The sequence below is a fragment of the Arthrobacter sp. Soil736 genome (assembly GCF_001428005.1).
In the GTDB taxonomy this organism is placed as follows: Bacteria; Actinomycetota; Actinomycetes; order Actinomycetales; family Micrococcaceae; genus Arthrobacter.
Map to the genome: position 1 here is coordinate 454,007 of NZ_LMSB01000001.1, position 45,421 is coordinate 499,427.

The 45,421-nt window shown below is 65.9% G+C and carries 45 protein-coding genes and 3 pseudogenes (1 of these 48 only partly in view); 18 read left to right on the top strand and 30 right to left on the bottom strand.

Going from position 1 to position 45,421, the window contains the following annotated elements; all coding sequences use genetic code 11:
- The 6 genes from ASG92_RS02110 to ASG92_RS02130 all read left to right on the top strand — a co-directional run.
- On the top strand, positions 1–771 hold the 3' portion of the coding sequence (locus ASG92_RS02110) for a DUF5996 family protein (RefSeq protein WP_056623688.1). It extends 222 nt beyond the left edge of the window; 771 of the gene's 993 nt are visible here — the last part of the coding sequence; its start codon lies off the left edge, out of view; its stop codon occupies positions 769–771.
- A gap of 124 nt (positions 772–895) precedes the next feature.
- A complete protein-coding gene (locus tag ASG92_RS27025; RefSeq protein WP_082579242.1) occupies positions 896–1,243 on the top strand; it encodes a UBP-type zinc finger domain-containing protein in 348 nt (115 codons plus the stop codon).
- Positions 1,244–1,563: 320 nt separating this feature from the next.
- The gene (locus ASG92_RS02115) at positions 1,564–2,340 is read left to right on the top strand and encodes an SDR family oxidoreductase (protein WP_157372032.1); all 777 of its coding nucleotides are present in this window, start codon (positions 1,564–1,566) and stop codon (positions 2,338–2,340) included.
- 14 nt (positions 2,341–2,354) lie between these two features.
- Positions 2,355–3,413: an L-idonate 5-dehydrogenase gene (locus ASG92_RS02120; protein ID WP_240986961.1), complete on the top strand. Its 1,059-nt coding sequence runs from the start codon at positions 2,355–2,357 to the stop codon at positions 3,411–3,413.
- On the top strand, positions 3,413–3,631 hold the full coding sequence (locus tag ASG92_RS02125; protein ID WP_056623697.1) for a hypothetical protein: 219 nt from the start codon (positions 3,413–3,415) through the stop codon (positions 3,629–3,631). The genes ASG92_RS02120 and ASG92_RS02125 overlap by 1 nt, the downstream gene beginning before the upstream one ends.
- A 179-nt stretch (positions 3,632–3,810) precedes the next feature.
- Positions 3,811–4,167, top strand: a complete 357-nt coding sequence (locus ASG92_RS02130) for a hypothetical protein (RefSeq protein ID WP_056623700.1) — start codon at positions 3,811–3,813, stop codon at positions 4,165–4,167.
- On the opposite strand, the gene ASG92_RS02135 is transcribed toward ASG92_RS02130, so the two are convergent.
- The 10 genes from ASG92_RS02135 to ASG92_RS02180 form a co-directional block, all read right to left on the bottom strand.
- A complete protein-coding gene (locus ASG92_RS02135) occupies positions 4,164–4,757 on the bottom strand; it encodes a TetR/AcrR family transcriptional regulator (RefSeq protein WP_056623702.1) in 594 nt (197 codons plus the stop codon). The two genes, ASG92_RS02130 and ASG92_RS02135, sit on opposite strands and share 4 nt — an antisense overlap.
- A gap of 25 nt (positions 4,758–4,782) precedes the next feature.
- Positions 4,783–5,391 carry a TetR/AcrR family transcriptional regulator gene (locus ASG92_RS02140; protein ID WP_056623705.1) on the bottom strand — a complete coding sequence of 203 codons (609 nt, stop codon included), beginning with the start codon at positions 5,389–5,391 and terminating at the stop codon, positions 4,783–4,785.
- A gap of 5 nt (positions 5,392–5,396) precedes the next feature.
- Positions 5,397–6,569 (bottom strand): aminotransferase class I/II-fold pyridoxal phosphate-dependent enzyme, encoded by a 1,173-nt coding sequence (locus ASG92_RS02145; RefSeq protein WP_056623933.1) that lies wholly within the window; start codon positions 6,567–6,569, stop codon positions 5,397–5,399.
- Positions 6,570–6,634: 65 nt separating this feature from the next.
- On the bottom strand, positions 6,635–7,432 hold the full coding sequence (locus tag ASG92_RS02150; protein ID WP_056623708.1) for an SDR family NAD(P)-dependent oxidoreductase: 798 nt from the start codon (positions 7,430–7,432) through the stop codon (positions 6,635–6,637).
- A 101-nt stretch (positions 7,433–7,533) separates the two neighbouring features.
- Positions 7,534–8,565 (bottom strand): biotin-dependent carboxyltransferase family protein, encoded by a 1,032-nt coding sequence (locus tag ASG92_RS02155; protein WP_056623710.1) that lies wholly within the window; start codon positions 8,563–8,565, stop codon positions 7,534–7,536.
- On the bottom strand, positions 8,565–9,347 hold the full coding sequence (locus tag ASG92_RS02160; protein ID WP_056623713.1) for a carboxyltransferase domain-containing protein: 783 nt from the start codon (positions 9,345–9,347) through the stop codon (positions 8,565–8,567). Before ASG92_RS02160 ends, ASG92_RS02155 begins: the two co-directional genes overlap by 1 nt.
- Positions 9,348–9,395: 48 nt before the next feature.
- Positions 9,396–10,199 (bottom strand): 5-oxoprolinase subunit PxpA, encoded by an 804-nt coding sequence (locus tag ASG92_RS02165; RefSeq protein WP_056623717.1) that lies wholly within the window; start codon positions 10,197–10,199, stop codon positions 9,396–9,398.
- A gap of 93 nt (positions 10,200–10,292) precedes the next feature.
- Entirely contained in the window at positions 10,293–11,642 is a 1,350-nt protein-coding gene (locus ASG92_RS02170; RefSeq protein WP_056623720.1) for an MFS transporter, read from the bottom strand.
- A gap of 51 nt (positions 11,643–11,693) precedes the next feature.
- Entirely contained in the window at positions 11,694–12,326 is a 633-nt protein-coding gene (locus tag ASG92_RS02175; RefSeq protein ID WP_056623723.1) for an aldolase, read from the bottom strand.
- Between the two features lie 191 nt (positions 12,327–12,517).
- Positions 12,518–13,057: a gluconokinase gene (locus ASG92_RS02180; RefSeq protein ID WP_056623725.1), complete on the bottom strand. Its 540-nt coding sequence runs from the start codon at positions 13,055–13,057 to the stop codon at positions 12,518–12,520.
- Positions 13,058–13,267: 210 nt separating this feature from the next.
- Here ASG92_RS02180 and ASG92_RS02185 point away from each other — a divergent pair, with 210 nt between their 5' ends.
- Positions 13,268–14,260 carry a 2-hydroxyacid dehydrogenase gene (locus tag ASG92_RS02185; protein WP_056623728.1) on the top strand — a complete coding sequence of 331 codons (993 nt, stop codon included), beginning with the start codon at positions 13,268–13,270 and terminating at the stop codon, positions 14,258–14,260.
- Between the two features lie 332 nt (positions 14,261–14,592).
- Here ASG92_RS02185 and ASG92_RS02190 read toward each other — a convergent pair whose 3' ends face one another.
- The 9 genes from ASG92_RS02190 to ASG92_RS02230 all read right to left on the bottom strand — a co-directional run bounded on the left by ASG92_RS02190 (position 14,593) and on the right by ASG92_RS02230 (position 24,128).
- Positions 14,593–15,477, bottom strand: a complete 885-nt coding sequence (locus tag ASG92_RS02190; RefSeq protein WP_082579243.1) for a carbohydrate ABC transporter permease — start codon at positions 15,475–15,477, stop codon at positions 14,593–14,595.
- The gene (locus ASG92_RS02195) at positions 15,477–16,409 is read right to left on the bottom strand and encodes a sugar ABC transporter permease (protein ID WP_056623730.1); all 933 of its coding nucleotides are present in this window, start codon (positions 16,407–16,409) and stop codon (positions 15,477–15,479) included. Before ASG92_RS02195 ends, ASG92_RS02190 begins: the two co-directional genes overlap by 1 nt.
- A 77-nt stretch (positions 16,410–16,486) precedes the next feature.
- Positions 16,487–17,779, bottom strand: coding sequence for a sugar ABC transporter substrate-binding protein (locus tag ASG92_RS02200; RefSeq protein ID WP_056623733.1), 1,293 nt, complete (start codon positions 17,777–17,779; stop codon positions 16,487–16,489).
- A 47-nt stretch (positions 17,780–17,826) separates the two neighbouring features.
- Entirely contained in the window at positions 17,827–18,834 is a 1,008-nt protein-coding gene (locus ASG92_RS02205) for a phosphoglycerate dehydrogenase (protein ID WP_056623736.1), read from the bottom strand.
- A 58-nt stretch (positions 18,835–18,892) separates the two neighbouring features.
- Positions 18,893–19,591 (bottom strand): GntR family transcriptional regulator, encoded by a 699-nt coding sequence (locus tag ASG92_RS02210; protein WP_056623739.1) that lies wholly within the window; start codon positions 19,589–19,591, stop codon positions 18,893–18,895.
- Positions 19,592–19,748: 157 nt separating this feature from the next.
- On the bottom strand, positions 19,749–20,873 hold the full coding sequence (locus ASG92_RS02215; RefSeq protein WP_056623742.1) for a sialidase family protein: 1,125 nt from the start codon (positions 20,871–20,873) through the stop codon (positions 19,749–19,751).
- Positions 20,873–22,330, bottom strand: coding sequence for an MFS transporter (locus ASG92_RS02220; RefSeq protein ID WP_082579245.1), 1,458 nt, complete (start codon positions 22,328–22,330; stop codon positions 20,873–20,875). Before ASG92_RS02220 ends, ASG92_RS02215 begins: the two co-directional genes overlap by 1 nt.
- 33 nt (positions 22,331–22,363) lie before the next feature.
- A complete protein-coding gene (locus ASG92_RS02225) occupies positions 22,364–23,245 on the bottom strand; it encodes a dihydrodipicolinate synthase family protein (RefSeq protein ID WP_056623745.1) in 882 nt (293 codons plus the stop codon).
- A gap of 202 nt (positions 23,246–23,447) precedes the next feature.
- Positions 23,448–24,128: a GntR family transcriptional regulator gene (locus tag ASG92_RS02230; RefSeq protein WP_200951856.1), complete on the bottom strand. Its 681-nt coding sequence runs from the start codon at positions 24,126–24,128 to the stop codon at positions 23,448–23,450.
- A gap of 167 nt (positions 24,129–24,295) precedes the next feature.
- Here ASG92_RS02230 and rbsK point away from each other — a divergent pair, with 167 nt between their 5' ends.
- From rbsK to ASG92_RS02245, 3 genes are read left to right on the top strand one after another with little or no spacing between them, the layout of a single operon-like run.
- The gene (rbsK, locus tag ASG92_RS02235) at positions 24,296–25,210 is read left to right on the top strand and encodes a ribokinase (protein WP_056623751.1); all 915 of its coding nucleotides are present in this window, start codon (positions 24,296–24,298) and stop codon (positions 25,208–25,210) included.
- Positions 25,207–26,682: an FGGY family carbohydrate kinase gene (locus ASG92_RS02240; protein ID WP_056623754.1), complete on the top strand. Its 1,476-nt coding sequence runs from the start codon at positions 25,207–25,209 to the stop codon at positions 26,680–26,682. The genes rbsK and ASG92_RS02240 overlap by 4 nt, the downstream gene beginning before the upstream one ends.
- Before the next feature lie 48 nt (positions 26,683–26,730).
- Positions 26,731–28,365: a fucose isomerase gene (locus ASG92_RS02245; protein WP_056623757.1), complete on the top strand. Its 1,635-nt coding sequence runs from the start codon at positions 26,731–26,733 to the stop codon at positions 28,363–28,365.
- Positions 28,366–28,435: 70 nt separating this feature from the next.
- Here ASG92_RS02245 and ASG92_RS02250 read toward each other — a convergent pair whose 3' ends face one another.
- Positions 28,436–29,662: an NAD(P)/FAD-dependent oxidoreductase gene (locus ASG92_RS02250; protein ID WP_056623760.1), complete on the bottom strand. Its 1,227-nt coding sequence runs from the start codon at positions 29,660–29,662 to the stop codon at positions 28,436–28,438.
- 111 nt (positions 29,663–29,773) lie between these two features.
- Here ASG92_RS02250 and ASG92_RS02255 point away from each other — a divergent pair, with 111 nt between their 5' ends.
- The gene (locus ASG92_RS02255; RefSeq protein WP_056623763.1) at positions 29,774–30,241 is read left to right on the top strand and encodes a MarR family transcriptional regulator; all 468 of its coding nucleotides are present in this window, start codon (positions 29,774–29,776) and stop codon (positions 30,239–30,241) included.
- A gap of 29 nt (positions 30,242–30,270) precedes the next feature.
- On the opposite strand, the gene ASG92_RS02260 is transcribed toward ASG92_RS02255, so the two are convergent.
- Positions 30,271–31,257: a DMT family transporter gene (locus ASG92_RS02260; protein ID WP_240986962.1), complete on the bottom strand. Its 987-nt coding sequence runs from the start codon at positions 31,255–31,257 to the stop codon at positions 30,271–30,273.
- A gap of 109 nt (positions 31,258–31,366) precedes the next feature.
- On the opposite strand from ASG92_RS02260, the gene ASG92_RS02265 reads away from it, so the two are divergent.
- A complete protein-coding gene (locus ASG92_RS02265; RefSeq protein WP_056623766.1) occupies positions 31,367–31,831 on the top strand; it encodes an Lrp/AsnC family transcriptional regulator in 465 nt (154 codons plus the stop codon).
- Between the two features lie 49 nt (positions 31,832–31,880).
- Here ASG92_RS02265 and ASG92_RS02270 read toward each other — a convergent pair whose 3' ends face one another.
- On the bottom strand, positions 31,881–32,903 hold the full coding sequence (locus tag ASG92_RS02270) for a LacI family DNA-binding transcriptional regulator (protein WP_056623769.1): 1,023 nt from the start codon (positions 32,901–32,903) through the stop codon (positions 31,881–31,883).
- A 163-nt stretch (positions 32,904–33,066) separates the two neighbouring features.
- On the opposite strand from ASG92_RS02270, the gene ASG92_RS02275 reads away from it, so the two are divergent.
- The 4 genes from ASG92_RS02275 to ASG92_RS02290 all read left to right on the top strand — a co-directional run bounded on the left by ASG92_RS02275 (position 33,067) and on the right by ASG92_RS02290 (position 36,938).
- A complete protein-coding gene (locus tag ASG92_RS02275; protein WP_056623772.1) occupies positions 33,067–34,002 on the top strand; it encodes a dihydrodipicolinate synthase family protein in 936 nt (311 codons plus the stop codon).
- A gap of 113 nt (positions 34,003–34,115) precedes the next feature.
- A complete protein-coding gene (locus ASG92_RS02280; protein ID WP_200951857.1) occupies positions 34,116–35,513 on the top strand; it encodes an MFS transporter in 1,398 nt (465 codons plus the stop codon).
- A 301-nt stretch (positions 35,514–35,814) separates the two neighbouring features.
- On the top strand, positions 35,815–36,222 hold the full coding sequence (locus ASG92_RS02285) for an SRPBCC domain-containing protein (protein WP_056623775.1): 408 nt from the start codon (positions 35,815–35,817) through the stop codon (positions 36,220–36,222).
- A 134-nt stretch (positions 36,223–36,356) separates the two neighbouring features.
- Entirely contained in the window at positions 36,357–36,938 is a 582-nt protein-coding gene (locus ASG92_RS02290; protein WP_056623947.1) for a histidine phosphatase family protein, read from the top strand.
- Positions 36,939–37,005: 67 nt separating this feature from the next.
- Here ASG92_RS02290 and ASG92_RS02295 read toward each other — a convergent pair whose 3' ends face one another.
- From ASG92_RS02295 to ASG92_RS02315, 5 genes are all read right to left on the bottom strand, one after another.
- Positions 37,006–37,920: a DUF1905 domain-containing protein gene (locus ASG92_RS02295; RefSeq protein WP_056623778.1), complete on the bottom strand. Its 915-nt coding sequence runs from the start codon at positions 37,918–37,920 to the stop codon at positions 37,006–37,008.
- A gap of 78 nt (positions 37,921–37,998) precedes the next feature.
- Positions 37,999–39,144, bottom strand: coding sequence for an N-acetylglucosamine-6-phosphate deacetylase (gene nagA / locus ASG92_RS02300; protein WP_056623782.1), 1,146 nt, complete (start codon positions 39,142–39,144; stop codon positions 37,999–38,001).
- Complete coding sequence (locus tag ASG92_RS02305) at positions 39,141–40,217, bottom strand: SIS domain-containing protein (RefSeq protein WP_056623785.1); 1,077 nt, start codon at positions 40,215–40,217, stop codon at positions 39,141–39,143. Before ASG92_RS02305 ends, nagA begins: the two co-directional genes overlap by 4 nt.
- A 107-nt stretch (positions 40,218–40,324) precedes the next feature.
- Complete coding sequence (locus tag ASG92_RS02310; protein WP_056623788.1) at positions 40,325–41,296, bottom strand: BadF/BadG/BcrA/BcrD ATPase family protein; 972 nt, start codon at positions 41,294–41,296, stop codon at positions 40,325–40,327.
- Positions 41,296–42,699 (bottom strand): sugar porter family MFS transporter, encoded by a 1,404-nt coding sequence (locus ASG92_RS02315; RefSeq protein ID WP_056623791.1) that lies wholly within the window; start codon positions 42,697–42,699, stop codon positions 41,296–41,298. The genes ASG92_RS02310 and ASG92_RS02315 overlap by 1 nt, the downstream gene beginning before the upstream one ends.
- Positions 42,700–42,829: 130 nt before the next feature.
- On the opposite strand from ASG92_RS02315, the gene ASG92_RS02320 reads away from it, so the two are divergent.
- Together ASG92_RS02320 and ASG92_RS02325 are read left to right on the top strand one after the other, a co-directional pair.
- The gene (locus ASG92_RS02320; RefSeq protein ID WP_056623794.1) at positions 42,830–43,546 is read left to right on the top strand and encodes a GntR family transcriptional regulator; all 717 of its coding nucleotides are present in this window, start codon (positions 42,830–42,832) and stop codon (positions 43,544–43,546) included.
- Between the two features lie 152 nt (positions 43,547–43,698).
- Positions 43,699–44,136 (top strand): hypothetical protein, encoded by a 438-nt coding sequence (locus ASG92_RS02325; RefSeq protein WP_157372034.1) that lies wholly within the window; start codon positions 43,699–43,701, stop codon positions 44,134–44,136.
- A gap of 112 nt (positions 44,137–44,248) precedes the next feature.
- Here ASG92_RS02325 and ASG92_RS28900 read toward each other — a convergent pair.
- The 3 pseudogenes from ASG92_RS28900 to ASG92_RS29460 all read right to left on the bottom strand — a co-directional run.
- Positions 44,249–44,449 (bottom strand): annotated as a pseudogene (locus ASG92_RS28900) (sulfonate ABC transporter substrate-binding protein); the annotation flags it as partial.
- A gap of 1 nt (position 44,450) precedes the next feature.
- Positions 44,451–44,911: pseudogene (locus tag ASG92_RS29455) on the bottom strand (ABC transporter substrate-binding protein); the annotation flags it as partial.
- Between the two features lies 1 nt (position 44,912).
- A pseudogene (locus ASG92_RS29460) lies at positions 44,913–45,421 on the bottom strand (ABC transporter substrate-binding protein); the annotation flags it as partial.

Below are 45,421 nucleotides of genomic sequence, written 5' to 3' on the forward strand. Positions count from 1 at the left end.
ATCGAATTCGACTTCTGTGACCACCGGTTACACATACCCTCCAGCGACGGGACTGCCGCGAGCATCGTGCTCGAAGCCAAATCGGTGGCCGAATTCCATGCAGAGGTATTTGAGGCCTTGCACCGGCTCGGCATCAACGCCTCCATCCGTGGCATTCCGAACGAGGTGGATCCGGCCATACCCTTCGCCGCAGACGACCGGCACGCCTCCTACGACCCCGGTGCCGTCCGGCTGTTCTGGCGTCAGCTAGTCCAGGCGGACCGGGTCCTGAATGAATTCAGGTCCTATTTCAGCGGCAAGGCGAGTCCCGTTCACTTCTTCTGGGGATCGATGGATCTGGCTTACGCGAGGTTCTCCGGGCGGGCGACGTCGACCCAACCGGGGGGAGCCCCAAACTGCCCCGACTGGGTCATGGCGGAGGCTTACTCCCACGAGATGAGCAGTTGCGGGTTTTGGCCGGGGGGAGGTGATGAAGGGGCCTTCTACGCCTATTCCTTCCCCGAGCAAGCCGGTTACGCCGAGTACGTCAGCGAAGCCGACGGGGCCGTCTACAGCAAGGCCGACAAGCTATACCTGCTTCCTTATGAGAACGTCCGCTCCGCGCCGGACCCGGACGGGACGCTATCGCGGTTCCTTCACTCCACCTACGAGGCCGCTGCGGAGACAGGACACTGGGACCGTGCCGGTCTTGAAATCGATCCGGACCGCTGGCGGCAGCACCGTCACCACCGGCAGCCCCCTGAGCAGACGTTCGGCGAGACCTCGCGCTGACCCCGAGGCCTTCCGCGACACGACGTCGAGCTGCCCGGACGAACCACCTTTCCATCGGCCCTGCCTGGACCTCCACGTAAAATAGTGCGTGGGCGACGGGCACTCGAATCCGAGGAGAAGCCATATGAATGCGGTACAGGGCATCGATGTCACGGTCCCGCCCAGCGGGGGCGGCTGCGTTGAATGCGAAGCCGGCGCAGGCTGGTGGCTGCATCTTCGCCGGTGCGCCCAGTGCGGCCACATCGGCTGTTGCGATAACTCACCGTCCCAACACGCCTCCGCTCACGCCCGATCCACCGGCCACCCCGTCATCCGTACGTTCGAACCGGGCGAAGCCTGGTTCTACGACTATCCCAGTTCCACTTTTTTCGACGGACCGGACCTGGCACCGCCGGCCCATCACCCACTCGATCAGAGCGTCCCGGGCCCGGCCTCGCGAGTCCCCCAAGACTGGCGCCACCGCCTGCCCTGACAATGTCGCCTGGCGGAAGCGCACGAGCCACCCTCCGTCCAGGCTTACTGTGTCTCGAAGGCAGGACCAGGCTGAGCCTCTTAGAACCGGCCCAGGGCTAGCGCTTAGGCGAAGAAAACGGAGTCGTCGGAGCCTCTACATCAAATACGAGACCGTGGTCTCCCGGGGAACTGCGTCCCTCCATCGGAAATGCGAATATCAAATCAAATGAGAAAGATTTCTTGATTTTGCTGCTTGAGCATCCTACGCTTGAGGACATAGGTTACGGGCCCGGCAGTGACGCAGGGCCGCCGTATCGGACAGCGATGAGAGAAGCGCAGATGGACAGCACACCACCCTTTGATCTGACGGGCCGCTTGGCCCTTGTTACCGGCTCCTCACGGGGGATTGGAAACGCTTTGGCGAGCGGGTTGGCTCGTGCGGGAGCGTCCGTTGTTCTCCACGGCTTGGACGCAGACCGTTTGGAGCGGAGCCGGCTGGCGCTCGCCGAGAAGTTTGGCAAGGACCGGGTCGATGCCGTCGCGTTCAACATCACCGATGAGGGTTCCGTGGCACGGGGAATAGCCCATATCGAGGAGAATCTCGGCGCGCTGGACATCCTGGTCAACAACGCCGGCATCCAGCACCGGGTTCCCCTGCTGGATCTGGCGGTCGAAGACTGGAACCGGGTGATCTCCACCGACCTGACCAGCGCCTTCCTCGTGGGGCGTGAGGTGGCCCGGCGGATGCTGCCGCGAAAGCGGGGAAAGATCATCAACATCGGCTCCGTGCAGTCGGATCTGGCCCGCCCGACCATCGGCGCCTATACGGCCGCGAAGGGCGGCCTGCGGAACCTGACCCGGGCCATGACGGCTGAATGGGCAGGGGAAGGGCTCCAGATCAATGCTGTCGCGCCCGGCTATATCCACACCGAGATGACCCAGCCCCTGGTGGACGATGAGGCGTTCAACTCCTGGATCTGCAAGCGGACCCCTGCAGCCCGCTGGGGGACCGTGGATGACCTCACCGGTCCTGTGCAGTGGCTGGCCTCGGACGCCTCGGCGTATGTGAACGGGCAAACCATCTTCATCGACGGCGGCATGACGGCGGTGGTCTGACGATGCCCGGCAACGTGAACACGAACGGATCGGCCCTTGTCATCCACGGCGTCGGGGACCTGAGGCTGGATGCGGTGCTGCCTGCTGCCCCGCGAAGTGATGAGGCCGTCGTCGAAATCGCCTACGGGGGGATCTGCGGGTCCGACCTGCACTACTGGCTCCACGGTGCCGCAGGCGAGTCCATACTGCGTGAACCGCTCGTCCTCGGCCATGAAGTGGTCGGCACGGTCAGCCGGGCTGCCGAGGACGGATCCGGACCGGGGGCAGGCACCGCAGTCGCGGTCCATCCGGCCACCCCAGGGGGCGCGGGCGCGCGTTACCCTGCGGAATCCCCCAACCTCTCTCCGGGATGCACCTATTTGGGGAGTGCGGCCCGGTTTCCCCACACGCAGGGAGCGTTCAGCCAGTTCGCCGTGCTGCCGGCCCGGATGCTGCGGCCCCTGCCCGAGGGATTGCCGCTGAGGACTGCGGCCCTCGCCGAACCGGCCAGCGTCGCCTGGCACGCCGTCGCCCGCGCCGGTGACGTCCGGGGCAAACGAGTACTCGTGATTGGAAGCGGCCCCATCGGATGCCTCGCGGTCGCCGTACTCAAGTGCGCCGGCGCAGCGGAAATCATCGCCGTCGACGTCCACGAGGAACCCCTGAAAACCGCACGGCTGGTCGGCGCCACGGAAACGATTCTCGCCGCCGACGCCGACGCGATAGCCGCCGTCGAAGCCGACGTCTCGGTGGAGTCGTCAGGAAATTATCGAGGTCTTGATTCCGCGATCCGCGGCACCATGCGCGGCGGGACGGTGGTGATGGTGGGACTGCTGCCCAGCGGCGAACAGCCGGTGGCCATCTCCCTGGCAATCACCCGTGAGCTGGACCTTCGTGGCTCCTTCCGCTTCAACGATGAAATGGACGACGTCCTTTCGGCGCTGGCCGACGGAAGCCTGCATGTGGACCCCGTGGTCACACACGAATACCCGTTCAGCGACGCCATCGAAGCCTTTAACACCGCCAAGGACTCGCGCCGCTCAGGCAAGGTCCTTCTCTCGTTCACGCCGGACACGACCCCAGGAGCACGCTGATGCTGCGAACACTGGGGCAGGCAACCCAGGCGCGGGCCCGCCGTCCGGTCACTGCTGTGACCGGGACCCACTGCCCCGTCAGCGGGGTATGGGCGCCCGTCGGTGAGGAGAGGGCCCTATGCCGGGTCCTCGAAGGAAGCGTCATGCCGGCCTTCCGCAACGCCGCCGCGGAGTGGAAACTCCTTGAAGGCCTTCAGCGGCGTGACATAAATACGTGACATACATAGCTGAGGCGCGTCCGCGCCGGACACCGGCCACACGTGGCGGGCAGGTCCGCCGTCGTTCGGAAACACCCGCCGGGAATCCGGCTCTGGAACGCAGGCTGTCCGACGCCAGAGTGTCGCGCGCCCACCGGCAGAGCCGTGTGCGCACGCTCCAGAACCACAGGAACGAGGCAGTGGCAGCCGCTTTGACCGCACGCGTGCCCGTTGCGGCCATCGCGGCCATCACGGGCCTGAAGCTCACGGACGTGAAGAAGATCGGAAAGGGCCATTCCGACTCCTACGTTGCCGGTGTTTCCCGCGAGCAGCACCTTGCCGGGCTCGCCGAGATAGCCGGCCAGCTCCTGGAAGCCGTGGAGGAAAAGGCCACCGCAGAAAGGAAGTTCCGCGCCGACGTCGTTGAAGCCCTGCGCAGCGGTCAGCTGGACGTCTTCCGGATTGCCGCGCTGACGGCCGTGACCGCCGAGCGGCTGCGCGAGATCACCCGCGGGACCGGATTGCGCGGGGAAGCGTTCCGGTCGCGTCCTTCCTAGGTGCCGGCGCTGCTGGAGCGGTCCTCGCTCCACCCGATCATGGCGCCTTTGAGTGCCGAAACGAGCCGGGCAGTGGCCTGGTCCTTGCTCAGGCCGACGGTCCGGATCAGGTCGAGGATTTCACGGGGGTCGAACAGGATGTTCCAGAGAAACATGGCTTCATCCCCGAGGGGCGGGAGGCCCAGCTCATCGCACGTCTCGCGCAGGGGACGCTCCAGTGCGTCCGCCTGGACGGTCAGGTAGAAGGCGCCTTTACGCAGACGTGCCAGATAGCCCTCGCCTGAACGCGTATACAGCATCGCTCCGCCGTGGCGCGTTACCAGGTCCACCCATTTGCGGCTGACGGCCTCCAGCAGTTCCAGCCCCGAAGTTTCCTGCTTCAGGCTGAAATCCCGGAGCTTTTCCCCCACGCCGAAGCGGTATTCAGCAAGGATGTCCTCGACGGAGGCGAAATGGCGGTAGGCGGTGGCAGAGGAAATTTCGGCGTGCTTGGCGATGTCCGTCATGTTGATCGGACCCCGCCTGGAGGCGAACAGTTCGCCCGCGGCCTTGATGAGCTGTCTGCGGTTGCGCTGTGTGTCGCTACGCATTGATCGGCACCCTTTCGTTACCCACCTAGCTTAGGTCCTTGGCAGGGTCCCAACCCCGGAGCGCGGCCGTGAAGGTCCGCACCAGCCGGTCGGATGCCTGCTGCGGGGTGAGTCCGACCGTATGAATCAGGTCAAAGATTTCGCGCGGGTCAAAGAACAGGTTCCAGAGGAACAGTGCATGATCGCCCGTGTCTTCTGTTCCGAGTTCCCGGGTCAGCTCCTCCAGCGGCCGCTGCATAGCCTCGGCCTGGACGGTGAGGTAGTACGCACCGTCACGGATGCGGGCCAGGTACCCTTCGGCGGAACGCGTGTGGACCATCGACCCGCCATGCCGGACCACCAGCTGTACCCACTGACCGCAGACAAGATCGAGCAGAGCCCTTCCCCGGGCTTTCTGCGCCTGGCTGAACGCCAGCAATTCCCGGCCCACTTCGAAACGGTAGGCCGCGAGAACGTCGTCCACGGAGGCGAAATGGCGGTACGCGGTGGCCGTGGAAATGCCTGCGCTGGCCGCCACTTCGGCCATGGAGGCCGCCGTGCCGGCTCCGAAGAGCTGGCCGGCGGCATCAATCAGCAGCGTCCGGCTTCGTTGAGTGTCGGCGCGCAGCCCGGAGGCAGGGTCGCTGAGAGGCATCCGGTTTACCCCAATGCCGCCAGGCCGGCGGCGATCCGCTCCACACCTGCAGTGATCGCTTCGGCGCTGGCAGCGTAGGAGAGGCGGAGATGGAATTCGCCGTTCCGCCCGAACTCGCTGCCGGGGCGGACGGCCACCCCGAAGTTGCGCAGGTGGGCGACCATGCCGGCTGCGGGCATGTCCGCGTCGTACCTGGGGAAGAGGTAGAACGCGCCTTCGGGTGAGCTGACCGTCAGTCCCGGGATCCTGCTGAGCCCGCTGAACATGAGTTCGCGGCGCAGGGCGTAGGAAGCGTGCATGCGTTCGATGTCGGGTCCGCACGTCTTCAGCGCGGTGAGCGCTGCCAGCTGGACGGCCGTGTTCATGGAGCCGTTGAAGGTGTTGTGCACCCGGGCCGCGGAAGCAATCACGTCGGGGGGACCCCACAGGTAGCCGACGCGCCAGCCGGTCATGGCGTAGCTCTTGGAGAACGTCTGGCAGTAGATGGTCCGGCCCTTGAGGCCCTCGATTTCCAGAGCGGAGACGAAGGGCTCCGCGGTGTAGACGAGGTCGCTGTAGGCCTCATCGGAGAGCACCAGCGTGTCCGTTCCCGCCACCATGTCCGCCACGGCCTCGAGCTCCCGGCGGGAGTGGACGATGCCGGTCGGGTTGGACGGGTTGCAGAAGACAAACAACTTGGCCCCGTCCAGGGCCTCGGCCAGTGCTTCCAGGTCCCAGTGCAGGTCCCCGGCCAGCGGCACCGGCACGACGGCGCCTCCGGCCATGCTCACCAGATCCGCGTACAGGGAGTACGTCGGGTCCGGGATGACCACCTTATCGCCCGGGTTGACGATGCCCAGGATTGCTGCTGAGAGCCCGGCGGTGCCGCCCTGGGTGATCAGCACGTCGCCGGGGCTGGCCACTTCACCGAGGAGCCGGCCGATACGGGCGGCCAGCTCCTCGCGAAGCACCGGCTCGCCCAGCAACGGCGAGTAATGGGTGTAGCCCTCGTCCAGGGCCTTTGCCGCCGCGGCGCGGACCTGGGCCGGCGTGTCGAAGTCCGGCTCGCCCATGGCCAGGGACACGAGGTCACCCTTTGACTGGGGCTGCTGGACTCGCAGGGAGGTGCGCTGAACACGCAGCACGGCTTCGGAGGGCTGGAATCCGCTGGCGAGGGCGGTGGCTGGTTCAAGGGTCATGGTGGGCCTGCTCTGGTTCGTTGGGTGGTGGGCGGCGGTGCCGGGAACGGGAGCGCGTCCGCGCTTCACGGACGCGATGGGTCGTCGGCGGGCGCACCGGCCCACCGGCTGATTTCGATGTCCCCGGAAGTGTCGCGCTGGACGGTGGGGGCGATGATGAGCTCCTGGACCACGGTGCGCTGTGGGAGGGTGGCCACCAAATGGATGGCCCGGGCCACGTCCTCCGGCTGGACCATGGCATCGCGCTCTTCCGGCCGCGGCGGCCGTGCCCTGTTGTCCAGGATGGGGGTTGCGGTCTCCCCGGGGAGAATGGTGATGGCGCGCAGGCCGTCGTTGCGGAAGGTGTTGTGCAGGTACGTCATGAAGTTCCGCACCGCAGCCTTGGCGGCACCGTAGGCGGCGCCTCCGAGGAGGTTGGGGTTGACGGCCGCGAGGGAGGACACGGTGATGATGGTCCCGGTGTTGCGGTCGAGCATGTCAGGCAGAACGGCCTGGGTCAGGAGGTAGACGGCGTTGAGGTTCACGTCCAGCACCTCGTTCCATTCCTGCTGGCTGATCCAGCGGACATTGAGGACCTTGCTGGCGCTGCCGGCGTTGTTCACCAGGATGTCCACCGGGCCCAGCGACGCGCGGACCCCGGCGACCAGCGCATCTACGTCGTCCTTGGACGAGATGTCTGCAGTACGGGCGACGGCGTGACCGCCTTGGGCGGTGATGTCCGCCACGGCCTGGTCCAGGATCTCCTGCCTGCGGCCGACGAGCACCACGCTGGCGCCTTCGGCGGCCAAGAGCGCAGCAGTGGAACGCCCCATGCCGGTCCCTGCGCCGGTAATAACGGCGACCTTTCCTTCAAGTAGTCCCATGGTTCCGTTCCTAGAGTCGTTTGAGCAATGAGATTCAAATCGCATATGCGAAAAGTTTCTCATCTAGCCCGGTGGAGGTCAAGCATCCGGCGAGGAATACCTCAGGCGGCCGTCTGCTCCGGGGCGTGGCTGGCGGCGGCGTGCGGCAGATCTACGGCGAGGAACAGGTTGCGGACGCGATCCTCCAGCACCTGCAGTTGCCGCTGCTCTTCGCGGTGGCGTTCGACGGCGTCGTCCTGGCTGACCCAGCGGAAGGTCATCTTCTGGCCCGGCCGTGCCTGGCCCAGTAAAGGCAGGGATGCCTTCGTGGCGAACGCGACGATCGGGTAGCCGGCGGTCAGGGTCCGGTACCGCCCCAGAATGATCAGTTCATCCCCGTGCGGGATCTCGAAAGCGCCGATCGGGACGCCGTGGGACACGATTTCGCCGAGACCCTCAGGATGAATGACGGGGCCGTCCAGGCGCAGCCCGACATGGTTCGACTTGGCGGTGACGGTGTAGGCGCGCGAAGACAGGAGCTCCCTGATGCCCGGCGCCGCCTCGGTTTCCGGGCCCTCGACGATGTCGATGCTCCAGGTTCCGGGGGAGAAGGCCGGCACGGGCACCGGCAGCCGGAACAGCGGCTGGGAGAGGTAGGGGTGCTCAAATCCCCGGTAGCGGGTGCCGAGCTCGAGGTCCTGTCCGGCGGTGATTTGCTGCGGGAAGCCCATGCGCGCCTCGGGGGCGGCGCTGCCCATGAAGCGACCGGTCACGAGGGAGCCGCTGAGTGCCAGGTAATTGCGCATGCCGCCTCTGGCGTTGGCGATCATGACCCGGGAGCCGCCGGGGACGCAGACGGGCTCCCACATGCTGACTGCCTGGCCGTCGACGGTGACGTCGGCGGGGGCGCCGGTAAGGGCCATGAGGATGGGGGCGGCGGGAGTGAACGTGAACCGGCCGCCCATGATTTCGATGCAGGTGGCTGTGCGGCGGTTACCCACCAGGATGTTGGCGACAGCGGCTGAATGCTGGTCCGCCGCGCCGCCGCACGGAACGCCCATGAACTCGGAATGTTCCCGTCCAAGGTCCTGGAACGTGGCCAGCCACCCGGCTTCCCGGACTTTCAGGCCAACAGCCAGTTCAGCGGCGCCCATTAGTGGTCCTTCCGGGAGTCTGGTGCCGTCATCGGGTCCTGGTGGCCCTCCGGCCTGAGGAACTGTCCCTCAAGATGCTCCCATTCGCTCGCCGGGACGATCCGGAAGCGGACCCGGTCGCCGGGACGGTACGAGGTGGCCGGGTTTTCCCGGATGTCGCATACCGTCAGCGGCGTCCGCCCGATGACCTTCCAGCCGCTGGGTCCCGGGAAAGGCTGAATGATGGCGCTGGTCCCGGCCACCATGACGGAGCCGCTGTCGACGTTGGTGCGCGGCTCCTTGCAGCGGCTGACCTGGCCGGGGAACCGCACGGCGCCCATCATGGGTGCCATGGCGGAGGCGAGCAGGTTGATCGACAGCTCGGACTCCTCCAGGAGCCCCAGCACCGCTTCCTGGCTGATCCCCAGCTCCTCCGCGACGGCGGGAAGGTCGGGGGAGTAGGTGTCGCTGACCACCATGGGAATCACGAACAGCTCCGCGGCGCGGCCCGGCTCGGTGTGCTCCAGCCCGCTGCCTGCCACCGCTAGCCTGATCGTCTGGGCGAGTTGGCCATGGCTGACGGCGAGGCAGTCAAACTCGACCAGCAGGGAATCCACGCCGGCCACGACGTCGGTCAGCCCGTGCGGACGCACGTCGAGCAGGATCTCCCGGAGTCTGCGGCTGCCGGACTGTCGTTCCTCCGCGTCGGCCGTGGCCACCTTGAGCATGAGGGCCGAGTCACCGAAGGGCGTGGCCTCGATGTCAGGTAGCCGTCGCGGCGGTTGTCCTGGCTGGGTGCTCATGTTTCCTTGTTCCGTACTCGGGTGGTGGCGTAGGTGGAGGTTGCGGGGTTAGGCGGCGGCCCGGCGGGCCTTTTCGGCGAGGACGTCCTTCAGCCCGGTGGCCTTGATGCCGGCCTTTTCCAATGCGGCGCGGAGTGCGGTGCCGTTTTCGAGAACCTGCGGGTGGTCGCCGTGGAGGAGGACGACGTCGGCGTCGTGGCCCAGCGGGACCACCTTGCCGGTGACGGCGCGAACGGTGCCTTCCGTGACGACCTGGACCACGCGGCGGCCGATCTCCTCGGGGTCGTGCAGGAGTGCGCCGTCGGTATTGCGGGAAACAGGCATGCCGTCCTCCCCGTAGCCGCGGTCGGCCAGGAACACGTAGCCGACTTCGAGTCCGCGCTTCCTGGACTCGTCGGCCAGGAGCCCGTTCTGGCAGATAACAATGTAGGACGGGTCGTAGGCCTTGACGGCGTCGGTGATGGCGCGGGCGTGCTTGGCGTCGGTCTGGGCGATGCTGCCCATGCGGCCGTGCGGGGCGACGTGGCTGATCTTGCCGCCATGGATGCGGGCGAAGGCGTCCAGGGCGCCGAGCTGGTAGAGGACGTCGGTGCGGATTTCCTCTTCGCTGGCTTCGATCAGGCGGCGGCCGAAGCCGACGAGGTCCGGGTACCCGGGGTGGGCGCCGAGTTCGATGCCGCGGTCCACGCAGGACTTAACAGTGGCGTCCATGACGCGGGGATCGCCGGCGTGGAAGCCGCAGGCGATGTTTGAGGCGGTGACCAGGCCCAGGAGGGCGTCGTCGTCGCCGATCGTGTAGTTGCCGTAGCTTTCGCCGAGGTCCGCGACGACGGCGACTGAATTGATGCTCAAGGTTGGCTCCCTGTGGTTCTTGTGATGGTGCTCTGTGGTCCGACGACGGCGGCTGGCCGGCAATGGCGGCAGGCCGCCGTCGTTCGGGTCTTGTTAGTGGGTTTGCAGCGGCTCGCCCTTGGTTTCCTTCAGGAAGAGCACGGACACCAGGGTGATGATGGCGGTGCCGATGGCGGCGTAGGCGGGGACCATGCTGTTGCCGGTTGCCTTGATGATCTCCGTCATCACCAGCGGCGCACTGCCGCCGAAGATGATGGTGCTGATGCTGAATCCGATGCTGTAGGCGCTGTAGCGGACGGTGGTGGGGAACATTTCGGTCAGCACGGTGTGGACGACGGCGGCGTGGCCGGAGAAGGCGATGGCCATGACGACGGTGGCGATGCAGGCCAGGAGCATGTTGCCGGTGGTGATCATCGCGAACATCGGGTAGGAGACCAGCGCCATGAGGATGGCGGAGACGGCCAGGACGGGTTTGCGGCCGATGCGGTCGGACAGGCGGGCCATCAGCGGAATGGAGATGATGATGGCCACCAGGCTGAAGGCGGTGACGGTGAGGGCCTGGACCATGGTGAAGTTGTTGCCGGTGCCCAGCTGGGTCTTCAGGTAGGTGGGCATGTAGGCGAACAGCAGGTAGTAGCCGGGGCCATTGAGTGCGGGAAGGAAGATGGTCAGGGCGATCGCCTTCAGGTGGCGCTTCGACGTCAATGCAGCGCGCAGCGGGTTACGCTCCACCTCATTGCGCTCGCGGAGGGCGGCGAAATGCGGAGTGTCTTCCATCTTCGAGCGGATGTAGTACCCGACGTAGCCCAGCGGCAGGGCGAACAGGAACGGAACGCGCCAGGCCCAGGATTCCATGGTCGCGTCGCCGAGCGTGGTGATCAGGGTGGCGGACAGGGCGCTGCCGAAGAGCAGGGCGCAGAAGGACCCGACGGCGATGAAGCTCATGGAGAAATTGCGGTGCCGGTTGTGGGCGTATTCACCCACGAAGGCCATGGCGCCGGCCACTTCGCCGCCGGCGGAGAAGCCCTGCAGGATCCGGAAGAGGATCAGCAGCGCCGGTGCAGCCCAGCCGATCACGGAGGAGGAGGGGATCAGGCCGATGCAGGCCGTGGCGCCCGAGATGAGCAGCAGCAGCACGGCCAGCAGGTTTTTGCGCCCCAGCTTGTCCCCCAGGTAGCCGCAGATCACGCTTCCAAAGGGGCGGGCGAGGAAGCTGACCAGGAAGCCGACGTTGGTCAGCAGCAGGGATCCGAGGTCCTTCGAACCCATGATGTTGATGGCGAGGTATGTGGTCAGGAGGCCGTAGATGCCGTAGTCGTACCACTCCACGAAGGAGCCCATGGTGCCGGCAATGGTGGCCTTGCGCACCACTTTGCCGTCCGCGGTCACAACGCGGATTTGTGCGGTGTTCAGTTCCACTGATTCCGTCGATGAATTAGTCATGGTGGGTGTCTCTCAGTCTAGGCGGGGTGCCGGGGGCGGGAGAAGCTTGTTCTAGCTGTATTCGCGGGTAATTTCGGCCGTCATTTCGGCCTCGTGTGCGGCGACTGCGATAACGCGTTCCAGGATTTCGGCTGCGCGCGCCTGCGGGATGATGACCACGCCGTCGTCATCGGCGGCGACAATGTCACCGGCCGAGCAGACGATGCCGCCGATGGCCACGGGTTCGCCGATCACGCCGGGGCCGTTCTTGAACGGCCCGGCAGGGGTGGTGCCCCTGGCGAAGACCGGGAATTTGATATCCGTGATGGTGGCGCGGTCCCGGATGTAGCCGTCGATGACGGCGCCGGTTGCACCTGCAGCCTCGAAGCGCTGGGACAGCTGCTCGCCAACCAGGGCGCGGTGCTCGTGGCCGAATCCGTTGATGACCACGACATCTCCAGGCTCAATGTAGTTCAGTGCCTCGATGACGGCGGCGTTGTCGCCGGCGGCACCGAGGACCGTCAGCGCTGACCCGACACAGTGCGCCCCGGCCCAGACGGGGTTGATGTTGCCGTCCACGAGGCCGAGACGTTCCATGGCGTCGCCGATGTTGGCCACGGGGAACTTCTCGAAGGCCTTGACCAGATCCCGGGCCGGCCGGGTCCAGGGTGCGGTGCGGACTGTGAGTTCGAGCGTTGTTGCCATTGTGTTCCACCTTGGGATTGGGAGGGTTCGGATGAGTCCAACGCCTTGAGACGTCAATCACATATGAGAAAAGTTTCGCGTTTTCTTTTTCATCCGTCAAGGGTTTTCTGTTTCGGGAATGTAAAAGGTTCGCGTCGCCCCGGGGCCGGCTCGGCTCCGCCGGCGGTCTGTCGCCTGAGCGGCGGCTGTACTTAGCGCGTGGCCGCCGCGCGTGCGGTGAGGGCATCGAGGTCGGAGCAGATTTGCTCGAGGAGGCCTTCGGGCGGGAGTTGGAAGTCGGCGCGTATGTGTCGTTCATCCGCGGCCGGTGATTCCAGGGCTGCCAGCTGTGACTCCAGCAGGCTTGCGGGCATGAATTCGTGATTTCGCGCGTTCATTCGCTGCAGGAGTACCTCACGGCTGCCTGTGAGATGGATGAAGACCAGGTCCGGCACGTGAAGCCTGAGCAGATCACGGTAGGAGCGCTTCAATGCCGAGCAGGCGATGATCGGGACGGCGCCGGTCCCTTGGGCTTCCCGGAGTGTCCGGCCAATCTCCTCGAGCCATGGCCGCCTGTCTTCATCGCAAAGGGGATTCCCGGTGCGCATCTTCTCTTTGTTGGCTGCCGGATGCAGGTCGTCGCCGTCTATGAAGGGCAGTCCGAGCCTTTCGCCCAGCAGAGAGCCGAGGGTGGATTTTCCTGAACCGGAGACGCCCATGACCACCAGGGGCGGGAGTGGATTGCTACCCATTGCGGGCTCCTTTCGCTCCGGGCGCCGTCGCCTCGGAGGTGGTGAGATTCATTTCACACTTGCGAATAGTTTCTCAGATTTTTCGCACATGTCAATGTTCAGGAAGGCGCCAACGCGGAGTCTTGACTGCGGTCGGAATCTGAGAAAAGATTCTCATATCTTTCCGGGCTGACCTTAGCCCTCTCCCGTCCCGCACCACGAAAGGCCCCCATGCAACTCGTCCACACCGTCAGCTTTCCGGACACAGAGCTGCTGTCCCGCCTCCAGCCGCTGCCCCCGTCGTTGCGCGCGGTCGTGTGGGACCTTCGCTCGTCTCCGGACGGTGCCGGGTTGGCTGAAATCGATGCCGTCATCCTTCCCTATCTGAACGCGGGCGAGGTGCTGGGAGAGCTGCGGAATGTGCCCGGCCTCAAGTTCGTTCAAGCCCAGTCGACGGGCTACGACGGCATCATCGAAGCTGCCGGTCCCGCCGCCGGAGTTTCCAACGCGGCAGGGGTCCACGCGGCGGCAACGGCCGAGCTCGCCGTCGGTCTCATCCTGGCTAAACTGCGGGGGATCGACGTTGCCGCGCGGGACCAGCAGGCTCGGCGCTGGCGACCGGAACGCAGGCTGTCTCTGGCAGACCGACGCGTCCTGCTGGTCGGCGTCGGCGGAATCGGCCACGAAATAGCCCGGCGGCTGGAACCCTTCGAGGTCGAGCTAACCCGGGTAGGCAGTTCTGCCAGGACTGACGAGCACGGCCCAATCCATGGCGTGCAGGACCTCGCCCGCCTGGCCTCCAGTCACGACGTCCTGGTCACCGTTACCCCGCTGAACGACATCACACGCCACCTTGTGAACGCTGAAGTCCTGGCAGCCATGCCTGACGGCGCCCTCGTGGTCAACGTCGGGCGCGGACCCGTTGTGGACACGGACGCCCTGACGGCGGAGGTGGCCTCCGGCCGCCTGCATTGCGCACTCGACGTCGTCGACCCCGAACCCTTGCCAAAGGAACACCCGCTCTGGCAGGCCGCGAACGCGCTCATCACACCCCACATCGGCGGCAACGCCTCGGCCTTCGAGCCACGTATCCGCAAGCTGCTGGCGAAGCAGTTGGATGCCCTCGCCGAGGGCCGGGCGCCAGCCAACCTCGTCCAGGCGGGACCGTTCCAGCGGTCCGCCACCGACGGTCACGGGGACTCGTCAAAGGAGCCTCGATCATGAAAAAACGGGCCTTGGTGAATTCTCGCCGCCACGAACCTCATACGGCCAAGACCGGCACCCACTGCCCGGCCCCCGCTATTTCGCGCGCAGATACCGAACACGGACAGGCGCGCGAATTTCATGAAGGAGCAGTCGTTCCCAGCGTGGATGGGCAGCCGGTGACATGGCAGCGGGAAACAGGCTCGGCTGGACTCAGGGCTGCGATCGGGCAGTGAAGCGCCTCCGTTCAAGTTCATCTGAACGGAGGCGCTGTGTCTCTGATCTCTCGGTTTTCTGGTGCAGCGGTGCCTAGGGGAAGGAAACTCGCTGCACGAAGCTTTCTTCGCCGGACTTTAGCCCTTTGTGGCGCCGGCCGTCAGTCCTGCTACGACGTATTTTTGCGCGAAGAGGGCAACCATCATGACCGGGACGGTGATCAGCACTGAAGCTGCCATGAGGCCGCCCCAGTCGACCGACGCGTAGGCGGTGAAGTTTGAGATCGCCACGGGCAGAGTGCGTGTCTCCTGGTTGGACAGTACAAGGGCGAACAGGAAGTTGTTCCAGCTGAAGATAAACGACAGGATCGCTGCCGTTGCGATGCCCGGGGTGGCCAGCGGCAGGGTGATTCGTGCAAAGGAACCGATGCGCGTCAGCCCGTCCACCTGTGCCGATTCCTCCAGTTCAAGCGGCATTCCTTCGAAGAAGCTGGCCAGGATTGCCACCACCAGCGGCATGGTGACGAAGATGTGGGTGAGGATAAGGACACCGTAGGACCCCACGATTCCGAGCTGGGAAAAGACGTAGTACCAGGGCACGAGCAGGCTGACGCCGGGGATGACGCGGGCGAGCAGGAGGAAAGCGGTCGCGTTGGTGACCTTGAACCGGGCGATGGCGTAGGCAGCAGGCACGCCAACCAGCAAGGCGACGGTGGTTGCACCGGCGGCGACGATGAAGCTGTTCAGGATAAACGGCAGGAACTTCTGGGTGTTGATGACGTTGTTGTAGTTTTCCAGCGTCGGCAGGAAGTCGAACGTCCTGGCAGGGTTGGTGATGTCCAAGCTGGTTTTGAGGGAGGCCAGGAGCATCCAGACCAGCGGAGCGACGAGCACGAAGACGACGGCGATGATGCCGAGGACCCTGAGGCCGGTCATGATGCGTCGTGAGGTAGGCGCCTTACGCATCTTTTGGGGGACGACTGCGGCTTGAAGGGCTGGCCTTTGGGCTTGAGTGAGGCTCATCAGACCCGGTTTCCTTTCTTCCGTGCCAATGCCAGAAGGGACAGCACGATGAGGATGAGCATGAAGAACAGGATCAGCAGGGCGGAGGCGCTGCCGTACTGGGAGTATTCGAAACTTTCGCCGTAGGCGAGGATGTTCAGGGTTTCGACCTCGTTGTTGGATCCGCCGCCCCTGCCCTTGGTCGTGTACAGGATGTCGAAGGTCTTGAGTGCGTCGATGGCCCGCAGCAGGACCGCGGCGATGATTGCGGGCATCAGCAGGGGTACCGTGATGTGGCGGAAGCGCTGCCAGGCGTTGGCGCCGTCGACGCGTGCGGCCTCATCCGGGTCTTCCGGCAGGGCGCCCAGGCCCGCGAGCAGGATGAGGACCATCATTGGGGTCCACTGCCAGACATCGACGAAGATCAGGGTGTTCAGGGCCTGTTCCTTGGACGAGATCCAGCCTTGGGGGCTGAGGCCAAGCCACCTCATCACTTCGTTGGCGAAGCCGATGGATGGCTCGAAGATCAGGAGCCACATCATGCCCACAGCCACGGGGGTTGCCACCAGCGGAAGCAGGATAAGGACTCGCACGAAACCCTGGCCCTTGAACGGTTTGCGCAGCATCAGTGCGATCGCAAGCCCCAGGATCAGCTCGATGAGAATTGCGAACGTGGTGAAGTACGCGGTTCTCCCGACTGCCGGCCAGAACCGTTCAAAGTCGGTAAGCCAGTGCACGTAGTTATCCAGCCCGACGAAGTCCTTGGGCCGGTTGATGGACCCTGCCGCGTCGGTCAGGGACAGGTAGACCGTGTACCCGATCGGGAAGGCGATCAGCACGATCACGAAGATCACGGCGGGGCTGATGAAGAGCCACTTCATGTGGCGGTCGGCCCACTGCCAGAACGGTGAGGTGGGCTTTATTTTGCGGGGGGAAATCGTGGTTGCAGTCATCGTAGATTCCATCACCTTGTCAGTTGCAGGGTCTGTGGCGGGCCGGGAGGCCGGCCCGCCGCAGCCCGGAGCAACTATTACTTGGATTCCTTGTCCAGCAGTTCCTGGAACGACTTGTTGGCCGCTGTCGCGGCGGAGGCAACGTCGCCGCCTTCGATGGCGGTGACGACGGGCCCGCCCACGAACTCGCGGGCGCGGGCCACCTGTTCCAGCTGCGGCCGGTCGTGGCCGACGCCGGTCGCGGCGATGCCCTGAACAATCTTGACCAGACCTGCCGGGAATTTGGCAGTTGCTGTCGAATCATCCCAGGTCGACTGGCGGGGTGAGGGAACGGTGTCGCTGACCATCAGTTTCTTGAACATTTCCTCGCTCGTGGCCCACTTGATGAAGTCGAACGCGGCGTCCTTCTTCTTGGAAAATTCGCTGACTCCGGCCACCCAGGGAACGATGTTGTACGGCTTCGAACCGGCCGGGCCGGCAGGGAACGAGCCGTAGGCCACGGTGTCGATGACGTTGCTCTTGGTCTTGTCCAGGAAGTTGTAGGCCTGGCTGTCGGCGTCCAGGTAGAAGGCCGCGTTTCCCTGGGCGAAGATGGCAGAGGCCTCAACGAAGCCCATGTTGGTGGCACCCGGAGGGCCCGCCGTCTTGAGCAGGTCGCCATAGAAGGTGTAAGCCTTCACAGCCTCGGGGCTGTCAATGGTTGCCTTGCCGTCCTTGGCGAAGTCGCCGCCGAAGCTGTAGAGGAACGACGAGAACTGGGTCACGGACGGGACTTTCTGTCCGCGCATCGTGATGCCGTAGAAGCCCTTCGCTGGATTGTTCAGTTTGACGGTTGCGGCCTTGAGCTCATCCAGCGTCTTGGGAACTTCGATGTTGTTGGCCTTGAGGATGTCCGCCCGGTAGTACATAACGTGACGTTCCGTCATGAGGGGAATGCCGTAGATCTTCCCGTCCAGGGCGGCTGCTTCCTGTGCAGGCTTCTGGAAGTCGTCCCATTTCCAGGACGCGTCCTTTGACGTGTACCCTGTGAGGTCCGTCAGCCACTTGTTCCGCGTGAATTCCCGCATGACGTCCTGTGGCTGGTAGACCATGACGTCCGTGTCGGCGCTGCTGGCGTTCAATTTCACTTTGTACTGGTCGTTGAGCTGTTCGTTGCCGAACGTCTCAATGTTGACCTTGATTCCGGTCTGCTTTTCGTATTCCGGCAGCAGCTTCTTGATGCCGGCCGCCCACGGGTTGTTCCCTGAAACGATGCTCAGGGAAGTCACCTTCTGCTCCTGCTGCGCGGATCCGCTGCCGCAGGCAACGGTCGACGCCGCCAGCGCAAGGCTGAGTCCGAGTCCTGCCGCCAGTCTGAGGTTCTTCTTCATTGAATTTCCCTTTCGGATTTATGGTGCAAAGTTGTGGTCCAGCGGTGTTAGAGCGCGCTTACCCGTGGTTGGTTGCGCAGGTTCTGCGGTTCACTTCCGGTAAAGACGTCGATGATCGCTTGGGCCGTGACGAGTCCGACGGTTCTGTAGGCCTCGACGGTGTCCGCGGCGGCGTGGGTTGTGGCCAGAACGTTGTCCAAACCCAGAAGGGGGTTGTCCGGTGAAACGGGCTCCGATTCCCACACGTCCAGGGCTGCACCTGCGATCTGTCCTGACTGCAGCGCCTGGAAGAGGGCAGTTTCGTCCACGAGCCCGCCGCGGCTGGTGTTGATCAGCACGGCATGCGGCTTCATGAGTGCGAGGGCTTTTGCGTTGATCATGTGGTGCGTATCCGGTGTGTGCGGGGCATGGACACTGATAAGGTCCGCGCGGGCCATCACCTCGTCGAACGGCACAATCTCGACACCCAGCGCCTTGGCCGCTTCGGCATCGGCGTAGGGGTCACTGGCGATGATCCGGGTATCAAAGCCGGAGATCCTGCGGGCCACGAGGCGGGCAATGGCGCCGAAGCCCACCAGTCCGAGGGTCTTTCCGCACAGTTCCGATCCCGTGTACCGGTCCCAGCGGCCGCCGCGGATGTCCTTGTCCATGACGGCGATCTTGCGCTGAAGCGAGATCAGCATTCCGACGGCAAGTTCGGCCACGGCATTGGCGTTCCCGCCCGGGACATTGGAAACAAACGTGCCGTTGGCGGCGGCGGCATCGAGGTCCAGGTTGTCCAGCCCCACGCCAAGCCGGCCAATCGCGCGGAGGTTCGGTGCGAGGCTCAGGACCTGCTCGTTCCAGAGCTCCACTCCGGCCACTGCGCCGTGGATCTGGCCCAGATACGGCAGCATGTCCTCGAATGTGTAAGGCCGTTCGCCGGGGTTTTCGATGAGCGAGAACCCGGCGTCGAGAAGCAGCTTCCGACCGTCAGGGCACAGCTCGGCATATCTGACCGGTCCGATCAGGATGCTCTTGCCGGCACCGACGGGACCTGTTTGTGGGGCGGTCATTTTTCTCTCCTAGCATGGTGGTTCTGGACGTCCGCGTCTGCGCGGAAGTCGGCGGGATTCAGGAGTGCTGAAAGTGTGGCCGGGGCGTCGCGGCGCGACCCTCCGCGTTCATTGCGCTGAGGAACAGGTTCCTGGTTCCTTGGAGGTGGCGTCCTATTGCACGGCGTGCCTTCTCCTCGTCCCCCGAGCGGAAGATCCGAAGGAGTTCTTCGTGCGAGGCGACGGCGGCGTCCAGGTCATCGGGTGATTTGTTGGACAGCTGCAGAATTGCGGTGAAGGTTTTCTCGTACAGGCCCCACACGTGCTGGACCCGGCGGTGGCCGGAGATGGCATAAATGCCTCCGTGGAATGCCATGTCGGCGACGGCGAAGTCGCGGGAGTTCCGTCGATCGGCGGCAACGCGCATGCCGTCGATCAGAGTCTCCATGTGGGCCCAGTCCGCCGGGACTGCCGAGCGGATGGCCGTCACCGCCGCCAGCGATTCGATGGCTCCGCGCAGGCTCAAGAGTTCTTCGATATCGCGGTCGGTAAGCCCCACCACGAGCGTTCCCCGTTTGAGCGAGAGGACAAGGCCCTCGTCCTCAAGCTCCCGCAAGGCCTCGCGCACAGGTCCACGGCTGACGCCGTACTCGGCGGCCAACGCACCTTCGACAAGATGCGTGTCGGCCCGCAGGGAGCGGCTGAGGATGCGCAGGCGAAGATCGGCGGCGACCTGGCAGCCCAAGCTGGGCTGCCGGATAGGCTGCACTCTTTCCACCCAAAGCTCCTTTGCTAACCAAAAACCGCTAACCAAAAACCGTTTACCGTTAACGAAACTGTATAGGAGGACTTTGTGAAGCGCAACACACAAAAAAGCGCCGCCCCTCCCCAGCGGGAGCGGCGGCGCCATGAGTGCCGTGCCGGCACAAGACGGCCTAAACGTTCAGATGACTGATTGGAATGGAAGCAGCTACGATCCCCCTGCGTTGCCAGGAGTATGACACCACGAGACGGTCACCGGAGACGGTGAGGGTGGGATACGAGTATTCACCCTGTCCTGTCGTGACCACGCCGGAAGCTGCCGCGGCCCCTGGCCTCAGCCCACCGCCGTCGGTCGGCACCGGTCCGTCTCCGATCGGAGTTGTCCCGTCGTCAACCGTGACCGCGTATGCCCAGGTTTCGCCGTCGTCGTGTGAGATGGAGAGGCCCAACGGGCATCGTGGTCCCCAGTCGCCGTCCACGGGATTGTGCGCGCAGACCAGCCGGCCATCGGGAAGCACGGCTACATCCAGCCCGCTGTTGTTGTTCGGCAGGCCCACCGGCCGTGCCTCGCCGAACACCATTTCCCCGGCATCGCTGCCCCCGGCAGACCGGCTGAGGAAAGCACTGCCTTCACTGCTCCGGCACAGCAGGCTGATGCCGCCCCGTCGGTCTTTCCACAGCGAGGGCTGGATGATTCCGGCGCCACGCAGCCGGTCCCGGTCAAGGGGCACCGGCACTGCTGTCCAGGAGCGCCCCGAGTCATCGCTGATGTCCACGAAGGCGGTCCAGGCGGTCTCTCCCGGCGCGTCCCCCCAGGCCTCGAGCGAAGACGGTGCAAACCAGCGGCGCCCCACCGCGAGCGGTTGGTTCTTGACCGGACCCCTGCCGCCGGCGTCGCCGGGTACCAGCTCTGCGGCCGGCGACCAGGTAACTCCGTTGTCGGTGGACGTGCGGTAGTACGTCTGCCAGGCGGAGATCAGCGGCCCCTTCTTGTAGAACAGCCACAGCAAGCCGTCCGGATCGTGGGCAAGGACGGGATTCCAGTGAGCCACGTCCTCGCCTTCATCGACGCAGACCGGGGCGCCCCATGTGACCAGGTCGGGGGACGTTGAGAGCCAGATGTGGTTATCGGGCGTGCCCTCGGCTGTTCCGGCGAAGAAGGCAACGAGGAACCGGGGTCCGGACGCGATGATGGTTGAGGCGTGGCATTGGGTCCAGGCGGGGTTGTCCACTGTAACGAAGCTGCGGGTCACATGTTCGCTGACCCGTGGGAAGGCCGAAGGGAGCACCTCTGGCATCAACGGACCTGCGGGGATGAGGCCATCTGCCGGGCGTCGGACTCGCTTGCTGCGTCCTTCAGGTCCTTCTCCGCCTGCTGTGCGCCGGTCAGGAAGAGGTTCCGCTTGAAGGTCTCGGGTGCCAGCCAGACCGAGACCATGCTGATCGCGGCGCCAACCATGACGTATCCGGCCACCAGGGGCCAGTTGGTGCCGTTTTCTCCGGCCAGCATCGTGGCGATGAACGGCGTCAGTCCGCCGGCCAGGATGGAGGCGATTTCACGCCCCGCGGCGGCGCCGCTGTAGCGGCGGTCCGCCGGGAACAGCTCGGCGAAGAACGCGGGCTGGATGGAGTTGATCGCATTGTGTCCGACGTTCAGAACCAGAACGTAGCCAAGCAGGATCAGGGCGAAGACCCCGCTGTGCAGCAGCCCGAAGAAGGGGAACGCCATGACGAACACGACGGCGGAGCCGAAGAAGTAGACAGGCCGGCGCCCGATGCGGTCAGAGAGCTTGGCGAACAGGCCGTGCGCGGGGAAGGACAGGATGGCCATGATGAAGATGGCCAAGGTGAGCTGTTCCTTGGGGATGCCCAGGTTCTTGGGGCCGTAGGACAGCGCGAAGACGGTGAGCAGGAAGTAGGGGAGCGCTTCAGCGAACCGCAGTCCCAGAATCAGCAGGAGGTTACGCCAGTCATCAAGGAAGACGCTGGCCAGCGGTCCGCGTGCCGGCTTCGCGCCGGCCTTGGCAGGCTCTGCCGTGGCCGAACCGGTGTTGGCGGCGTCGATGCGTGAGGCTTCGGCTGCTCTGGCGGCCACTGCCTCTGTGAATACCGGGCTTTCCTTGAGGCTGCGGCGCATGTACATGCCGACCCCGAGCACAACTGCGGAGAGCAGGAAGGGGATCCGCCAGCCCCAGGCAATCTGGTCGGCCTGGGGGAGCAGGAAGACCAGGCCGAAGACGCCGGTGATGAGGATCTGTGCGGAGAACCCGCCGGTGTTGGGCCAGGCGCTGAAGAACCCGCGCCGGTTCTGGGGTGCGGATTCGAGCACGATGATCATGGAGCCGCCCCATTCGCCGCCGACGGCGAAGCCCTGGACCAGCCGGAGCAGGACGAGGATGATGGGCGCCCAGATGCCGATCACGTCGTAGCCGGGAATGAGGCCGATCAGGAACGTGCACAGGCCCATGATGCCCAGGGTCAGGATCAGGGTGGACTTGCGGCCCACGGTATCGCCGCGGCGCCCAAAGAACATGCCGCCCAGGGGCCGGGCAAGGAACCCGACGGCAAAGGTTCCGAAGGCCGCGAGGGTGCCTACAAAGCCGTCAGCGCTGGGGAAGAACACGTGCGGGAAGGCAATGGCTGCCGCGGTTCCGTAAACGAGGAAGTCATAGTACTCCAGCGTGTTGCCGATGAAGCTTGAAGCCGTGACTTTGCGGACGTACTTCTTCTCCGCCGCGGTCTGAATGGTGCTCATAGTTAATCGTCCTTGATTGAGAGCGGGTCTGGTTTATCGTGAAGCCACCGCATTGATGCGGTCAATGGCGGAGGCAATGTCCTGCTGGAGCCCCGGTGCGACGGCGTCAATGCTCATGCGGACAGTACCGCCGGGCAGGCCCCGGTGGGTGATGCCGAATTTCAGGGCGGCAATGCTGGGACCCAGCAGCGGCACAAGAGTTTCTATGTCTGCCTGGGCCGCGGCCGCGGCTGCTGCATCGTTTGTGCGGACGGCCTCCCTGTAGGCAGCCCACGGCTCGGGGCAGACGGCTGAGACCCCTGACACCGTGCCCTGGCCGCCCAGGGCGAGGATGCTGGGAAGGTCGGCGTCATTTCCTGACCACAGTCGGAACCCTTCCGGGGCGGCAGCCAGGTACTCGCGGACACGCTTGGAAGCGGCGCCCGAGACCTTGATGCCGTCAATGCCTGCCTCTGCGATCAGGGCTGGCAGATCCCCTGGCTGGACGTCCGTTCCGGCAACCTCGGGGAAGACGTACGCGTACAGGCTGTCTTGGCCGGCAGCACCCCGGAGGGCCTTGTAGTACGCCGCGACGCCGGCGGGGGATGCGGTGAGGAAGTACGGCGTGATTGCCGCGAACCGCTGCGCCCCGATCTCCTTGGCTGACAGCAAAAGGCTTACGGCCTGCTGCGCCGACGGCGCTCCCACGTGGGCAACGACGCGCTCGGGACCGAAGATCGCGAGGGACTCGCGGATGACCTCGATCCGCTCGCCATCGGTCAGCGCCGGGAATTCGCCCGTAGTTCCGGCGGCGAAGACGCCGTCCACCAGGGGGCTCAGCCGCTCAAGGTTGCTCCGCAGGGCAGGAAGGTCCAGGATCCCGTCCTGCGTGAAGGGGGTGGGAACGGCGGAGAGGATTTCGGGAACTGTGGTCATGGATTGACTCCATTGTCTGAGAGAAGGAACAAGTCATATTCTCGTTAACCGTTAACGGAGAACGATAGGCCCACCATACACGCGCTCCCGGCAGTGCGCCACAGGTGACTTTCTGAATTGCCTGGTCCGCCACGGAGGGCATGAGAAAAGGCCGCCCACGGAGGGGCGGCCTTCAGTTGGGCAGCATGCTGCGCTCCGGATCTTAGGTCGAGGCGGCCTCAAGTTGCAGCCAGAAGGGTTCGAGTGCGGTGGTCATGCGGTGCTGGGAGCCCGCAAGGTGCTCCTCCAGCCGGGCCGTGAGCTCGGGCAGCTTGGTCCCCTTGGCCAGGTCCAGAAGCACGGCGTGGTCGTCAGCTGAAGGGCGGAGGTCGACGTCCTGTTCATTGGTGACGTCGAGCATGGCGCCGAAGGTGGGGCGGTACTGCTCCCACATGGACTGCAGGCGCGAATGGCCTGAGAGTCGGTAGAAAGTGCCGTGGAACGCCAGGTCATGTTCGGCGAAGGTGTGCCAGTCCCGCTTGGCCGCAGCGGCATACATGGCATCGAGCTCTGCCTCCGATGCGCTCCACCCGCCAGCTCCGGTGCGCTCGGCCGCCAGCTTCATGGCCAGCTTTTCCATGGAGGTGCGCAGCGAGTACAGCTCCTCAACATCGGTGCGGGAGAAGCCGCGGACAAAGAACCCGCGACGGCGGTCGTCGAGGAGCCCTTCGGAACTGAGGATCTTCAGCGCATCGCGGACCGGCCCGCGGCTCACGTCATATGTTTCGGCCAGCGTGTCTTCCACAAGGTGGCTGCCAACCGCCAGCTCGCCGCGGATGATGTTGCGCCGGAGTTGGTCGGCGAGCCGTTCGCCCATCGTCGCAAGACGCAGATTCGACTGCACTGACTTTCCTTCGATCGGAGTTGCTGGTCCTTCTATTCTGCCCCACCAGCAGGGCCGGGGCCGCTCCTTGCGTCATGCGCCGCCCTGCCCTACAGTTTCGTTAACGGTTAACGAACGCTGACGTTTCGACGGGGCGAGCGGTTTCCCCTCAGCGAAAGGACAGCGCAGTGACGCGTATTGCAGTAGTTGGCAGCATCAACATGGATCTTGTGGCGGTGACAAAGCGCAGACCGCTGCCTGGTGAAACTGTGACCGGAGATGAGTTCTTCACCATGCCCGGGGGTAAAGGGCTGAATCAGGCGGTCGCTGCCGCCAGGGCCGGCGCCGACGTCTCGTTGTTGGGAGCGGTCGGATCGGACGCCTTTGGCGCCGAGGTGGTGGCCGCGCTCGCCGGCCTCGGAGTGCCCACAGGCGGCATCACCCAGCAACCGGGAAGCACCGGCGTCGCCCACATTGTCGTGGATGGTGATGCCCGAAACTCCATCATCGTCATTCCCGGCGCAAATGGGCTCATGACGTCCTTGACCGGTTCCCAGCAGGAGGCAATTCGGACGTCTGACGTGCTGCTCCTCCAGCAGGAACTGCCGCTGTCCATCGTTGAGGAGGCCGCCGAGTATGCGGCCGCACACGGCGTGGCCGTCGTTCTGACCCCCGCCCCCGTCCGGACACCCAGCCGCAGGATGCTCAGCATTGTTGATGTCCTCGTGCCCAATGAGCACGAGGCGCTGGAGCTGTGTACGCAGCTCGGCGAGGAGGCCGCAGATCCACTGGACGCCGCCGGGATCCTGGCGCGCTATGTGAAATCAGTGGTGGTCACGCTGGGGGACAAAGGTGCCGTCTGGATTGAACAAAACATCCGGCATCACGTGCCGGCAGTAGCCGTGGACGCCGTGGATACCACCGCGGCAGGGGACACCTTCGTGGGCGTCCTGGCCGCCGTCGGGCTCGCGGACGGCCGGCCGACGGCGGCGGGATTGCAGCTAGCCTCCGCGGCTGCTGCGCTGGCCTGCCAGCGCAGGGGCGCCTCATCGTCCATGCCCACGTTGCAGGAGATCAACGATTTCATGGCGGAGGCAAAGTGAAGACGAAGGCCGTTTTCGGCATTGACATCGGGACCGGAAGTTCGAAGGCCATTCTCACCACGCTGGACGGGACGGTGATCCGGAGTGCGAGCAGACAGCACAGCGTCCTGGTGCCCGAACCCGGAATGGCTGAAATGGACGCCGCAATGTGGTGGCACGAGCTGACCGGTATGGCGCGCGAGCTTCTCGCTGACGGCGGTGTCGACGTCGTCGCCGCGGGCGTCAGCGGAATGGGACCCTGCGTCCTGGTCACGGACGGGAGCAACACGCCGCTTCGGAACGCGATTCTGTACGGCATCGATGTACGGGCCATCGCCCAGATCGAGCAGCTCACCGCGGAATGCGGCGGAACCGCTGAATTGCTCAAGCGCTGCGGGTCCGCCCTGTCCACTCAAGCCGTTGGACCGAAGCTGCGCTGGCTGGCCGACAACGAACCTGAAGTCTTCGCCCGGGCACGCCGGCTCTACATGCCGGCGTCGTGGCTGGCGCACAAGCTCACGGGGGCCTATGTCCTGGACCATCACTCCGCCAGCCAATCGACTCCGCTTTATGACACGCAGTCGCAGGAATGGTACGCACCCTTCTCGGCGCTGGTGGCCCCGGACATCGAGCTTCCGGAACTGCTCTGGCCCTCCGACGTCGCCGGCCACATCACGGCCGAGGCAGCGGCGGCGTCGGGACTTCCCGAAGGGATCCCCGTCGTCACCGGGACCATCGACGCCTGGACGGAGGCCGTCAGCGTGGGCGCCCAGGGGGTCGGGGACCTCATGCTGATGTACGGCACCACCATGTTCCTCATCAACACCGTGGCCTCGGCGGTCAGCAGCGAGGGCCTGTGGGGGACCGTCGGCGCCTTCAAGGGAACACGGAACCTGGCCGGGGGCATGGCAACCTCCGGCGCAATCACCGGCTGGCTCCGGCAGCTGTGCGGAGACGCGGACTACGCCGAACTCCTGGAGCTGGCCGCAGCGTCCGGCACCGGCGCACGTGGACTGCTGATGCTTCCCTACTTCGCCGGGGAACGCACTCCTATAGCCGATCCCTATGCACGCGGCGTGATTGCGGGGCTGAGGACGGATCACGGGCGGGGAGACCTCTACCGGGCCGCATTGGAAGCCACCGCGTTCGGCGTGCGGCACAACGTCGATGCCATCGAGGCCGCAGGGGGCGATATCCGGCGGATCGTGGCCGTCGGCGGCGGGACGCAGGGAGGACTCTGGACACAGATCGTCTCCGACGTCACCGGACTTCCGCAGGTCATCCCCAGCGTGACAGTCGGCGCCAGCTTCGGTGCCGCCTTCCTGGCAGCCGGCGCGATGGGCCCGGCGGAAATCTCAGAATGGAATCCGCCGGCGGGCATCGTCGAGCCGGAACCCGGCGCGCATGCCCGGTACAGCGAGCTCTACGAGCTGTACCTCGAGCTGTATCCCGCCACGAAGAACATCGTCCACAGGCTCGCAGGGCGAGGCTGACCTGCCCGCGTGAAACCGGCATCGTATTTCAACGAAAGGTACTACCCCATGACCGATTACGCCTTCCCGGAAGCCCTCACGCTGCCCCAGGCCACCGACCGGACTGTCTACACCCTCGCCAGCGGCGACCTGAGGCTCAGCGCCAACACCAGCTGCTGGGCCGCCCAGCAGCAGCTCGAGCAGGACTTTTCCGCCGCCGTCGAAAGCTTGGGGTTCTCGGTGGAGCGGGCCCACGGGGTCAACCCCGCCACCGGTCACGGCCTCATCGACAGCCAGCGAATGGGCATGGATGTTTTCAGGAACATCCCGCCCACGGCCCCCATTGTGGTGGTGGAAGCGGTGTGGCAGTACTCGCACCACGTCCTCGCCGGCCTCCGGAGCCATCAGGGCCCCATCCTGATCGTCGCGAACTGGTCCGGGCAGTTCCCGGGTCTCGTCGGGCTCCTCAACCTCGCCGGGTCGCTGACCAAGGCAGGGGTGGAGTACTCCGCCCTCTGGAGCGAAGACTTCACCGACGACTGGGCATTGGGCAACCTCAAGGAGTGGCTGACGAGTGGCCGCATCGTGCACGACGAGTTCCACGTGCGTGACCTCCCCGCGCTGCCCGACACGGATGAAACGCGCCTTGGGCGGGCACTGGCCCGGCAGCTGAAGGAGGAGAAGGCCATCATCGGCATCTTCGACGAGGGCTGCATGGGGATGTACAACGCCATCATCGATGACGAGATGCTCAACCCGCTGGGAATCTACAAGGAACGCCTTTCGCAAAGCGCGCTGTTCGCCGAAATGAACCAGGTCAGCGATGACGAGGCCGAGGCAGTCAAGACTTGGCTCGACGACGCCGGATTCACCTTCCACTTCGGCACCGATGAAGCCACCGAACTGACCGCTGCCCAGGTTCGGAGCCAGTTCAAGATGTACATCGCGGCCGTACGGCTCGCCGACGACTTCGGCGCCGACGCGATCGGAATTCAGTACCAGCAAGGACTCAAGGACCTCGTGCCGGCGTCCGACCTCGCGGAGGGCCTGCTGAACAACGTTCAGCGCCCGCCGGTGCTTTCCCGCGACGGTTCCCGCGAACTCTTCGAAGGCCGCGCACTGCCGCACTTCAACGAGGTGGACGAGGGCGTGGCCGTCGACGCGCTGGTGACCAACCGGATTTGGACGGCAATGGGCCTTGACCCGGCCAACACACTGCATGATGTCCGCTGGGGCGAGGAATACGACGGCGAATTTGTCTGGGTGTTCGAGATCTCCGGATCGGTGCCGGCATCCCACAACGGCGGCTACGACAAGTCGTACTCAATGCGCCAGCCGGCCATGTTCTTCCCGAAGGGCGGCGGCACGCTGTCCGGTGTCTCGAAGCCGGGGGAGATCGTGTGGTCCCGGGTGTTCATCATGGACGGCGAACTGCACCTGGACCTCGGACGGGGCCACGTGGTCCAGCTCCCGGCGGAGGAAACGCAGCGGCGCCTGAACGCAACCGATCCGCAGTGGCCCATCATGCATGCGGTGCTGAACGGCGTGAGCCGCGACCAGCTGATGGCCCGGCACAAGGCCAACCACGCCCAGGTGGTCTACGCTCCGGATGCCGAGACAGCCGACAAGGCGCTGGCCGCAAAGGCTGCCTTCTTCGAGGAACTCGGCGTGAAGGTCCACCTGTGCGGCGACGTTTCCCTCTGACGCATGAGAGAGGGGAACCGACACTCAGCAGGGGAAGAGCCATCCCCGGCCGGCGGCAAACGCCGATGAATTAGCCGGACAATGCGGCCGCCTCGCCCCGGGCGGGGCCCCACGGAATGTGGTGGCCGTATACCCAGTCGAAGCTGTCGGCCGCGCCGCGTGACAGCGAGCGGAAGACCACCCTGAGGGCCAGGTCCTGGAAGACCCGCTGGAACTGGCCCCTGATCTTCGGTGCCGCATTCCGGCGCCCCCATTCGACCACCGCCTCGGCCCTGCCGCGGCGCTCCGATTCGTAGCGTGCCAGGGCCGGCGTAATGCCCTCCGTCCCGACGCCCAGAAGGCCGCCGCCCAGCGTCACGGCATCCTCGATGGCCATGGAGGCGCCCTGGCCCGATGAGGGCGAGGCGGCGTGGGCCGCATCGCCGACAAGGACCATGCGGCCGCGGTGCCAGCTCGGAATGGTGGGGAAGTCGTAGGTCATGTACGGGGTGATGATGCCGTCCGTGGCTTCAATAATCTGGGCCATCAGTGTGCGGTCCCCGGAGACGAGCCCCATCAGCCAGCCCTTGAGTTCGGAAGCGTCCAACTCGGCGGGATTGCCGGAGGACCGCTGCAGCGGGTTGGCAAACCACCAGATCCTGCCGTCCGGGTCGGGCATGTAGCAGTAGAAGCAGCGCTTGCCGAAGACCATCTTCATCCGTCCGGGCTCAACATCCAGAGCGGGGCCGAGGCCGGCCGGAACGATCCCGCCGGTATTGAGCAGCGGTATGCTCCTGGGCCGCGGGGATGAAGGCGCAATGAGCGGCCGGACGGCGGAACGCAGTCCGTCGGCGCCGACCAGGAGGTGACCGGCAGCGGCGGTGCCGTCGCCGAAACGGGCGGTCACGCCGTCGGGCCTTTCCTCGACCGCCTGCAGGCGCTTGCCGTACTCGATGCGGGCGCCCCGCTCCACCGCCTCGTTGCGGAGCAAGGCGTAGAGCTCCGAGCGGGTCATGGTGCGGGCGGTGGTTCCGTCCGGCAGTGTGCCTCCGTAATTGAAGTCGGCAAGGTGCCTCCCGGTGCTGCCGAGATACATCGACATGCCCGGCGTGCTGAAGCCCAGGCTGCGGGCGGTGTCCTTCAGGCCAAGTGTGTCCAGGGCGTCGAAGCCGTTGACGGCGAGGGTCAGGAAGCCGCCCACGCCGTCGGACGGTTCGGGGTAAGCCTCGTAGACCGTGACCGCATGACCCGCCTTCCGCAGGGCCAGGGCGGTGGACAGCCCGGAGATCCCGGAGCCGATGACCAGGCAATTCAACATGGCGGTGTCCCCGCAGAAAATTATTTCGTTCGGATGAAAGAAATATAATTCCCGGGCATGCGCACGGTCAATCCCTTCGGTCAAGCGAAATAATTTTGCTAGCCTCGGAGCATGGAATCCGAGCAGCGAGAAGCCCTGTTGGCCGCGGTGTACGAGTCGGGTCGGGAACTGTCGACGGCGGCCGTCATGTTCCACACAGCGCTGTCCGAGCTGCGCGGGCTCTCCGCGACCGAAGGCAAGGCGATCGACATCCTCATGCGCTTCGGGCCCATGACGGCCGGCGAGTTCGGTGAGCATTCCGGGCTCGCGCCGGCGTCGGTGACCGGCTTGATGCAGCGGCTGGAGAGCAAGGGCGTCGCACGCCGGGTCCGGCATGAGGACGACAGGCGCAAGGTCATGATCGAGCTCGTGGGCGACCAGGCAGCCGCGGCCGCACCCTACTTTGCGGACTTCATGGGCGGACTGGCGGCGCTCCTGGAAGGTTACAGTGACGAGCAGCTGCGCACGATTGCCGACTTTTCCACGCGGGCCGCCCGGATCCAGCAGGAGGCCGCGGGCCGGCTGGCCGCGTCACCTTAGGTCGGACGGCTTGGCGTGACTTTGGCGGCTTAGCCCACTCCCGCGGGCTGGCCGTCTCGCTCCTGCGCGGGATGAGGCGGGCCGGGCGCCGCACTGATGTCTTGGGCCCGCCCGCTCGCGGCGTTCCCCTTCGCGCGTGTTGGCGTGAGGTTGAAGGCGATGACGCCGATAACGATGAGTGTCAGGGCCACGGCAAGGGCCGGGGTGATGTGCTCGCCAAAGAGCGGGACCGCGACCACCGCAGTCAGGACCGGGCTCATGGCGCCCGTGGCTGCGGAAATATTGCTGCCGAGTGCTCGCACGGCGTAGGCGTAGCAGAGCGTGGACAGGAGCCCGGTCCCGACGCCCTGGAGCGCGGTGAACAGCAGGATGTCGGGCAGTTTTGCCGTGCCGTCCGCCAGGTTCGATGGCATGAGGCCGGAGGCTGCGAGGCCGGCTGCGGCCAGTGCCGAGGGCGCGCAGATAAGGACGACGACGCCGATCGGGTCAAGTTGCGTGCGCCGGAGGCCGATCGTGAACAGGGCCCAGGCCATCCCGCCGGCGAGCAGCACGCCGATGCCTGCGATCGTCGTCGCTGTCGTCGCCTGGAACGCGCTCGCCGCGACACCCGTGACGATCGCCCCGAGGGCGAGCAGTTGCCGCCCTGGGATGCGGCTACGCCACGCGATAAAGACGAACGCGGTGACGAACAGGGGTACCGTGCCGGGCACCAGCAGGCCGGTCAGGCCCGCCGTCGTCAGGTGCGCCCCGAACGCAAAGAGCAGGAAGTGCGGCAATCCGCCGATCAGGAGCAGGAGGAGTACGCCGGGCCGCTCCCGCCGAAGTGCCCGCACCCTTCGCGGGATCCACGGGATGAGGAGCGCCGCCGGCGTCAGGAAACGGATAAGCGCGACGTCGATCGTGGTCAGGCTAGATGCGCCGATTCCTTTGGCCGACAGTGCAAATGAGGACCAAAGAACAACTGTGGCCGCGAGTGCACCTGCGCCCATCAGCCTCGTACGCATCTGGCTGTTCACCGGCAACTCCCTTTCAATCTCCTTGTATTGGAGCAATTTTAGGAAAACGCGAAGGGCAGCCGATTGCCATTTCTGCCGGAAAATAACCATTCAGTAGTAGGATCTGCCAATGGTGACCATCGATGACATTGACCGGCACATCCTGCTCGAGCTGCAGCAGGACGGCCGGCTGACGAACCAGGAATTGGCGGACCGCGTGGGCCTGTCGCCCTCGCCGTGCCTCCGACGGGTGCGGCACCTGCAGGACAGCGGAGTGATAGCCGGCTACACCGCCGTTGTTTCCCAGGGCGCCGTCGGGCTCGCGATCACGGCCTTTGCCCGGCTGACGCTCCTTTCGCACACACCGCAGGTCGTCGACGCGGTCGAGGCGAAACTCCGCTCGGTCCCGGAGGTGGTCGAGGCATATCTGCTCGCCGGTGATGACGACTACCTCGTCAAGATCGTCGTCGATTCGTTCGCAACCTACGAGGAACTCCTGCGCAAGGATCTCCGCGCCATTCCGTCACTCGCGTCGATCAAGACGACCTTCGCCTTCGCGGTCACAAAGCCGCTGTCACCGCTTCCGATCCCCTAAGCGACGTCCCGCGGCCGGCATAACCGGCCGGCGTGGTTGATGGTTGGGCTCACGTGTGCCTTGGGGGGCCGCTGGATTCGCGGGGGATGAGCGTTGGCACGGATTTCCGGATGGTCGGCTCTTTGCCGGGGTTGACGAGCAGATCGATGGCTGTACTTGCTATCTGGTTCAGCGGCACGCGCACCGAAGACAGGGGGGTGGGGAGCCTGGCCGCGAGGGGAGTGTCGTTGTAGCCGACCAAGGCCAGATCCCGCCCGACGGTGAGGTGGGAGCGCTGGGCGGCCGCGATGATGCCCATGGCGATGTTGTCGTTGGCAGCGAAAACGGCGGTGGGGCGTTTCCCTGCGTTTTCGCCCAGGAGCGACTGGCCGGCGGAGAGGCCGTTTTCGATGCCGTAGCCGGCGGCGAGCAGCCATTCTTTGGGCGGCTGGATGCCGGCTTCGTCCAAGGCTCTGCGGGCGCCGGCCAGCCGGCCAACCGCGCTGGAAGTGAAGGACGGGCCGGTGACGACGGCGATCTCACGGTGGCCCAGGTCGATGAGGTGGCGGACCGCCAGGTATCCGCCGACGTCGTCGTCCCCGACTGCGGAGGGGCTCACTCCGTCGGTACGCAGTACCAGCGCGTGAGCGACGCCGCGTTGGCGCAGGAGGCGGGGCAGGTCGTCATCGAGGCGGGCCGTGGCGAGGATCAGTCCGTCCACGTTGCGATCCAGCAGCGTTTCTGCGGCCCGGCGTTCGTCTTCAGGGTCATCTCCGCTTGTGGCGACCATGGCGAAGTAGCCACGGTCCGCGGCTGCGCGCTCCAGCTCCTCGAACATGAGCGCCATCACCGTGTCGCTGAGGCGTGGCACCAGCACGCCCAGCGTCCGGGTTTCCCCCCGGCGCAGGCTCGATGCGAATGAGTTTCGCCGGTAACCGAGTTCCGCGGCGACCTTCCGGACGTGCTGGGCAGCGGCCGAGCGCGATTGGGTGCCGCGCTCGTCCAAGGCGCGGCTGGCCGTGGAAAGGCTCACTCCGCTTGCCGCGGCAACATCCCGCAGGGTGACGCTTGCGCCTGGTGCAGCCGGTTCCATGCGAATACTCCTGTTTGGGATTGTCTTAAAAGACACTCTATTTCCTCCTTGCGAGCAACCGGGCCTTGACAGTGAGTTGAACCACACCTCACAATGAAAACGTTCCCGCAAACGTTCTCATATTCTAGCGGGGACTACGATCAAGAAGACAGAGGAAGCTCTCATGACCATCGATCTCCGCGGACTTGTTCCCGCACCTGTAACGCCGTTCAACCGGGACGGCAGCGTCGACGTCGACGCGATCCACCGGCTCGGCGGCTGGCTTGCCAGCGTCGAAGGCGTCAAGGGCCTGGTTGTCCTCGGCCACGCCGGCGAAGGGACCTTCCTGACCCAGGAAGAGCAGGCACTTGTCATCCGGGCCTTCCGCGAGTCAGTGAACGACAGCCTGCCGATCATCGCCGGCATCACCGGTGAGGGCAACACGGTCGCCGCCCTGGAAGCCAAGCGCGCGGTTGAGGCCGGCGCCGCTGCCGGCCTTGTCTACCCTTCCCACGGCTGGCTCCGCTTCGGATACCAGAAGGGTGCCCCGCAGACCCGCTACAAGGAAATCTACGAAACGTCCGGCCTCCCGCTGATCCTCTTCCAGTACCCGGACGCCACCAAGGCCACCTATGGCCTGGAAACCCAGCTTGAGATCGCGGGCCAGGAAGGCGTGTTCGCCACCAAGAACGGTGTGCGGAACATGAAGCGCTGGGACACCGAAATCCCGGTACTGCGGGCCACCTACCCGGACCTGCAGATCCTGACCTGCCACGACGAGTACCTGCTGCACACCATGTTCGACGTCGACGGCGCACTCGTCGGCTACGGCGGACTAGCCCCCGAGCCGCTCGTGGAGCTCATCGCCGCGGGCAAGGCCAAGGACTATTCGGCAGCCCGCGCCATCCACGACCGCCTCCTGCCCGTGACCAAGAACGTCTACCACCGCGGATCGCACATGGAAGGTACCGTCGCCCTCAAGGAGGGCCTCGTCGCCCGCGGCATCCTCGAACACGCCACCGTCCGTCCGCCGCTGCTTCCCCTGGCCGAAGGCGCCGGCGCTGAAATCGCACTGGCCTTGAAGTCCGCCAACCTGGGCAGCGTCACCGTTCCCGCCTGATCCCCGGATCCCAAGGATGGCGGGCACACCGCCCGCCATCCTTTCCAAACTTTCACTCTCCACTCTTGGTCAATGACGACCCCAGCACCGCAGCTGGAGAAGGAGGACTCGCAGTGCGCGAGCCGAACAACACCGCAACAATGGCCAGCGGCCCCGAGGCCGCCCGAATCAACGCCGAGCTGGTAGCCAGACTCGAACGGCTCCCGGTCACGCGACGGCTGAGCCTCATCCGCATCATCATCGGGTCAGCAACCTTTTTCGACGCCTACACTGTCCTGGCCATCGCATTCGCGATGCCCCAATTGGTGACCGAATGGCACCTGAGCGCAGGCGAGATCGGAATGATCCTCTCGGCCGGCTACGTCGGGCAAATCTTTGGTTCCCTCTTCTTCGGACACCTGGCTGAGAGGATCGGGCGGCTGCCAGTCCTGCTCATCACCATCATTCTGTTCGTGTCCATGGACATCTCCTGCCTGTTCGCCTGGGGCGCCTGGTCCATGATCGTCTTCCGCTTCCTCCAAGGCATCGGCACAGGCGGCGAAGTGCCTGTCGCCAGCGCATACATCAATGAATTCATCGGGGCCAAGAAGCGCGGACGGTTCTTCCTCCTCTACGAGGTGATCTTCCCCGTCGGTCTCATGTTTGCAGGCATCGCCGGCTACTTCCTTGTCCCGGTGTTCGGGTGGAAGGCCATGTTCATCGTCGGCCTCATCCCCGCCGTACTCACCATCCCGATGCGCGTACTCATGCCGGAGTCGCCGCGTTGGCTCGCCTCTACAGGCCGCGTCCAGAAGGCCGACGCCGTCGTCAGCATGCTCGAAAACGAAGCGCTCAAAGCCGGGGCCACGCTTCCCGAACCCGTCGTGCGACCGGTGGACCCCAAGGCCACCGCCCGCTCCGACTGGCGCGAACTCTTCAAGGGCATCTACCGCAAACGCACCTTCACCATCTGGTTTCTGTGGATCTGCGTCTACATGGTCAACAACGGCCTCATCACCTGGCTGCCGACCCTGTACAAGCAAACCTTCAACCTGCCGCTGCAGACCAGTCTCGCCTACGGCTGGGTGACGTCGGCGGTTGGCGTTGTCGCCTCCATCCTCTGCGCCCTGCTCATCGACAGGGTCGGCCGCAAGCGCTGGTATTCCGTGGCGTTCCTCGCCTCCACCGTTCCCCTCATCGTGCTCACGGCCCTCGGGGCCGTCTCCGCGACCCAGGTCGTGGTGTTCGCCAGCGTCGCCTACGCCATCCTGCAAACCATTTCGTTCTCCCTGTACCTCTACTCCGCCGAGCTCTACCCGACCCGGCTTCGCGCCATCGGCACGGGCTTCGGCAGCGCCTGGCTCCGCGCAGGATCCGCCATCGGGCCGCTCCTGGTCGGATGGATCGTCGAGAACTTCGGCATCAGCTACGTCTTTACCGCGTTCGCAGCAGTTGCCCTGATCGGAGGCCTCATCACCATCGTCTTCGCCATCGAGACCAAGGGCCGCGTCCTCGAAGAACTCTCGCCCTAACCAACCCCCGCCCCCGCGCACAATTACGACACCACGGCGGCCCAGACCTCGACGAGGCTGGGCCGCTGTCATTTCCGCAGAAACCGAGGCCTTGCAGCGCGATCGCCGCGCGGCCGGCATCGTTTGGTGGGTGACCGACCGCTTGATATGTCGGAAAATTCCGACCGGCTGTACCACCTCCAGCCGGGAGGCCTCGCCGAGGTCGGCGGCTGGTAGGTGGTTCATCGATCGCTTGATATGTCGGAAACTGGACCGAGCGCCTCGACGCGCTTGCAAACCTTCTGGACGAGGAGAAACCGTCATGACAGAGAACACGATCCGGCTCGAGCGCCGCCTCCCGCACCCGACCGCAGCCGTGTGGGCTGCGCTCACCACACCTGAATTGCTGTCCCGCTGGTGGGCCCCGGGCGATATCGCACCCACCGTGGGCCACCGTTTCACGATGGACATGGGCGCGTGGGGCAAGCAGCAGTGCCAAGTCCTCGCCGTCGAGCCCGGCGAGTCGATCAGTTTCCTCTTCTCCGAGGGCCAGCTGGACACCACCGTGACGTGGCGACTCGAGGCCGTCGAAGATGGGACCGTCCTGCACCTTGTGCACGAGGGCTTCCGACTCGACACGCCAATGGGCCAGCAGGCCTTCCAAGGCATGGGCGGCGGGTGGCCGGGCCTGCTGTCCCGGATCGATGGAGTTCTCTCCGGCGTTTCCTGATTCGGCCGGGCGGGTCTGACGCCTTCGCTGCCGCAGCCCTGACTCGACGCCGTAGCAAGAGGATGCCGTAGCAATAGGACGCGCAGTGGCGCTGGCCGAAGGGTCAGTTTCCCTTGTAACGGAGAATGGAAGGCATGACCTTTACGACGCTAGCCCTTGTCCGCCATGGCCAGACAGACTGGAACGCGCAGCGCCGGCTGCAGGGATCCACCGACATTCCGCTTAACGACGTCGGCCGCGGCCAGGCGCGCGACGCCGTCGCCGTCCTGTCGGACTACGAGTGGGACGCGATCGTGTCCTCGCCGCTGAGCCGTGCCGCCGAAACCGCCAACCTGATTGCCGCCGGGCTGGGGCTCAGCGTTGACCGGCGCCTGCCCGAGCTCGCCGAACGTAGCTTCGGACCCGCGGAGGGCCTGCAGGCCGGCCCCGAACTGGACGCACTGCGCACCCCTGACGGCGGTTTCCGCGGCGCCGAAAGCGAGGACGAGGCAGCCTCCCGCGGGCTGGCCGCGCTGGAAGCGCTGGCCGAGGAGTTCCGCGGCCGCCGCGTCCTGGTCGTCGCCCACGGCACGCTCCTCCGCGTGAGCCTCAGCCGCGCAATCGGCCGCACCCTGCAGAGCATCGACAACGCCGTGCTCAACCTGGCCCACCACCATGCTGTTGACGGCTGGGAGCTCGAATACTTCAACGGCGAGCGGGTAGTGGCTGCCGTTTAGGGCTGACCCGCACCGACCCTTCAGAACCACACATCGCCGGCGTGGTCGGCTAACTGCAGAAACAGCATCAGGGCCCGGTGCTTTGCAGGTGTTCCTGGCACCCCACCGCGTAGGCCTCGCGCAGCCATGCGGCGAGTTCGCCGTCGACGTCGGAGGGGTCGGTTACCCGGACCGTGCAGATATGCGTGTACGGAGACAACGTCTCGATTCGATGGAACCTGGGGGATTCCACCCTGCGGGTGAGCCAAAAGTCCACATCCAGCCAATGCTTCCTGGGCCTGACCCCGCCGAACCGCACGCGCACCATGAAGGCGACCCGGTCCTGGTACGGCACGAGGGTGACCGCGCCAATGGACTCAAAAGTCTGAAGTACCACGTCGAAAAGTTGCCGAATCTCCGCCGGTTTCTCGCGGAAGGGCTCGTCCAGCGAGTGCCTGGCGCAGGAGTGGTACATGTTTCGGGTGACAAACGCACGCCCGCAGTTTGGGCACGTCCACAGCTCCCGGTCGGTGCGCTGGCCCGGCGGCAGGACTTCCCCGCCCAGCACCTGAGCCACAATCTGCTCAACCCTGCGACCGCGTGTCCTGGCGCTCCGTGCGTCCTCGAGGAACCGGCTCAGCTCCCGTCGGTGCGGAGCCGGCAGCAGATCCCACTTTTCGTAGGCGCCCGCCACGCCGTCCAGGGCGGCAGCCAGATCGCCCGGAGGCCTGACCCGCTCCGGACCCAGGGGCAGCACGTCAACAGTTACGGTGTCTCCGACTTTCACTCCGGTTGCGGCCCGCACGCCGCCTGGAACGTACAGGATGTGACCCTCAGGCCTGACTGGCATGAGGGTCGCGTTGAACTCCGTGCCATCAAGTCGCCCGGTCACCCGGATTCGGCCGTGGTTCGCAAAAGGCAGCAACTCAGCGCTGACCCTGCCCGGAACATCGAGGAACGGATTGGGCCCCCGCTGTTGCACCGTTGCGCTGAAGCGGACCATGCCGTCATTATCGCGCCGCGAAAAGCCGCCATACAAGAACCCGAACCGGCTGGCGGCGTCTCGCTGGTTTCGACAGGCTCAACCAGCGGCCTCCGAACGGCACCATTCTCCGGACTTCATGACCGCCGCAACCCCGAGATCCTCGCTGAGCACCACCAGATCCGCACGCAGGCCCGGCTCCAGTCGGCCGACGTCGGAGAGCCCCAGCATGTCCGCCGGATTCTGCGTGGCCGCGCGGACTGCGTCGGCCAGCGGGACACCCGCATGCCGGACCGCGTGCCTCACGGCGGCGTCGAGCGTGAGGATGCTGCCGGCGATGGCGCCGTTGCTGACCAGCCGCGCCTCGCCGTCGGCCACGCGGACCTCCAGCCCGCCGAGGTCGTACGTCCCCTCATGCGCGCACGCCGCCGCCATGGCATCCGTGACGAAGACGGCGCGGGCCGGGCTTCCGGAGATGAAGCGCACCAGCGAGGGGTGCAGGTGCACGCCGTCGGCTATCACCTCGGCAAATACTGCCGGGTCCTCCAGCAACGCCAGCGCAGGCCCGGGTTCGCGGTGGTGCAGCGACCGCATCGCGTTGAACACGTGCGTCCCGGCGGTGGCGCCCGCCGCGATCGCCTGCCGGGCCAGGTCATAGTCGGCGCCGGTGTGGCCGATGGCGGCCACCGCGCCGTACCCGGTGATCTGCCGGATGGCCGCGAGGCCGCCTTCCAGCTCGGGGGCGATGGTGACCATTCTGATGGTGCCCCGGCCGGCCAGCATGAGCCGGTCAATGCTGGCCGGGTCCGGGGTCCGCAGCAGGCTCTTGGTATGCGCGCCCCGGTGATACGGGCTGAGCCAGGGCCCCTCCAAATGGATTCCGGCCAGCACGCCATCCTCAACCAGTTCCGCCAGCGCCCCCACCGCGCTCTCAAGGTGCGCGAGGGAGGCAGTGACGAGGCTTGCCATCAGCGTGGTGGTCCCGTGCTCACGGTGTACTGCGGCGATCTTGACCGCGGCGGCAGCGGGATCAGCGTCATTGAAGCTGAAGCCGCCGCCGCCGTGGATGTGGGCGTCGATGAAGCCGGGCGCCAGTGTCCCGTCCGGATAGCTGGCGTCAGGCTCGCGGGGAGGTGTCCCGCCGCCCACGGCACTGATCCGGCCTGACCGGACTTCCACCCAGCCCGGCTCTAGGACGGCCTCGGGCGTGATGACCCGGGCGGCGGAGATGAGCGTTGGACTCACCAGGTTTCCGTGATTTTGCGCAGGCCCCGGGGCGCATCCGGATCCCGGTGCCGGGCCGCGGCCATGGCGTGGGCCAGACGTTGCAGGGGCAGTATTTCAAGGACCGGAGCGAGCTGCTCGCTGACGGCCGGGAGGGGCACCACATGGTTCTGCGGGCGGGCGGCCCCGGGGTCGCCCACCAGGCAGACGTCCGCCCCGCGCTCCGCCAGCCGCTCCAGCACCGGCTGCAGGGCGCGTCCGCCGGCTCCCTGGGAAGCGATGGCTATGACGGGGCGGTCCTCGTCGATCATCGCGAACGGTCCGTGCAGGAGATCGGCTCCGGAAAAGGCATGCGCGGCCAGATAGGACGTTTCCATCAGTTTCAACGCCGCCTCCCGTGCGGTGGGGTATGAGAATCCGCGCCCGGTGGTGATGATGTGGTTCGCGTAGCGGTAGCGGTCTGCCACCTCCAGTATCTCCGGTCTGGCCAAAACATCGGCCGCGTGGCCGGGCAGCGCCAGCGCGTCGGTCCCGTCCCCGCCGGCCCAGGCGTCGACGAGCAGCCAGAGCGCCAGCAGCTGGGAGGTGTAGCTCTTGGTGGCTGCCACGGCTCGCTCCGGCCCGGCCATGATGTCCAGGTGGTGCCGGGCCGCGCCGGCCAGGGGCGAGGACGGCGCATTGGTTACCGCAACGGTGAGCGCCCCGCCGCGGGCGGCCGCGGCGGTGGAGTCCACCAGGTCGGGGGATCCGCCCGACTGGCTCACGGCCAGCCAGAGGACCCCGTCCATCTTGGGTTCCGCGCCGTACACGGTAAGGCTCGACGGCGACGCGAGCCCGGCCGGCAGGCCCAGAACGGTCTCGATGAGGTACTTCGCGTACAGGGCGGCGTGGTCACTCGTGCCCCTGGCCGCCAGGAGGACGTACCGGATATCCGCGTCCCGAAGGACGGCGGCCAGGCGGCGGATCTCGGGGCGGCCGTGGTCGAGCTGCCGGGCCAGCGCCTGCGGCTGCTCGAGGATTTCGGCGGCCATCAGCACTCCGGGAGGCCGGGTGGCGGCGCCGTCTGCGGTCAGGGTGGTGTTCGGCGGGGTCATGCGTTCTCCTCGAATGGGCTTGGGCTTGGGCTTGGGCTTGGGGTTGGGTGCTTGGGTCTGGAGTTGGGTGTTTCGGACGGAGAGGGATTGGCGTGGCAGTCGGACCCTCAGGCCGGGACCGGGCGGTGCTGTTGGGCTGACGCGGTGGCGTCGTCGAGGGCCAGTTTCACGGCACCCCAGGCGGGGGCGCGGTCCAGCACCCGCACGTCGGCCAGGCCGCGTTCTCCCAGAAGCTCCCTGACCCGGCCGGCCAGCGCCGGCTGGTTGACCAGCATCCCGCCGGCCAGCAGGACCGGCGGAGCGGCGGACCCGGTCGCGGGGATGGTGCCCAGCCTCCCGTTGACCGCGACGGCGAGGGCGGCAAGGTGCCGGCCGGCGTCGTCGACGATCCCGGTGCTGACCCGGTCCGCCCCGGCCGCGAGGGCGAAGACCGTTCCGGCCAGGCCGGCCCAGTACCGGCGCTCCGGCTTCCGGTAGAAGAGGTCCAGCAGCTCCGCGGGCTCAGCAGTGCCGGTCCGCTCCAGCAGCTGGGCCGTCAGCGGCCCGGCGGTCAGGCCGCCGTCGTGCTCGGAAAGGGCGTTGCGGACTGCACTGCAGGCCACCGCGTAACCGCTTCCCTCATCGCCCAGCAGGTATCCCCAGCCGCCAGCCCTGGCCTCGCGGCCGTCGCCGGTCCGTGCCCAGGCCGCGGAGCCGGTGCCGGAGATGAGGACCGTGCCGGCCTCGAGCCCTCCGGCGGCGAGGATGATGCGGGTGTCGTGGGCCACGCGGATCCGTGCACCGGGGAACCGGCGGGACAGCAGGGCGGCCAGCCGGTCCTTGCCGTCGCGGGTGTCTGCCCCTGCGGCCCCGGCGAAGACGGTGCGTATTCCGTGGCCGTCACGGTTTCCCGCGCCGAGCCGGTCGGCAATCTCATCCAGTGCCGAGGATGCTGCCTCGTGCCCGACGGAGGCGATGTTTGCGCTGCCGGCCGTGCACTCGGCGACGCTGGCGCCGTCCTCGTCGGCGAGGATGGCGTGGGTCTTGGACCCGCCGATATCCAGTCCCAGGACACGGTCCAAGCCCAGCACGCGGGGCATCACTTGGCCGCCGGCTTGCTGTCGGTGGCTTCCGGCCAGCGTGCGCCGTTTTCCCAGTAGTGGCGGATTTCCTCGAGGTTCCGGCCCTTGGTTTCCGGGGCGAGGCGGTGGACAAAGACGAACCCGGCGACGGCCAGCACGCCGAACACGGCGAAGGTGCCGGCGCCGCCCAGCCGCTGCAACATGGTCAGGAAGAAGGCCGCGACAATCACGTTGGCCACGAGGTCGGAGGTCAGCATGGCGCTGGCGCCCAGGGAACGCAGCCGGGCCGGGAAGGATTCGCCGGCGTAGACCCAGACCAGCGCGCCGAAGCCGAAGGTGAAGCCCACCGTGAAGAGCAGGACTCCGAGGAACCCGACCACGGTCAGGGCGCCGCCGAAGTCGCGGCCCACCATGAAGACGGCGACGAGGATGATGTTGGCGGCAATCATCATGCCGATGCCGCCGAGCAGGATGGGACGCCGTCCCACCCGGTCCACCAGCGACAGCGACACGAAGACGGCAACCAGGGCAGCGGCCTGGACCAGCGCGGGCAGCAGGAGCAGCGCGGCGTTGCCGGTGAAGCCCATCGCCTCGAAGATCCGCGGGCTGTAGTACACCACGGCGTTGATGCCCGTGATCTGGATGAAGAACCCGAGGCCGACGACGAAGACGGTCGCCTTGAGGTAGGGGGAGCGCAGCATCTCCCGCAGGCCCCCGCCGCGTTCCTCGCTGATGGCGCGCTGCATGTCGGCCAGTTCGGCGTCCACATCGGCGTCCGGTTCAATGGAGGACAGCGTGCGGCGGGCATCTTCCTTGCGCCCGCGCATCATGTACCACCGGGCGGTGTCCGGGAGGCGGAGCGTGACGGCAAGGACGGCGACGGCGGGGACTGCGGCCAGTCCCAGCATCAGCCGCCAGTTCTCGGATGCGGACAGCGCGTAGGCGGCGAGGTATCCGACGATGATGCCGATGACGGTGGCCACCTGATAGGCGACAAGCAAGGCGCCGCGCACCTTCGGAGGTGCCGATTCCGCCACAAAGACGGGCACCACAACCACCGAGATGCCGATGGTGAGGCCGAGCAGGAGGCGGGCGACGAGCAGCATGGGGACGTCGGCCGCAAGGGCGCTGAGCACCGCGAAGGCGGCATACGCTCCGGCGACGCCCACCATGCAGGCCTTCCGGCCGATCTTGTTCGCGAGCCAGCCGCCCAGGACGGCGCCGAGCACTTCGCCAATGACGACGGCGGTGGTCACCAGCTCCTGTTGGCTGGTGGAGAGCTGGAACTCCTTGGTGATGAACAGCAGGGCGCCGGCAATATTCGACAGATCGTAGCCGTAGATAATTCCGATGGTCGCGGCGGTGCCGCCGACCAGAAGGCCAAGACGCGGAGTCTGGCGCAGGTCTTGCAGGAACGACATCATTGGGTCCTTGTGCGTGGGGAATGTGATGGGGAGTGCGTCCGAAGTAGGTCCCGGGACGATTGGTATAAACCAATTTCTCCTATTTTGGCGTAGACCAATTTTCCTGTCAATAGGTAGTATCGGATCCATGGAGACCCCCGCCGCTGCCGCGCTGCCCAAGTACTACGTACTCAAGGAGCAGATCCTCACCCTCATTGAGGACGCGGTCCCGGGAACGCTGATTCCCACGGAGCGGGCGCTCGCCGAGCAGTACGGCACGTCCCGCACCACGGTGCGGCAGGCGATCGGTGAACTTGTGTCCGAGGGCCGGCTGGACCGCACGCAGGGGAGGGGCACGTTCGTGGCCCCGCCGAAGGTGACGCACGTCCGCCAGCTCACATCGTTCACGGACGATGCGGCCAGCCAGGGGATGACCGCCTCCGCCAGGATCCTGGACATCAGCGAGGTGCCGGCGGATACCGTGACCGCCAAGCGGCTGGCCGTGGAGCCGGGCGCCGGAGTGCACCGGGTTGAGCGCATCAGGCTGGTCAACGGCGAACCGCTCGCCCACGAAACGGCCTTCCTCGCCGGAGAGCTGCCGGATCTTGCTGGCAACGTGGAGGTCCGGGGATCGCTGTACTCGGCCCTGCGCGAGGACTACGGAATCCGCATCAGTGAAGTCGAGGACACGGTGGAGACCAAGCTCGCCGGCCCTGAGGAGGTCCGGCTGCTGGACGTGGAAATGGGGGCGCCCATGCTGCTGGTGCACCGGCTCGGGTTCGACCCCGAAGGCCGCCCCGTTGAGTGGACCGAATCGGTCTTCAGGGGCGACAGGTTCCGCTTCGTGGCCCGGATGCACGTCTAGGCGGTTCCTTACGCTGCACGGCGCCACGTTAACCCATATTGCGTCCTGAGTCGGCCGGTGTCGCAGGGCATTGAGAAGTATGTAGCCGGGTGGTTGTGTGGGTCCACAAGCATCAACGGGGTGGCCCAGCGCCCTCCTTGAATCGGGGGGCCATGATTACAGCTTTGGTTCACAGGATCCGGACGCAATGCAGCGCGGAACTGAATCTCTTCCGCAGCCAGGTGCACGCCCTGGTCTGGCAGGACATCGGCCCCGGAGGCCTGGACGCAGCGGCCACCACCATGGCGCGCCGGCCGTGCCTGGTCACTCCGGGCGTTTCCGTGGAGATCGTCGGCTTCGCGCGCTGGCTTCCCGCAAACGGGACCGCTGCGGTGGGCGTGGCAGTGGCCATGAACCTTCAACCCGACCGCAGGGCCTCAAGCGTTCACTGGGAGGAAGCCCACGCGTGGGCCGGTGCGGTGGCTGAGGCGCCGTGGGAGATGGCCGAATACATCGGAAGCCAGGAGAGCCCCGGCGGCATGGTCTTTCACTATGCGTTGAAGTCCGCCGACGACCTCTACCGTTTCGAGGAAGTCCCGACGGCGTTGTAGGCGCCTCGCGCGGGACAAGACGGGCCACACAAAAAGTCCGGCCACACAATAGGTCCGGCGGGAATCTTCCCGCCGGACCTATTGCTGCTTGGTGGATTGTTGAGTGCGCGGATCAGTCGTTGCCGAGACCGGCCGCGGATGTCTTCTGCCCGGTGACCGTGTTCAGCGTGGTGAGGTCGAAGATGCCGTTGATGTCGGCCTTTTTGGTGGTGCCTGCGTCCACGCCGTCCTGCAGGAGCTTGGTGAAGGTTCCGGCCAGCGGGTCAACGGTGAACACGATGTTCTTCAGCGAGCGGTCGATGACGTCCTGCGGNGATACCAGATGAAGGCGGCGCGGCACATCAGGACTTCCGATGCGTTCGAGAATGAACTTGGTGCCGGCGTCCACGCCGTCCTGCAGGAGCTTGGTGAAGGTTCCGGCCAGCGGGTCAACGGTGAACACGATGTTCTTCAGCGAGCGGTCGATGACGTCCTGCGGCAGGGCCTTGCCGGCTGCGTCCTTGAGGGCGGCGTTCACCTCGGTGGCCTTCTGGGCGGCGGGGGTGTCGTTGAGCCACTTCACCGCTTCGACGTGGCCCTTGAGCAGCCCTTCGACGGTTTCCGGGTGTTCGGCGGCGAACTTCTTGTTCACGATCAGGATGGTGGTGGGGAACTCGCCCGGCTTCCCGGTCAGGGAGCCGTCCCACAGGTCCTTCTCGTCCACCAGGACCTTCGCGCCGGCCTGGAGCACCAGCCGGGAGGCCCACGGCTCCGGCAGCCACGCGCCGTCGAGCTTNCCGTCCCACAGGTCCTTCTCGTCCACCAGGACCTTCGCGCCGGCCTGGAGCACCAGCCGGGAGGCCCACGGCTCCGGCAGCCACGCGCCGTCGAGCTTGCCGTCCTGGAACAGYTTCAGCGTCTGGGCGTTCTCGGTGGGGTTGATCGCSACGTCMCCGCCGCCGTCGGTGTTGGTCTTGTAGCCCTGCTTGCCCAGCCAGGCGCGCAGCGCCACGTCCTGGGTGCCGCCCAGCTGCGGGGAGGCCAGGGTCTTGCCCTTCAGGTCCGCGGCCGTCTTGATCTCCGGCTTGACCACCAGCTGAGCCCCGCCCGAGGCGGCGCCGGCGATGATGCTGACGGACTCGCCCTTGCTCTTGACGAACGAGTTGATGGCCGGGTTCGGGCCGATGTAGGTGGCATCGATCGCGCCGGCGTTCAGCGCCTCGATCGCCGCGGGGCCGGCGTTGAACACCTGCGTGGACAGCTTCGTGCTGCCCAGGTTCTCTTTGATGAAGCCCTGCTTCACGCC

What these genes read in the sequence shown, in the direction of transcription:
- ASG92_RS27025 (WP_082579242.1), top strand. Translation starts at nt 896, where the DNA reads ATGAATGCGGTACAGGGCATCGATGTCACGGTCCCGCCCAGCGGGGGC.
- ASG92_RS02115 (WP_157372032.1), top strand. Translation starts at nt 1,564, where the DNA reads ATGGACAGCACACCACCCTTTGATCTGACGGGCCGCTTGGCCCTTGTT.
- ASG92_RS02125 (WP_056623697.1), top strand. Translation starts at nt 3,413, where the DNA reads ATGCTGCGAACACTGGGGCAGGCAACCCAGGCGCGGGCCCGCCGTCCG.
- ASG92_RS02135 (WP_056623702.1), bottom strand. Translation starts at nt 4,757, where the DNA reads ATGCGTAGCGACACACAGCGCAACCGCAGACAGCTCATCAAGGCCGCG.
- ASG92_RS02140 (WP_056623705.1), bottom strand. Translation starts at nt 5,391, where the DNA reads ATGCCTCTCAGCGACCCTGCCTCCGGGCTGCGCGCCGACACTCAACGA.
- ASG92_RS02145 (WP_056623933.1), bottom strand. Translation starts at nt 6,569, where the DNA reads ATGACCCTTGAACCAGCCACCGCCCTCGCCAGCGGATTCCAGCCCTCC.
- ASG92_RS02150 (WP_056623708.1), bottom strand. Translation starts at nt 7,432, where the DNA reads ATGGGACTACTTGAAGGAAAGGTCGCCGTTATTACCGGCGCAGGGACC.
- ASG92_RS02155 (WP_056623710.1), bottom strand. Translation starts at nt 8,565, where the DNA reads ATGGGCGCCGCTGAACTGGCTGTTGGCCTGAAAGTCCGGGAAGCCGGG.
- ASG92_RS02160 (WP_056623713.1), bottom strand. Translation starts at nt 9,347, where the DNA reads ATGAGCACCCAGCCAGGACAACCGCCGCGACGGCTACCTGACATCGAG.
- ASG92_RS02170 (WP_056623720.1), bottom strand. Translation starts at nt 11,642, where the DNA reads ATGACTAATTCATCGACGGAATCAGTGGAACTGAACACCGCACAAATC.
- ASG92_RS02175 (WP_056623723.1), bottom strand. Translation starts at nt 12,326, where the DNA reads ATGGCAACAACGCTCGAACTCACAGTCCGCACCGCACCCTGGACCCGG.
- ASG92_RS02180 (WP_056623725.1), bottom strand. Translation starts at nt 13,057, where the DNA reads ATGGGTAGCAATCCACTCCCGCCCCTGGTGGTCATGGGCGTCTCCGGT.
- ASG92_RS02185 (WP_056623728.1), top strand. Translation starts at nt 13,268, where the DNA reads ATGCAACTCGTCCACACCGTCAGCTTTCCGGACACAGAGCTGCTGTCC.
- ASG92_RS02190 (WP_082579243.1), bottom strand. Translation starts at nt 15,477, where the DNA reads ATGAGCCTCACTCAAGCCCAAAGGCCAGCCCTTCAAGCCGCAGTCGTC.
- ASG92_RS02195 (WP_056623730.1), bottom strand. Translation starts at nt 16,409, where the DNA reads ATGACTGCAACCACGATTTCCCCCCGCAAAATAAAGCCCACCTCACCG.
- ASG92_RS02200 (WP_056623733.1), bottom strand. Translation starts at nt 17,779, where the DNA reads ATGAAGAAGAACCTCAGACTGGCGGCAGGACTCGGACTCAGCCTTGCG.
- ASG92_RS02205 (WP_056623736.1), bottom strand. Translation starts at nt 18,834, where the DNA reads ATGACCGCCCCACAAACAGGTCCCGTCGGTGCCGGCAAGAGCATCCTG.
- ASG92_RS02215 (WP_056623742.1), bottom strand. Translation starts at nt 20,873, where the DNA reads ATGCCAGAGGTGCTCCCTTCGGCCTTCCCACGGGTCAGCGAACATGTG.
- ASG92_RS02220 (WP_082579245.1), bottom strand. Translation starts at nt 22,330, where the DNA reads ATGAGCACCATTCAGACCGCGGCGGAGAAGAAGTACGTCCGCAAAGTC.
- ASG92_RS02225 (WP_056623745.1), bottom strand. Translation starts at nt 23,245, where the DNA reads ATGACCACAGTTCCCGAAATCCTCTCCGCCGTTCCCACCCCCTTCACG.
- ASG92_RS02245 (WP_056623757.1), top strand. Translation starts at nt 26,731, where the DNA reads ATGACCGATTACGCCTTCCCGGAAGCCCTCACGCTGCCCCAGGCCACC.
- ASG92_RS02250 (WP_056623760.1), bottom strand. Translation starts at nt 29,662, where the DNA reads ATGTTGAATTGCCTGGTCATCGGCTCCGGGATCTCCGGGCTGTCCACC.
- ASG92_RS02255 (WP_056623763.1), top strand. Translation starts at nt 29,774, where the DNA reads ATGGAATCCGAGCAGCGAGAAGCCCTGTTGGCCGCGGTGTACGAGTCG.
- ASG92_RS02265 (WP_056623766.1), top strand. Translation starts at nt 31,367, where the DNA reads ATGGTGACCATCGATGACATTGACCGGCACATCCTGCTCGAGCTGCAG.
- ASG92_RS02270 (WP_056623769.1), bottom strand. Translation starts at nt 32,903, where the DNA reads ATGGAACCGGCTGCACCAGGCGCAAGCGTCACCCTGCGGGATGTTGCC.
- ASG92_RS02275 (WP_056623772.1), top strand. Translation starts at nt 33,067, where the DNA reads ATGACCATCGATCTCCGCGGACTTGTTCCCGCACCTGTAACGCCGTTC.
- ASG92_RS02285 (WP_056623775.1), top strand. Translation starts at nt 35,815, where the DNA reads ATGACAGAGAACACGATCCGGCTCGAGCGCCGCCTCCCGCACCCGACC.
- ASG92_RS02290 (WP_056623947.1), top strand. Translation starts at nt 36,357, where the DNA reads ATGACCTTTACGACGCTAGCCCTTGTCCGCCATGGCCAGACAGACTGG.
- ASG92_RS02295 (WP_056623778.1), bottom strand. Translation starts at nt 37,920, where the DNA reads ATGGTCCGCTTCAGCGCAACGGTGCAACAGCGGGGGCCCAATCCGTTC.
- ASG92_RS02305 (WP_056623785.1), bottom strand. Translation starts at nt 40,217, where the DNA reads ATGACCCCGCCGAACACCACCCTGACCGCAGACGGCGCCGCCACCCGG.
- ASG92_RS02310 (WP_056623788.1), bottom strand. Translation starts at nt 41,296, where the DNA reads ATGCCCCGCGTGCTGGGCTTGGACCGTGTCCTGGGACTGGATATCGGC.
- ASG92_RS02315 (WP_056623791.1), bottom strand. Translation starts at nt 42,699, where the DNA reads ATGTCGTTCCTGCAAGACCTGCGCCAGACTCCGCGTCTTGGCCTTCTG.
- ASG92_RS02320 (WP_056623794.1), top strand. Translation starts at nt 42,830, where the DNA reads ATGGAGACCCCCGCCGCTGCCGCGCTGCCCAAGTACTACGTACTCAAG.
- ASG92_RS02325 (WP_157372034.1), top strand. Translation starts at nt 43,699, where the DNA reads ATGATTACAGCTTTGGTTCACAGGATCCGGACGCAATGCAGCGCGGAA.